This window comes from Paenibacillus praedii, from assembly GCF_049725345.1.
Classification (GTDB): domain Bacteria; phylum Bacillota; class Bacilli; order Paenibacillales; family Paenibacillaceae; genus Pristimantibacillus.
The window spans coordinates 1-57,671 of record NZ_JBMWAM010000018.1 but is presented as its reverse complement, the minus strand read 5'-3'; the positions used below and the strand labels follow the sequence as shown (position 1 = coordinate 57,671).

The 57,671-nt window shown below is 43.2% G+C and carries 48 protein-coding genes, 2 tRNA genes, 2 other RNA genes and 2 pseudogenes (1 of these 54 running past the window's edge); 42 read left to right on the top strand and 12 right to left on the bottom strand.

Translation table 11 applies throughout. The features are described 5' to 3' along the window. From secG to ACO9K6_RS15995, 3 genes are all read left to right on the top strand, one after another. Window positions 1–73: the 3' portion of a preprotein translocase subunit SecG gene (gene secG / locus ACO9K6_RS16005; RefSeq protein ID WP_424768556.1), read on the top strand. It extends 164 nt beyond the left edge of the window; only the last 73 of its 237 coding nucleotides appear in the window; its start codon lies off the left edge, out of view; it ends in the stop codon at window positions 71–73. Window positions 74–244: 171 nt separating this feature from the next. Next, entirely contained in the window at window positions 245–3,106 is a 2,862-nt protein-coding gene (gene rnr / locus ACO9K6_RS16000; RefSeq protein WP_424768555.1) for a ribonuclease R, read from the top strand. A 253-nt stretch (window positions 3,107–3,359) separates the two neighbouring features. Further along, on the top strand, window positions 3,360–3,560 hold the full coding sequence (locus ACO9K6_RS15995) for a cold-shock protein (RefSeq protein ID WP_424768554.1): 201 nt from the start codon (window positions 3,360–3,362) through the stop codon (window positions 3,558–3,560). 28 nt (window positions 3,561–3,588) lie between these two features. Here the strand turns inward: ACO9K6_RS15995 and ACO9K6_RS15990 are convergent, their stop codons facing one another. Then, entirely contained in the window at window positions 3,589–3,921 is a 333-nt protein-coding gene (locus tag ACO9K6_RS15990) for a copper homeostasis protein CutC (protein ID WP_424768553.1), read from the bottom strand. Window positions 3,922–4,059: 138 nt separating this feature from the next. Between ACO9K6_RS15990 and smpB the strand changes: the two genes are divergently transcribed. The 4 genes from smpB (at window position 4,060) to ACO9K6_RS15970 (ending at window position 7,347) form a co-directional block, all read left to right on the top strand. After that, window positions 4,060–4,539, top strand: coding sequence for an SsrA-binding protein SmpB (gene smpB, locus ACO9K6_RS15985; RefSeq protein WP_424768552.1), 480 nt, complete (start codon window positions 4,060–4,062; stop codon window positions 4,537–4,539). Between the two features lie 244 nt (window positions 4,540–4,783). Further along, window positions 4,784–5,147: a transfer-messenger RNA gene (gene ssrA / locus ACO9K6_RS15980) on the top strand. A 1,047-nt stretch (window positions 5,148–6,194) separates the two neighbouring features. Continuing rightward, a complete protein-coding gene (locus ACO9K6_RS15975) occupies window positions 6,195–6,710 on the top strand; it encodes a hypothetical protein (RefSeq protein ID WP_424768551.1) in 516 nt (171 codons plus the stop codon). Window position 6,711: 1 nt separating this feature from the next. Further along, window positions 6,712–7,347: a hypothetical protein gene (locus ACO9K6_RS15970; protein WP_424768550.1), complete on the top strand. Its 636-nt coding sequence runs from the start codon at window positions 6,712–6,714 to the stop codon at window positions 7,345–7,347. On the opposite strand, the gene ACO9K6_RS15965 is transcribed toward ACO9K6_RS15970, so the two are convergent. Then, window positions 7,344–7,694: a hypothetical protein gene (locus ACO9K6_RS15965; RefSeq protein WP_424768549.1), complete on the bottom strand. Its 351-nt coding sequence runs from the start codon at window positions 7,692–7,694 to the stop codon at window positions 7,344–7,346. The two genes, ACO9K6_RS15970 and ACO9K6_RS15965, sit on opposite strands and share 4 nt — an antisense overlap. A gap of 272 nt (window positions 7,695–7,966) precedes the next feature. Between ACO9K6_RS15965 and ssrA (ACO9K6_RS15960) the strand changes: the two genes are divergently transcribed. Continuing rightward, window positions 7,967–8,297, top strand: a transfer-messenger RNA (tmRNA) gene (ssrA, locus tag ACO9K6_RS15960). Window positions 8,298–8,437: 140 nt separating this feature from the next. On the opposite strand, the gene ACO9K6_RS15955 is transcribed toward ssrA (ACO9K6_RS15960), so the two are convergent. Further along, on the bottom strand, window positions 8,438–8,908 hold the full coding sequence (locus ACO9K6_RS15955; protein WP_424768548.1) for a hypothetical protein: 471 nt from the start codon (window positions 8,906–8,908) through the stop codon (window positions 8,438–8,440). Between the two features lie 138 nt (window positions 8,909–9,046). On the opposite strand from ACO9K6_RS15955, the gene ACO9K6_RS15950 reads away from it, so the two are divergent. The 4 genes from ACO9K6_RS15950 to ACO9K6_RS15935 all read left to right on the top strand — a co-directional run bounded on the left by ACO9K6_RS15950 (window position 9,047) and on the right by ACO9K6_RS15935 (window position 12,942). Further along, the gene (locus ACO9K6_RS15950) at window positions 9,047–9,595 is read left to right on the top strand and encodes a hypothetical protein (RefSeq protein WP_424768547.1); all 549 of its coding nucleotides are present in this window, start codon (window positions 9,047–9,049) and stop codon (window positions 9,593–9,595) included. Window positions 9,596–10,032: 437 nt separating this feature from the next. Next, window positions 10,033–11,082, top strand: coding sequence for a putative phage abortive infection protein (locus ACO9K6_RS15945; protein ID WP_424768546.1), 1,050 nt, complete (start codon window positions 10,033–10,035; stop codon window positions 11,080–11,082). A gap of 193 nt (window positions 11,083–11,275) precedes the next feature. Beyond that, entirely contained in the window at window positions 11,276–12,184 is a 909-nt protein-coding gene (locus tag ACO9K6_RS15940; RefSeq protein WP_424768545.1) for a hypothetical protein, read from the top strand. Window positions 12,185–12,486: 302 nt separating this feature from the next. Beyond that, window positions 12,487–12,942 (top strand): DNA N-6-adenine-methyltransferase, encoded by a 456-nt coding sequence (locus ACO9K6_RS15935; protein ID WP_424768544.1) that lies wholly within the window; start codon window positions 12,487–12,489, stop codon window positions 12,940–12,942. On the opposite strand, the gene ACO9K6_RS15930 is transcribed toward ACO9K6_RS15935, so the two are convergent. Then, complete coding sequence (locus ACO9K6_RS15930; RefSeq protein ID WP_424768543.1) at window positions 12,934–13,692, bottom strand: hypothetical protein; 759 nt, start codon at window positions 13,690–13,692, stop codon at window positions 12,934–12,936. The two genes, ACO9K6_RS15935 and ACO9K6_RS15930, sit on opposite strands and share 9 nt — an antisense overlap. A 237-nt stretch (window positions 13,693–13,929) precedes the next feature. Between ACO9K6_RS15930 and ACO9K6_RS15925 the strand changes: the two genes are divergently transcribed. Both ACO9K6_RS15925 and ACO9K6_RS15920 read left to right on the top strand, forming a co-directional pair. Then, window positions 13,930–14,343, top strand: coding sequence for an HNH endonuclease (locus ACO9K6_RS15925; RefSeq protein ID WP_424768542.1), 414 nt, complete (start codon window positions 13,930–13,932; stop codon window positions 14,341–14,343). 684 nt (window positions 14,344–15,027) lie between these two features. Then, complete coding sequence (locus ACO9K6_RS15920) at window positions 15,028–16,782, top strand: methyl-accepting chemotaxis protein (RefSeq protein ID WP_424768541.1); 1,755 nt, start codon at window positions 15,028–15,030, stop codon at window positions 16,780–16,782. Window positions 16,783–17,391: 609 nt separating this feature from the next. Here the strand turns inward: ACO9K6_RS15920 and ACO9K6_RS15915 are convergent. After that, complete coding sequence (locus ACO9K6_RS15915) at window positions 17,392–17,982, bottom strand: cupin domain-containing protein (protein ID WP_424768540.1); 591 nt, start codon at window positions 17,980–17,982, stop codon at window positions 17,392–17,394. Between the two features lie 134 nt (window positions 17,983–18,116). Next, window positions 18,117–18,221: pseudogene (locus ACO9K6_RS15910) on the bottom strand (type 1 glutamine amidotransferase domain-containing protein); the annotation flags it as partial. 787 nt (window positions 18,222–19,008) lie between these two features. On the opposite strand from ACO9K6_RS15910, the gene ACO9K6_RS15905 reads away from it, so the two are divergent. After that, a complete protein-coding gene (locus tag ACO9K6_RS15905; RefSeq protein ID WP_424768539.1) occupies window positions 19,009–19,965 on the top strand; it encodes a 5'-nucleotidase in 957 nt (318 codons plus the stop codon). A 382-nt stretch (window positions 19,966–20,347) separates the two neighbouring features. Next, a complete protein-coding gene (locus ACO9K6_RS15900; RefSeq protein WP_424768538.1) occupies window positions 20,348–21,406 on the top strand; it encodes a DNA cytosine methyltransferase in 1,059 nt (352 codons plus the stop codon). Here ACO9K6_RS15900 and ACO9K6_RS15895 read toward each other — a convergent pair. From ACO9K6_RS15895 to ACO9K6_RS15885, 3 genes are all read right to left on the bottom strand, one after another. Then, on the bottom strand, window positions 21,389–22,603 hold the full coding sequence (locus ACO9K6_RS15895) for a hypothetical protein (protein WP_424768537.1): 1,215 nt from the start codon (window positions 22,601–22,603) through the stop codon (window positions 21,389–21,391). The two genes, ACO9K6_RS15900 and ACO9K6_RS15895, sit on opposite strands and share 18 nt — an antisense overlap. Before the next feature lie 90 nt (window positions 22,604–22,693). Then, the gene (locus tag ACO9K6_RS15890; protein ID WP_424768536.1) at window positions 22,694–22,825 is read right to left on the bottom strand and encodes a hypothetical protein; all 132 of its coding nucleotides are present in this window, start codon (window positions 22,823–22,825) and stop codon (window positions 22,694–22,696) included. A 426-nt stretch (window positions 22,826–23,251) separates the two neighbouring features. After that, on the bottom strand, window positions 23,252–23,692 hold the full coding sequence (locus ACO9K6_RS15885; RefSeq protein WP_424768535.1) for a helix-turn-helix domain-containing protein: 441 nt from the start codon (window positions 23,690–23,692) through the stop codon (window positions 23,252–23,254). A gap of 587 nt (window positions 23,693–24,279) precedes the next feature. Between ACO9K6_RS15885 and ACO9K6_RS15880 the strand changes: the two genes are divergently transcribed. The 4 genes and pseudogenes from ACO9K6_RS15880 (at window position 24,280) to ACO9K6_RS15865 (ending at window position 26,611) form a co-directional block, all read left to right on the top strand. After that, complete coding sequence (locus ACO9K6_RS15880; protein ID WP_424768534.1) at window positions 24,280–25,320, top strand: C-terminal binding protein; 1,041 nt, start codon at window positions 24,280–24,282, stop codon at window positions 25,318–25,320. A gap of 34 nt (window positions 25,321–25,354) precedes the next feature. Further along, window positions 25,355–26,371: an ureidoglycolate dehydrogenase gene (gene allD, locus ACO9K6_RS15875; RefSeq protein ID WP_424768533.1), complete on the top strand. Its 1,017-nt coding sequence runs from the start codon at window positions 25,355–25,357 to the stop codon at window positions 26,369–26,371. Between the two features lie 66 nt (window positions 26,372–26,437). Next, window positions 26,438–26,506: pseudogene (locus tag ACO9K6_RS15870) on the top strand (hypothetical protein); the annotation flags it as partial. Then, window positions 26,506–26,611 (top strand) — tRNA-OTHER (locus ACO9K6_RS15865). The pseudogene ACO9K6_RS15870 and the gene ACO9K6_RS15865, both read left to right, overlap by 1 nt. Before the next feature lie 140 nt (window positions 26,612–26,751). On the opposite strand, the gene ACO9K6_RS15860 is transcribed toward ACO9K6_RS15865, so the two are convergent. After that, window positions 26,752–27,381: a YfbR-like 5'-deoxynucleotidase gene (locus ACO9K6_RS15860; RefSeq protein WP_424768532.1), complete on the bottom strand. Its 630-nt coding sequence runs from the start codon at window positions 27,379–27,381 to the stop codon at window positions 26,752–26,754. Window positions 27,382–28,059: 678 nt separating this feature from the next. Here ACO9K6_RS15860 and ACO9K6_RS15855 point away from each other — a divergent pair. The 8 genes from ACO9K6_RS15855 to ACO9K6_RS15820 all read left to right on the top strand — a co-directional run bounded on the left by ACO9K6_RS15855 (window position 28,060) and on the right by ACO9K6_RS15820 (window position 42,210). Further along, on the top strand, window positions 28,060–33,606 hold the full coding sequence (locus ACO9K6_RS15855) for an endo-1,4-beta-xylanase (protein ID WP_424768531.1): 5,547 nt from the start codon (window positions 28,060–28,062) through the stop codon (window positions 33,604–33,606). 362 nt (window positions 33,607–33,968) lie between these two features. Next, entirely contained in the window at window positions 33,969–34,310 is a 342-nt protein-coding gene (locus ACO9K6_RS15850; RefSeq protein ID WP_424768530.1) for an S-layer homology domain-containing protein, read from the top strand. A gap of 42 nt (window positions 34,311–34,352) precedes the next feature. After that, window positions 34,353–36,056, top strand: coding sequence for a sensor histidine kinase (locus tag ACO9K6_RS15845; protein ID WP_424768529.1), 1,704 nt, complete (start codon window positions 34,353–34,355; stop codon window positions 36,054–36,056). 2 nt (window positions 36,057–36,058) lie between these two features. Next, window positions 36,059–37,465 (top strand): response regulator transcription factor, encoded by a 1,407-nt coding sequence (locus ACO9K6_RS15840; RefSeq protein ID WP_424768528.1) that lies wholly within the window; start codon window positions 36,059–36,061, stop codon window positions 37,463–37,465. A 224-nt stretch (window positions 37,466–37,689) separates the two neighbouring features. Beyond that, window positions 37,690–39,351, top strand: coding sequence for an extracellular solute-binding protein (locus ACO9K6_RS15835; RefSeq protein ID WP_424768527.1), 1,662 nt, complete (start codon window positions 37,690–37,692; stop codon window positions 39,349–39,351). Window positions 39,352–39,658: 307 nt separating this feature from the next. Beyond that, a complete protein-coding gene (locus tag ACO9K6_RS15830) occupies window positions 39,659–40,549 on the top strand; it encodes an ABC transporter permease (protein ID WP_424768526.1) in 891 nt (296 codons plus the stop codon). 15 nt (window positions 40,550–40,564) lie between these two features. Beyond that, window positions 40,565–41,455, top strand: a complete 891-nt coding sequence (locus ACO9K6_RS15825) for a carbohydrate ABC transporter permease (RefSeq protein WP_424768525.1) — start codon at window positions 40,565–40,567, stop codon at window positions 41,453–41,455. A gap of 41 nt (window positions 41,456–41,496) precedes the next feature. After that, window positions 41,497–42,210: a ThuA domain-containing protein gene (locus ACO9K6_RS15820; protein WP_424768524.1), complete on the top strand. Its 714-nt coding sequence runs from the start codon at window positions 41,497–41,499 to the stop codon at window positions 42,208–42,210. Between the two features lie 456 nt (window positions 42,211–42,666). Here the strand turns inward: ACO9K6_RS15820 and ACO9K6_RS15815 are convergent, their stop codons facing one another. Both ACO9K6_RS15815 and ACO9K6_RS15810 read right to left on the bottom strand, forming a co-directional pair. After that, window positions 42,667–43,062, bottom strand: a complete 396-nt coding sequence (locus ACO9K6_RS15815) for a type II toxin-antitoxin system death-on-curing family toxin (RefSeq protein ID WP_424768523.1) — start codon at window positions 43,060–43,062, stop codon at window positions 42,667–42,669. A gap of 1 nt (window position 43,063) precedes the next feature. After that, window positions 43,064–43,327, bottom strand: a complete 264-nt coding sequence (locus ACO9K6_RS15810; protein WP_424768522.1) for an AbrB/MazE/SpoVT family DNA-binding domain-containing protein — start codon at window positions 43,325–43,327, stop codon at window positions 43,064–43,066. A gap of 85 nt (window positions 43,328–43,412) precedes the next feature. Between ACO9K6_RS15810 and ACO9K6_RS15805 the strand changes: the two genes are divergently transcribed. The 14 genes from ACO9K6_RS15805 to ACO9K6_RS15740 all read left to right on the top strand — a co-directional run. Further along, window positions 43,413–43,509 (top strand) — tRNA-Leu (locus tag ACO9K6_RS15805). Window positions 43,510–43,824: 315 nt separating this feature from the next. Next, window positions 43,825–44,187, top strand: coding sequence for a Mu transposase domain-containing protein (locus tag ACO9K6_RS15800; protein ID WP_424768586.1), 363 nt, complete (start codon window positions 43,825–43,827; stop codon window positions 44,185–44,187). Continuing rightward, window positions 44,184–44,858: an IS21-like element helper ATPase IstB gene (istB, locus tag ACO9K6_RS15795; RefSeq protein ID WP_424768521.1), complete on the top strand. Its 675-nt coding sequence runs from the start codon at window positions 44,184–44,186 to the stop codon at window positions 44,856–44,858. Before ACO9K6_RS15800 ends, istB begins: the two co-directional genes overlap by 4 nt. Before the next feature lie 350 nt (window positions 44,859–45,208). Continuing rightward, entirely contained in the window at window positions 45,209–46,243 is a 1,035-nt protein-coding gene (locus ACO9K6_RS15790; protein ID WP_424768520.1) for a LacI family DNA-binding transcriptional regulator, read from the top strand. A gap of 161 nt (window positions 46,244–46,404) precedes the next feature. Next, window positions 46,405–47,637, top strand: coding sequence for an ABC transporter substrate-binding protein (locus ACO9K6_RS15785; protein ID WP_424768519.1), 1,233 nt, complete (start codon window positions 46,405–46,407; stop codon window positions 47,635–47,637). 87 nt (window positions 47,638–47,724) lie between these two features. Further along, on the top strand, window positions 47,725–48,591 hold the full coding sequence (locus tag ACO9K6_RS15780) for a carbohydrate ABC transporter permease (RefSeq protein WP_424768518.1): 867 nt from the start codon (window positions 47,725–47,727) through the stop codon (window positions 48,589–48,591). Next, complete coding sequence (locus tag ACO9K6_RS15775; RefSeq protein WP_424768517.1) at window positions 48,591–49,412, top strand: carbohydrate ABC transporter permease; 822 nt, start codon at window positions 48,591–48,593, stop codon at window positions 49,410–49,412. Before ACO9K6_RS15780 ends, ACO9K6_RS15775 begins: the two co-directional genes overlap by 1 nt. 318 nt (window positions 49,413–49,730) lie before the next feature. After that, entirely contained in the window at window positions 49,731–49,859 is a 129-nt protein-coding gene (locus ACO9K6_RS15770) for a fumarylacetoacetate hydrolase family protein (protein WP_424768516.1), read from the top strand. A gap of 120 nt (window positions 49,860–49,979) precedes the next feature. Next, the gene (locus ACO9K6_RS15765; RefSeq protein ID WP_424768515.1) at window positions 49,980–51,656 is read left to right on the top strand and encodes a diguanylate cyclase; all 1,677 of its coding nucleotides are present in this window, start codon (window positions 49,980–49,982) and stop codon (window positions 51,654–51,656) included. 1 nt (window position 51,657) lies between these two features. Continuing rightward, window positions 51,658–52,725 (top strand): HEAT repeat domain-containing protein, encoded by a 1,068-nt coding sequence (locus ACO9K6_RS15760; protein ID WP_424768514.1) that lies wholly within the window; start codon window positions 51,658–51,660, stop codon window positions 52,723–52,725. Further along, the gene (locus ACO9K6_RS15755; protein ID WP_424768513.1) at window positions 52,715–54,127 is read left to right on the top strand and encodes a glycosyltransferase family 2 protein; all 1,413 of its coding nucleotides are present in this window, start codon (window positions 52,715–52,717) and stop codon (window positions 54,125–54,127) included. The genes ACO9K6_RS15760 and ACO9K6_RS15755 overlap by 11 nt, the downstream gene beginning before the upstream one ends. Before the next feature lie 45 nt (window positions 54,128–54,172). Continuing rightward, the gene (locus ACO9K6_RS15750) at window positions 54,173–54,538 is read left to right on the top strand and encodes a response regulator (RefSeq protein ID WP_424768512.1); all 366 of its coding nucleotides are present in this window, start codon (window positions 54,173–54,175) and stop codon (window positions 54,536–54,538) included. Then, window positions 54,531–57,431, top strand: a complete 2,901-nt coding sequence (locus tag ACO9K6_RS15745; RefSeq protein WP_424768511.1) for an ATP-binding protein — start codon at window positions 54,531–54,533, stop codon at window positions 57,429–57,431. The genes ACO9K6_RS15750 and ACO9K6_RS15745 overlap by 8 nt, the downstream gene beginning before the upstream one ends. Window positions 57,432–57,440: 9 nt before the next feature. Further along, on the top strand, window positions 57,441–57,671 hold a 231-nt coding region (locus ACO9K6_RS15740), incomplete at its 3' end, for a transposase (RefSeq protein ID WP_424768510.1).

Genomic DNA, 57,671 nt, shown 5'->3' with positions numbered 1-57,671 from the left:
GCGTCTGACGGTTGGTTTGGCAGTAGGCTTTTTCGTTTTGGCGTTGATTGTTTCTTATTTCGTTCAACAATAATGAACACACAGGCAAAAAGCGGGGGAAATTCCCCGCTTTTTTTGTTTTTTCCGGATTCGGACGGATGCTCTGCTTCCATTTCGTGTATACTACATGGTATATAATAATCTATCAACCTGCTGCAAGCGAAGCTATAGTAGTCTGCCAGGTGCACAAGGGGACAATGCAATCATGAATATGGACGAGCAGGGGCTGCTTGATTTTATGCGTGAGTCGGCGTATAAGCCGATGAGTTACCAAGAGCTTGAGCGGCATTTTGGAATTGAGGATGCGGAGGAATTTAAGCAATTTCTGAAGCTGCTCAATAAGCTGGAGGACGAGGGGAAAATTATTCGAACGCCCAGTGAGCATTACGGCGTGCCGGAGCGTATGAATCTGCTGCGGGGCAGATTACAGTCACATGCGAAGGGATTTGGCTTTCTCATCCCAGATGAGAAGGACCATCCTGACGTTTATTTGCATGCGAATGATTTGAAGAGCGCGATGAACGGGGATACGATTCTCGTTCGCATTACGTCGAGGAGTGAACAAGGCGGCCGAATGGAGGGAGAGGTCGTTCGGATTGTTGAGCGAGCGATCACGCAAATCGTCGGAACGTTCGAGGATCATGAGACGTATGCTTTTGTTGTGCCGGATGATAAGCGGATTAATCGGGATATTTTCATACCGAAGGGCGGCTATCAAGGAGCGGTTTCCGGCCAGAAGGTCGTCGTGCGCATTGTCACGTATCCGGAGGGACGTTCTGCGGCTGAAGGGGAAATTGTCGAAATTTTGGGACATAAAAACGATCCCGGCGTCGATATTCTGTCGATTATCCGCAAGCATCAGCTGCCGGAGGGCTTCCCGGAGGATGTCATGGCGGAGGCGGAAGCAGCGCCAGATTCCATCACAGAAGAGGAAATCGTCCAGCAGGGCAGACGCGATCTGCGCGGCGAGGTGATCGTTACCATCGATGGCGAGGATGCCAAGGACCTGGACGATGCTGTGCATGTGAAGCGGCTCGAAAACGGAAACTACTTGCTGGGCGTGCATATTGCCGATGTTGGTTATTATGTGAAGGAGAATTCCGCACTGGACCAAGAGGCTTTCCGCAGAGGCTGCAGCGTTTATTTGGTCGATCGTGTTATCCCGATGCTGCCGCATCGTTTGTCAAATGGGATCTGTTCCTTGAACCCGCAGGTTGACCGTCTAACGCTCTCGTGCGAGATGGAGTTCGATGCGCAATCGCTGAAGAGGGTCCGGCATGATGTATTTACGAGCGTAATTCGTACGAAGGAGCGCATGACGTATACGAATGTGCGCAAAATTTTGACAGCAACAGAAGAGGAGCCGCAAACGGAGCTTAAAGAACGTTACGTCGATTTGCTGGACATGTTCGAGCTGATGGAGGATTTAGCGATGCGTCTGCGTTCGAAACGGATGAAGCGCGGCGCGATCGATTTCGATTTTCAGGAATCCAAGGTCATCGTCAATGAGGAAGGCAAAGCGGTTGATATTATCAAACGCGAGCGTTCGGTCGCCGAGCAAATGATTGAGGAGTTTATGCTCGTTGCCAATGAGACGGTAGCGGAGCATTTCCACTGGCTGCGCGTACCGTTCTTGTACCGGATTCATGAGGACCCGGATCAAGAGAAGCTGCTTAACTTTATTCGTTTTGCGGCAAATTTCGGTTATGTAGTGAAGGGGAAGGGCAACACGGTTCATCCTCGCGCGCTGCAGTCGCTGCTTGGAGAAATTCAAGGGACGAAGGAAGCGACAGTGATATCGACGGTGATGCTTCGCTCAATGAAGCAGGCGAAATACGACGCTGAAAGCTTGGGTCACTTCGGGCTTGCGGCTGAATTTTATTCGCATTTCACTTCGCCGATCCGCCGTTACCCGGATTTGGTCATTCACCGCGTCATTCGCGAGGTGCTCGCAGGCGGCGGCCAATTGACGGATGCGCGTCATGACTACTTGAATTCCCGGATGCCGGATATTGCGCAGCATTCCTCGGAACGCGAGCGCGTGGCGGTTGATGCCGAACGGGACACGGAGCAGCTGAAAAAATGCGAGTACATGCTGGATAAGGTCGGCGAAGAGTTCGAAGGAATTATTAGCAGTGTGACAAGCTTTGGTATGTTTATCGAGCTGGACAACTCGGTAGAGGGGCTCATCCGTTTAAGTGATTTATCCGATGACTACTACCATTTCCATGAACAGCATATGATATTGGTCGGCGAGCGTACGTCTAAGGTGTATCGTATCGGCGACGAAGTGAAGATTCGCGTATCGCGGGTTAGCATGACGGAGCATACCATCGACTTCGAGATGGTTGATATGAAGCCGCGCAGCGGCTATAAAGGCGTGATCGACGGAGGCTCTGGCGGCGGTGCGCGCAGCGGAAAAAAACGAGGCGGATTTGGCGGCGGCGGAGAACGAGGCCGCGGTGCGAATGCCGGTGCAGGCCGTGGTGAGCGAGGCCGCGGAGCGGGTGCAGGCGCAGGCGGAGCCGATCGCGGAGGCCGGGGCGGCGGGCAAGGCGGCGCCGTTGCTGGCAAGCGCGGCAAGCGCAGCGGAGGCGCAGCCGGAAATGAGCAGGGAAATCCGTGGCTCGTCGAGAGCGGAGCGGGCGGTAAGAAGCGCGGCGGAGCTGGACGCGGCGGCAGATCTGGCGGAGACGAGCGTGGCGCTGGCGGAGCGGGTATTGTTGAGCAAGCCAATCCGTGGCGCAGCGATCTTGGTCAGGGCGGCGAGCGAAGCGGCGGTGAGCGGAATCGCGGCGAAACCGGCGGTGGCGCGGCGCGCACGGATATGTGGGGGCTGCCCATCCGCGAGAGCGGCGGGGCTGTCCGTGGCGGCAGTGGTGGTAGCGGTGGCGCGAAGCGGAAGAGGACGTCGCAGAGTGGCGTGTTTACCGGGGAGCGTCCAGAAGGAGCGCCGAGCCCAGAAGGCGGCGGAGGCGGACAAGTTAAGAAGAAGCGGAAAAAGAAGAACGCAGGCGGTGGAGGCGGCAACGCCACGGCAGCTTTTGTTCGCAAGAATAAAAAATAAATAACGGTTACGGCGGTTCTAAAGTTGCTTGATTAGGACCGCCGTGTATTGGACAAAATGGGAAAATATATTTAAGCTTGTCTCTTGCTTTTTATTTGCAGGTATAGTAAACTCAAAGAAATCGATAATATGAACCTGAATTCACATATTGAAAAGGGTGTCATTATAGTCATGAAACCCTTTCCAATGTGTGAATTTTTTGTTTTAAGAACGAAACAGGCGCATATTAATATTATTTTTGGAGGTTTTACACATGCAACAAGGTACAGTTAAATGGTTCAACGCTGAAAAAGGTTTCGGCTTCATCGAAGTTGAAGGCGGCAACGATGTATTCGTACATTTCTCCGCAATCGTTGGAGACGGCTTCAAAACTCTTGAAGAAGGCCAACAAGTTGAGTTCAACGTTGTTCAAGGCAACCGTGGACCACAAGCAGAAAACGTAGTTAAGCTGTAGTAGCTTGCTATCGTTGATCAAACAGCTCTTAACCTTTATGGTTAAGGGCTGTTTTTGAATCCACAAAGCGGCGAACTTGACGACCGAGCGTTCCATCAATGTCGTAATCGACTCTTCCGCCTTGTCTTGCACCGGTTCCGGGATGGACGAGTAGGGCGAGCGCCTCTTCCGGGTCCTTGACTTCATCAAAGGCCCGGTGGAAGGTCACTGGACGCTCTCCAGCGGCCTGTAGCAGCTTTTCCAGTGCATTCTGATTAATTGGTACCGTTTGCATTATCATACACGAAGGATTACGATCAGCGCCATGGGAGGCCGCTGTAACAACATCGTTCGCAGTAGTGGCAATGACTTCGAGCAACATGGGGTGATCTTCTTTTTATCAAAATATGCAGGACGCCAAGAGGTTGCTGAACCTTGATTTCCGATCATAAAGTTGTTACAATGAAATCCTGTATAGCTTGCAACAACATTTTAACGTAATAAAGTCGAGGTGACCAGCATGGGTAAGAAAAGTGAGAATAAGCAGCTTGCTCAGAACAAAAAAGCTTCCCATGACTATTTCATCGAGGAAACCTTCGAAACCGGAATGGTGCTCTTGGGTACAGAGATCAAATCGCTGCGAAACGGAAGGGCGAATATAAGTGATGCGTTCGCTACGATTCGTAATGGAGAGATCTTCATTCATAACATGCATATCAGTCCGTTCGAGCAAGGGAATATGCATAACCCGACAGATCCGACTCGTGCACGCAAGCTATTGATGCATAAGTCTCAAATTCACAAGCTTTTAGGCCTCTCCAAGCAAGAGGGTTATGCGATTGTGCCTTTGAAGATTTATATCCGAAATGGCTTTGCCAAGCTTCTGATAGGACTCGGTAAAGGTAAGAAGCAGTTCGACAAGCGCGACACGGCAGCAAAGCGCGATGCGCAAAGAGACATCCAGCGTGCGCTTCGTGAAAAGCAGAAGGTAGCTCGTTAAATAATTTTTTTCCATGGTTGAAGGCATCCATTGTTACCAATAACAAATATGCGCGTAAACCAGCCATTCGTGTTATACTAAAGCAGTAGCAACGGCAATACAAACAAAGCAATGAGCATTCGTGCTTAACAATCGGAACGGTTAGCGGATGATCTTAAATGGATCTTCAGCGTTCCTTAATCCTTAAAGCTTCATTCGAGCTAAACGGTAGTGCCGCAATGCAGCTAGTCGTTTATGCTAAAATGGGGGCGTTTATGGATTCGACGGGGATTGGACGAGCGCGGGTTGCGGGTAGTGGGGACGCGTCCGCTTCATCAACGCTAAAGCCTATTAAACGGCAAACAACAAACAAACTACGCTGTAGCAGCTTAATAACCTGCACACGTGCTTCTACCCTGTATCGCCCATGTGCCGGGATAGGGGCCCAACTTTAGTGGGATACGCTGTCACATCTCCGCCTGAGGTGTGCTGAAGAAGACAATCAGGCTGACCCGAAGGGAATCCGGTTACGGGGAGTTCCTAGGGTGACATCAAAACCGTGACTACACCCGTAGAAGCCTGTGTGGCGTGATCTTCGGACAGGGGTTCAAATCCCCTCGCCTCCACCAATACCATCAGAAAAGCGACCGTGTCAGGTCGTTTTTTTGCGTTTTTGTATGCGTTGAGGTTGGTAAAACCGCGTGGTTGCTGGAGATTTGGCTGTTGAGTCGTCGAAGAAGAAATATTTCTGATGGTGTAGGGTGTGGTACCACTCCCAATAGGAGGTTTTTTCCTTACGTGAAAGAGCCCTAAAGGAAATAGGAGAGAAAGTGGGCGTAGCCATTCATCCTCACCAACTGCGAAACAACTTTGCGAAATACTAAGTAAGAAATTTTGCAAGTATGTTGGCTGGCGTAAGGAACGTGTGGAGGAGATCTTCACCAACAAGTTGCGGACGACGCTGCTGCGGCTGTCGATGGATAAGGAGCAGGAATTAATTATGGTATCTTCGAACCTATAGGGTATCTCAGTGCCGGAGGAATACATTGCATTTGCAAGTTGGCAACGAAGTTTGTATCTGACTACGCAGATACAGAAAGAAAGAGTTGTTGTTGGATAAGACGATGGTAGCAGAAATATAGACCATAAGTAATGAATTCAGCCGACAATTCCCTTTACAGTTTTTGGGCAATATGCGAATATGTATGTATACATATGTGATACCGAAAGAACTGATAATATTGTCGGCTGACTCTTGTATAAAGAGAGAAAGCACACTTAAATAGACATCAAGAACTCTGAATAATGTTTCTTTACATGTTCTTAGAATGAACATATAGAGTATTAGGGAATGAAATGCTTTTTTTACATCTGAATTCAATAGTGATTGGAAATAGATAGATAGTATGGCGGCAGATAGGTGGTGATTGATTCCATCTTACTTAAGATATCGATTATTCCTAGAAGAAAGACAATATTCATGCAGATTCGCAGGCTAATGGAACTATTGGATTATTGGTATTTAACAAGAAGTTGAGATGACTTTGCTTAACAGAGCTCTATAAACATCTTATATTCTTCTTACACTCTCACAGATGGTTTTTTCTTACAGTGTTTTGTAAAAGCTATTTGTTTATTGAAAGGCAAGATAGTTTTTGAGCCTGGGGGATGAGAAATTGCAGATTAATTTAAAAAAATACATTCAAAAAACAGTTGAACTAATGCGTTCTACTGGTAGCTGGGTTGAACTTCCGGATAAGCCTTTTGATTTTGTTATTGATGCTGAGGGTATAATTAGAGAGATTAGAATCAGAAAGAAAGTAATGAAAACTAGAGACAATTGTCAACTTAAGTATTCGGAAGAAGGTTTAGTACAAGATGAGTATTATGATATTGTTTCGCACTCATATCATTTTGAAGGTAGAACTTGTACAACAAAAATTTTAAAGCCATTCAGAATTGATTTAGATAAGAGTGGGAATTTACACGCAAACCATGATGATGTTGACCCCACAATTCCACATCAACTCAAGTATCCCGAGCATATCAGACTTGAAATTATAAATTACTCTTTACCAGTCATGATAGCTGTTTCAAATGAGTATTTAATCGAAGGTGCATATCCGCTCAATAATGATTTTGCAAGTCATTACAATGATATTCAAAATTTAATACGGAAGGAGATTATTTAATATGAACGACAAATTGGGGTATTCACAAAGTATATATTATTATAATGAAGAAGGAAAAGTTAATATTGACAACACTATTGATTTGGTTATAGAGAGAGCTGTACAAAATGAAATAAAGAAGGTATTGGTTTTCACGACTGATGGAGTTTCAGCTATAAAATTAAAAGACTTAATAGTCAGTAAAGGACATTCAGACATTGAAATAATTGCTGTAGCCTTTCCGCAACACTTTACTGTAACTGTTGATATTGAGGGAGAGAAACAAAAGATTAATCCGCCGACATCGGATAGAAGCGTTAAAGATATGCTTCAATCCAAGAGTATTCCTCTTGTTCAAGGGATTATGGCTTTTGAAGACATTATTATTCCAGGAGTTAGGGATATTAAACTCAACACTATAGAAGAAACGCTGTCATTATTTTCTGGAGGATTAAAGCTGTGCATTGAAGCAATATTAATGAGTTGTGATAGTGGCTACATAGAACAAAACGAAGAAGTAATATCAATGAGTGCAGATACTGCAATAGTAGCAACAGCTTGCAAAAAACAATGGCTGTTTCATCCAAGTCAAGGATTAGAGATAAAAGAGTTAATATGTAAGCCTAGAAAATTCACTATTAGTAAGAAAAAGAACTAGTTAAAAACAAAAGAGAGGGATTTTTCCCTCTCTTTTTCTTCGTGATTATTATCTTGTCCCTCATTAGTTGAAAAAAAGACGCCTTCATCATCAAACGAAACTATTTGTTCATCTAAATTACCACCGTATTGTATTACTTTTTCAATATGGTAAATCCAATCTTCGATGTCAGGAATAACATTTTTGAGAATACTTCCAAAATCCTGAACCGAATAGTACCAATAAATCGTTCTAGAATTGAACTGAGGATACATAGCTTCATATTGCCTCAGAACACTTTGTGAATGATTTGGTTCAACAATTACGTTAATATAATCCCCAAATTCCATAAAGTCATCAATTCTCATCTAGAACACCTACTTTCAGTTTGTTTCTCCATAATAATAACAAGACAATCCCTGAATTGCAAATATTGAAGGCGTTATCACTTAGTTTCTCCAATATCTATACACTTTATTCGACGTCGACGTTGATTATGAATTAAAGCAGTGAGTGAAAAACAATTCTTATAACTTGTAGTAATAGTACACTGATCTTGAGTTCGTTTAAGTATAAGTTAAAGTGAAACAATTGTGCAATCATTTTTCTGTGTAGACCTTATGAAGCTCACTTTAAATCCACGTTTAGGGTAATGTGCCAGCGGGTAGCAGGGAGTCGTCTGCTTCATCAACGCTAAAGCCTATTAAACGGCAAACAACAAACAAACTACGCTGTAGCAGCTTAATAACCTGCACACGTGCTTCTACCCTGTATCGCCCATGTGCCGGGATAGGGGCCCAACTTTAGTGGGATACGCTGTCACATCTCCGCCTGAGGTGTGCTGAAGAAGACAATCAGGCTGACCCGAAGGGAATCCGGTTACGGGGAGTTCCTAGGGTGACATCAAAACCGTGACTACACCCGTAGAAGCCTGTGTGGCGGGATCTTCGGACAGGGGTTCAAATCCCCTCGCTATTCTGAACCCTTGTCCAGTCAAAACCACAATAAATAATGCTGGACAAGGGTACAATTTTTATTTTAATTTGAATCTCAGTTTCTTCTACAGATGTAATAGTAGCTTCATTGTCTTTGAAAGGAGAGTATGAAGCTTCTATTTCTTTCGCAAGGTATTCCAGAAAGCTCGAATTCCCTCAACTGCTGCGTCGGCAACTTTGTCCGTCACATCTACAAATGAGCGTTCAAAATTTCCGCCTCCAGCACGAAGGTTATAATATATATTTTTTTCTTCTTCTGAAAATTTATAAGTTTTACAACCCCAGCAAACTTCGGGCAACCTTGCGATATTAATTCGAATATACATATGATTACAATTTGGACACCATAAAACTGACCGTTCAAAATCAAAAATGGCCCGGACGTTGCCCAATGATGATTTTTCGGGTTGAATCTTCTTAGTACGTTGTTGTGTGCGAAAACTGCGGAAAATTTCCCTATTAAAGGATAGGTCATGTCCACAAGTACAATTTTGTGGCAGTCTTTGATCTGGTTCTGTCTTCTGATATTTTTTAGAGCATTTACCACACATTACAGTAGAATTGATGTAATCTATAATATTTTGCAAGATGGAGCCTCCTCTGCTTTTGGTGAGAGTTTTTTAATCTTAGAGAATTATAGCAATCCAGGGCAAAATAGTATAGATTTTATTTAACAGTAAAAGTCTAAGAAGGAAAATAAGTAAGTGATTGGGGGATTATTCAAGATGGTATGGGAAGATGAATATGGGTATGGGGATTTTCTAAACGTAGTCTTTGTGGATAGGGATAAGACCGATTATAGTGTTTACTTTGACCTTCGTGAAATGCCAAATCCACAAGAACAAAAAAGAGCCCATGTTGTATGGGCAAGCAAACAAGCATTTAAGGATAAACTGAAGAAGTGGGAGAATATACTAAGGGATGATTTTCGTAAGAAAGCAGGGATGACAGAAAAAGATACAGAATATTGGTTTAAGAGTTCGTTTTACAAAACGGTAATTACAAAATATATGTTCCCATTATTTTGCATGCAATTCTATTATTGTTTATCAGATAGTGTAACGAATAATTTAGTGAAATTTGATAGAAATAAGCTAATGAAGGAAATGGAAGTAGAAGGTACGGAGTTCTTTAAATATTTAACCGCAAATCTTTCTGAGGATATGATGAAGAAAATTGTTGGACCTGTTATGAAATCATTTATGTCGGATGGATATTATGATGGACAATCATATGCTGCAAAAGATGCGCTCGATGCAATAATGGGTAAATAGACAACTCTACATTGAAGGTTTAAGCGACCTCCCCAAACAACCTAAGCATCACACTCCGGCGAATTGTGGTTTTGCACAGCCACGGCTCGCATTTCTGAACCCTTGTCCATGCAAAACCACAATGGTTAATGCCGGACAGGGGTTCAGTATCGTTCAACTGAAATAAAAAGCTTCGCGCTTTCGGTTAGGTACGAGGATGATCTCGGTGTTAATGTCGGGCTCAAGACAGCTGCTGTAAAAGCGAGGCTCGATATTGGTGGAAATTTTGAGGACATCACGAGGGTTCGTCGTGTTGGCGCCTTATGTTAAAAAACCTAAGTAACATCGAGTAATTGTTGAGATTTTGATCCCACATAAGATTATCCTTTATAGAATAGACCAACGGTGTCAGAACTTTAACCAACCACATATTGAGGAAAGGTGATAGGTGATAGAAGTTGTTAAAGAATGTACTAAGGAAAATAAAGGGTAATAGATTGCTAGTTATTGCCCTCATTATTGCAATTCTGGGGTTTTTAAGTACTTTTTTTGTGAGACTAATCTTTCTAGGCCAATTGGAGTATTATGGAATAGTATCTGAAGGTAAGGCGAATATGGATATAGCAGAAAATCAATTGATTACAAGGGAAACAAAGGAGATAAAAGAAAGTAGGGAGACAGATACCACAAAAGAAATCAAGGAGACAAAGGAAACATATGAATCCTACTTCCCTGAAAAAGTAGATGACACAAATGGAACAAAGCAACCTTACACAAGTCATAAAGAACTAGGGCCTATAGGGGATTGGCTCGGTGGCTCTTCAACTCCTTTATTTACTTTAGCAAGTTTTATTGTATTAGTAGCTGCCTATATGTCACAAAGAAAGGAGCTGAAGTCTACACTAGAAGAATTTGATAGGCAGAATAAAACAATGTCTAAGCAAAGATTTGAAAACACATTTTTTCAGATGGTCTCACTTCATCATGAGATAGTAAATGCAATTCATTACAATGGAACTAAAACGGAAACTCTTGGTTTAACGAAAGTTAGTACATCAGTGGAACTAAATGGAAGGAAATATTTCAAATGGTTCGTTGAGCATAGCGGCGTTCTTAATAAAGACGAGCCGTACACCATAGAAGGATTGAAACAATTGTTTGCCTCTTCGTACCATGAGGACATACTAGGGCATTATTTCAGGAATTTATACCATATCTTTAAGTTAATTCATGAAAGCGAGGAATTAATAAAGAATGGTGAATCTAGAGGAAATGGAACATACGAAGAAAAGAAAAAGTATGTTAGAATTATCAGGGCCCAACTCTCTACACATGAGCTTGTCTTAATTTTATATAACTCTCTTACAGATGACGGTAAAGAGTTCCATGAGCTGATAAAAGAGTACCAGATACTGAATAATTTAAAGAAACAGTTACTTCCTGATGCATTACATGAAATATTCGAAGACATGGATCAATATTCGAAGCAATCGTCCTATCGATCTTAAATCTTAATTTAGAATTCAAGCCACCTCTCCGAACATCCGTATCAGCACATGACGGCGAATTGTGGTTTTGAACAGCCACGGTTCAGAAATATGAACCCTTGTCCAAATAAAACCACAATGGTTAATGTTGGACAGGATTTTATTGGTAATAATCATGACTACTAAGTAAACTTAACGAGGTGAGTCATTAGTTATGTTAAGTCTTGGGATTGATATTTCTAGTATTTCCGAAGCAAAGAGTGCTTTAGCTCTTAGCAGGCTTAATGGAGAGAAAATTGAAGTTGTGTTATTAAGCAGTTTGCCAGATGAGGGGCAAGCAAAACCTATTGCCCGTAAAATTTCCGGCAAAAATAATAAAGACTTAACAGCTATAGATTATGCTAATGCAACTAAGAATGTAATTGATGAATGGCTTAAATGCATTCAAAACGATTTTAATTGGGACATTGAGAAGCCAATTAATTGGTGTGTGGATACCCCTATAGATATCAGCGAACTTGTAAGCATTTTTTCGTTATCTCCAAATGAAATATATAATCACATGATTGATAAAAGCTATGGATTACTGAAGAGAAGATATATAGATCAATACACGAACGGTCTTTCATCTATTGGTGAGAGAATAGGGCATGTTTGGGTTCGTTTCCGGTCTTTATGGGCGGTTTCTCCGGAATACAAGGTAGGCGACAATCTTTTTGAAACTTATCCCAGGGGCTCCTTAAGGGAATTATTGAAAATACCCACTCTCAGTAGTCTTAATCAGGTAGGTTATGATGGGAAGATTGACTGGGACATAAATCAGTGGTGTAAAGGGCAGGACGGTTCTGATTTATTATTACAGAATACATTACTATGCGGTTTACAAGGAATGCAGGATACAAGTTTCACTTTTACTGATGATGATTTTGATGCCATAATATCTAGTTTAGCTGGTTTAGGAATAGATATTATGGACGAATTGAATCAATTTCAAAAGGAAGGTGCGTACTTACCCTGTGAGTTACCTTTAGGCTATCGGCTTGTAAAGAACAATTATTGGAATTCGATTGTTATCCTTAGAAAATATGAGCTTAATAAAGGAAATACTCCAGCGTTCAGTTAAAGTAGCTTAGGCAACCTCAACAAACATCTTCAATAACAAATGGCGGCGAATTGTGGTTTTGCACAGCCACGGTTCAGTTGCAAGAACCCTTGTCCGGTTAAAACCATAACTTTTAATGAGGGACAGGGGTTAGGCGTGGTTAGTTTGAAAGTCATTTCTGTAGTTTCGGATGACAACTGTCACAATAATTTTCTTTGATTTTGGTTCTTGTAAAGGCAATTTACAATTTGATGTGATTTTGGACAATCAGACCCTCATACATATGGACCATGGTTAGCTTCTACTATTGGAGGTGGCGTGCTATGGTCTTGAATGAGGGTATGTTTTCTTCATCGACTTATGAGTGGGAAACACCACAGGATTTATTTGATGAGTTGAATATTGAATTTAAATTTGACCTTGATGTATGCGCAACCGAGTCTAACAAGAAATGCGAGAGGTATTTTACGATTGCACAAAACGGACTTAGACAAGAATGGACTGGAGTCTGTTGGATGAACCCTCCGTATGGGAGGGGGATTCACAAGTGGGTTCAAAAGGCCTATGAATCATCCTTAAAAGGCGTAACGGTAGTATGCTTGCTACCTGCAAGAACTGATACGAAATGGTGGCATGAATATTGCGAAAAAGTGGATAAAAACAACGACATTCGCTTCATTAAACGAAGGATTAGATTTGGAGGTTCTAATGGTGATGCTCCTTTTCCTTCAGTTGTTGTTGTCTTTCGCGGAAGTAGTGGATCAAATTTATTAGTGTAATAGTTTCATTTGTTTTTTTAATTTTGCTTGGGGAAATGAAGAATTATAGACTTGATCTACATAGTCGTAGCTCCAAAATTTTACTCGATTTTTTAATTCCATAAAAATTTCTGAGTTAATTATTTCGTTAAATTGTTTTTTCTTACGATCCGGTGCAACAAATAACATTTGGGTAGTGAAGTCCCTAATTTCGAAAAACTTGGTGAGAGATCTCAAAAAGTCTGTTGAGTTCTCGATTTCAAATACATAAGCTGGAAAAGACAGTCTACTCTGATTCATCCATATTACATCAATGCTTTTTACCTTTCCCAGCACTTCCTCATAGGTGAAAGGAGGTAATGCCTCAAGAGTTGCAACCTTGCATAAAGGTTTATTAACAAATATTTTATTTTTGTCTTGTGGCGGAATATAAGTGCTATAGTCCATAAGATTTCCTAGTTCAACTAATAGCCCTTGATAATAGGAGTGGATACTTGGAGTAGATTTATCATAAACTTTTTTTTCTTGAAGTTCTTCAATATGTCTTGGTAACTTATCTTTGAATTTTTTTAAAGCCCATAGTCCTGGTCGTATATTGAAGAAATGGCCTGATGTTTGTACAATTCGACGAATACTTGCATCAGGAGTCTTTGTTTTCCAAACAACACCGGGAATAGTAAGTGCCTGGCAATAGAGTTCTTGTAATGTTGCAAAACCGCCTAAAAGTTCCACTGTTTCAATTACAGCTTCTGTTTGTGTCTTGTTTTCCATTCGAATAGACGTCCTTCAATGTATTTAAAATCTCCTCATCTTGTATTATTTGCATTTAGTTCATGCTTATACGTAGGAAGGGTCTGAAGGATTGGTAACTCTACGCCACCTCCCCAAACAGCTTGATCATCACACTCCGACGAATTGTGGTTTTGCACAGCCACGGTTCGCCTCCACCATGTAAAACCACATCCGCGTGAGGATGTGGTTTTTGCTTTGCTAAGGAGGTATTCGACTATGATAACCGTGCTCAATTTGGATGGCCAAAAACTCACCCCATGTCTGCCTCATCGGGCCTGGAGAGAAGTGAATCGAGCCCGTGCCTTGTGGATCGACGAGCAGACGATCCAATTGCTATACAACCCGTTTTCGTTTCGAGACTATCGAAAAGCAGCCTTAAAACGGGATCATTACCGTTGTTTGTGGTGTGGGCGTCCCGCAACGACAGTAGATCATATTGTTCCCTCAAGTAAAGGCGGCTCCGATCTTCCCGAAAACTTGCTCGCTTCTTGCATGGAATGCAACACGAAACGTGGAAACCGTTCAGCGTTCTCCTATCTTAAAGAAAAAGGCTTTTCCGTGCCTAATCTTATAATGCTCTGCTGCCGCCTCACGAAAGCCAGACATTACCATCGTCAAGTGAACGGGTGAAAGTGCGGCTGGAATCGTTATTTCTATCGCGCGTTCGACTCCCCCGGATAGAAGCAAGTTCTTCCCTATTTAAAGGATAAGAACTTGCTTTTTTTTGTTGAATAAAAACAAAAAGCGGCCTTTCCCAAGAGATAATGCCGGAAGCCTTCTATATGTTATGCTAAATTCTTTCTCATTGAAATCGAAATAGATCGGATTTATAGCGATCCTTCTTCGAGTGAGTTGCTTTGTTTTGTAGCATTTGTCCCTTACCATCCCCCTTGAGATATTCTGTAATTGTCGTCAAAATCCGACTTTATCCAAATTGTCCTATTTTGATTTTGCCTCATCGAGTTCGTTTTCCTTCTTATTGAGGACTCGGGCCCTTATCATCAAGAATAGGAGTTCGAAAGAGATGTCTTCTTTGCGATTTCTGCGATATTTTGATAGGCCTCATGGTCGTTATATAAGTGAATGATACGGTCCATTTCCACGTATATTGCCCTGAAAGATCCGGTTTGAAGGAGTTTATCGAGACGGACCTCTTATCGACTTTTCCGATAAGGTTGTGGATTTTTTTTAGTTAGATGAGCGTTCTGTTAATAGTTGAGGAAGGAGAATCGAGGATATTGTCGAATATAAAGAGAGTTTCGGGTAAAATATGGGACCATGGACTCATGCCATTGTCAAAGGAGTATCGACATCATGTTTAGTTATAGGAATCGGTTAGTAGTAAAGCTATCTAGTATTATTCTCATCATTCTCGTTGGCCTGTCCGCTGCCCTGATATACTTGCAGATACAGAATACCAAGAAGGCAAGTGAAGAAGCGATAGGAAATTTCAGTATGCATGTAGCGGAGGCCTATGCAGGACAATTCAATTTGAAGTCCTATGAGTCCTATTTGAATGATATCGGGGAGAACGATCTATATTGGAGCCTTCGTGAAGAATTGGATCGTTATCGCATGCAGATCGGCGCATTGTATGTATATACGGTAAAAGTTGACGACAAAGGGCAGCCCATCATTCTAATTGACGGTCAACCGCGCGGATCGGACTCAGCGTCTCCGATCGGCGAGGTGACAGATATGCCGCCGGAAGCGCTAGACGCGGTATTGAAAGGGAAGTCTGCCAAAACCGGCATTCAGCAAAACCCGGATTATGGAAGCTACATATCCTCTTATGCACCTCTTCACAATTCGGCTGGGGTGGTTATTGGGGCATTAGGAATCGATACGGATATATCTGTATCGGATACGATTTATCGGGAAGTCATTGATAAAAGTACACCGTTACTTGTCATGATGGGCGCACTTACGTTAATTGTTTTTATCTTAATTATAGGGTTGATGTCTCGTGCGTTGCGGCCTTTAGGAATTATCGTAAAAGGAGCAGAGGCCATTGCCCGGGGAGATCTGGCGGAAGCGAAAGCTCAGCTTGGTACCACACGATTAAGCTCGAAAGACGAAATAGGACAAGCATACTCGGCAATGATCAGGATGACGGAGAGACTTGGCGTCACACTCGGGGATGTAATTCACGATATGGCAATAACAACGCAGGATCTCGTACATTCTACCGATCAGTTCAAGTCAGAGACGAACCAATTGGTTACCCTCAACGTGCAGCTCGAGCAATCTATCACGGAATTGGCTGATGGAGCCCAGAATCAACGTTTAAATGCAGAGGAAAGCGCTAAATCGATGGGGGAGATTACTTCAGCTATCCATCGCGTTTCAGAAGCTTCAGCGAATGTTTCAAGCACTTCCAGTGAAGCGCTCGAAACGGCGGAGCAAGGAAGAAGCTCCATCCATCGGCTGGGGGAACAGGTGGCATCTATTTCCAATGCCGTGGAACAGACGACAAATTCTGTACAGGTTCTCAATACTTACATGGATGAGATTGAACCCGTGCTGACATTGATTACAAATATTTCTAGCCAAACCAAAATGCTGGCACTTAACGCTTCCATAGAGGCCGCAAGGGCGGGAGAGCATGGAGCGGGTTTTGCCGTCGTAGCGGGCGAAGTACGTAAGCTCGCCGAGACTTCTTCCGCTTCTGCGATGCACATCACTTCGCTTCTTCAGCAAATTCAACAGGAGGCAGCTCATATCGGCGAGAGGATGTTGGAGGAAGGCGAAGAAATGATCAAAGGAAGAGCGCTTTCGAACCAAGTGGAAGCGCTGTTCAACCACACGATTGATCAATTCATTGTGGTGAACAGTCAAATCCAAGAGATTTCCGCGGCTGCGGAAGAGGTTCTGGCCTCTTCAGAGGAGTCTGCCGCATCGGTAGACCAAATATCTCAGATATCAAAAGCTGCTGCGGAGAATGCGGCATCTATTCAAAGGATGTCGGCTCATCAGTTAGAAGCTGCGAAACGAATTGCCGAAACGACCGAGCTGTTGAAGGAGCGCAGTTCGGGTCTTGAAGCAGCGATCGTAAAGTTCAAACTCTAAAAAATTCGGCCGGATTGTGGATTTACCTGGCCACGGTTCGCCTCCACCATAAGAACCCTGACCGCACGAGGTCAGGGTTTTTTATTGTGGTGGAGCTTTATGCCTGAACGAAGACATCAGTGGAAGCTTAGTTCTGAATTCAAAATGATTAAACACGACTATAATAAACGGGCCTTATGGATGTATGGAAGATGTTTGTGAATTCTTGTCGAATCTATATAGTTAAGCAACCTAGAGGGACGATAGGCATTAATAATTCAAGTTAGGCGGTGTTGTTTTGGACTTCCTTCATGGTTCGACATATGAAGAGGATTATCAAGTTCGTACACTTGACAGCTCCCTCGCGAAGACCCTCTTTTGAGCCGTATTAATGGGTGCGCTGGGGCTATGAGTGGGAAGTAAACCGAAACTGGGGCCAAGGACATACGGAAGAGTTCAGCCTATGATTGCCTATTGGAATCGAAAAGTTTACGGCTATAATGGGGCAGATCAAGTGAAAATAATTGTGGAGTAGGAATATGTTTTTGGGTGACATCAAACTGTGACTACACCCGTAGAAAGACTGTGGCGTTGTTTTCGAACAGGCGCCGTCGTTTTCGATTGTTCTCTTTACTGATTTTCCAAATATCTCGAATAGACTCCTTGATACCCTAACAACTCGGCGAGTTTACCCAACGTTCCGCTTATGATTTTGGTTGCTCCTATTGGAATGCTGGCGTCATATCCGCCATGTTTGGCTAATGTTCTTAACGTAGCGGCTAACTGAAGCGGATTTTTGGGAAGCCCATCCTTGTTGACTTTGCCTTCACGAGCAAGCGCAGCGACCGTTGCGAACACGCCCAGCACCTCTTGCACGGCTTCAGGCGAATGCTTGTCGAATTCGTTTTTTTGCGTATAGACAAGAGGCTCGTTTCCTGCGCACCAAGGGTGTACGTGTTTCTGACCTGGCATAACGGTAAAACTTTCCCCAGTAGACGCTCGTCTTTCCGTGCCATTCACTTTATAAAAAGCTTCTCCCGACATGATTGTAAACGTCTCTGTCCAACTAAGATGAATGTGCTCCTTAATGTCAGGTTTTGATTTGGGCTGACACGTTACCTCTAGTAACCATCCCATTCCATTCGTCTCTTGATCGCTTTCTATCACTTTTGTTGACGAATGGGTTAAAGGATTTTCGATGATAAAATTAGCCTTAATCATGGACACCCTCCCAGTTATTAGTCAACGATATTATTACATATCAGAAAATTGTAGTCTATAGTACCTTCAAAATCATGGAAAATTCTTTTGTTCAACATGTCTGTCGGAAATACGAAGAGCATGGTGGAACTCGTTTATCCGAGATTGGTAGTGACTGCTCTTGTCACCGCCAGAGCCGATTGAAGGTTTTGTCCCGTAATCAGATTGCCATCCGCTTCATAGTGAGAAGTCCAATTCGGAACTATATTATAGTGCCGCGGGATCTAAGTCTCCTGAACGAGAAAATGAGAATGAACGGTGTTATCAAATTGGCGAACGATAAACGAAAGGTAATTCGTTACTCGCGTAAAGTTGGGCGAATGGGGAACAGTTTGGGTGTAAGCTCACTAAAAGCTTAGCGGTAAAGTTAAAATTGTCGCAAGGGGATGATAGAATTCATCGAAAATGAGGGCGGTGAAGTTGTGCTAAAAAAAGTCCGACAAGGTAAAACTGCCCGATAACGTCCGTCCTGAAGGCTTAAGCATTATTAGAATCCCTAGTCAAAAATCATTGTTTTCACAATGGAAATAATCTGCAAATGGAACGTAAATATGCAGTGGAGTTTATAGTCGATATAGCAAAAGGATTGCATACATTAGAAATTATCGCTCATAATCTAGTTGAACATTTTGCTGAAAGGTGATTTTTCGAGGCAGGCGCTGCTCGGGTGACATTAAAACTGTGACTACACCCGTAGAAAGCCGTGTGGCATGATCTTCGGACAGGGGTTCAAATCCCCTCGCTTTTGTGAACTCTAAAACCACAACTAATAATACTGGATAGGGGTTCAACGTGCTTGTGACTAATAGAAGTACCCTACTTACGTCATTGCGACGTTGATTGGTTACTTTTTCATTGTAAGTGAAGGAATTTGGAAGATTGAGTCGAATATTGATGTAATATTAATTGAGATGATAATCAGCGGGAAGGGACTGGCTTTTCCCCACTGGAATTTACTATTTTACATATAACAGTAAGGAGGAGACCATGCCTTTTCCAATAGAAGAGAAGTTTGTAGTAGCTGTCGCCTCAAGTGCCCTTTTCAACTTGGAGGAGTCCGACAAGGTATTTAAGGAAAAGGGAGAGGAAGAATATCGCCAATATCAACATGATCATGAACAGGATGTGCTAGAACCGGGAGTTGCTTTCCCTTTGATCAAACGTCTACTCATGATCAACGGTGATGATCCGGCCGACCAACCGGTTGAGGTCGTGTTACTGTCGAGGAACGATCCCGATACGGGTCTTCGTGTTTTCAAATCTATTCAACACTATGGACTTTCGATATCTCGTGCTGCATTCGTTGCAGGATCGAATCCATTCATTTACATGAATGCATTTAACGCTTCATTATTTCTTTCGGCAGATCCTAACGATGTGCGATCTGCCATTGAAATGGGCTTGCCAGCCGCCCAGGTGTTTCCTACTGGATTTGTTGATGATGAGAAAGAGTTGGAACTTCGGATTGCGTTTGACTTTGACGGTATTATTGCCGACGATTCAGCGGAAGGGATCTATCAGGCTCTTGGAATGGAAGGATTTCATGAGAATGAGAGGCAAAAGGCAAGCGAAGCTCTGCCGCCCGGACCGCTTTTCAAATTTTTTGGTGAAGTAGCCACTCTTCAGCAGCGTGAATGGAAGAAGAAGCAGAAGGATAATGCGTATTCCCCGCGTGTCCGGATAGCTATAGTAACGGCTAGAAATGCACCTGCACATGAACGCGTAGTAACGACGCTAAGAACTCTTGGCATACTGGTTGACGAAGCTTTCTTCCTGGGCGGAATAGAGAAGGGGAGAGTATTAAAGGTATTTCGTCCTCATATCTTTTTCGACGATCAGGTAGGTCATATTGAGGGAGTATCGAGTGTTTCTCCAACCGCGCATGTTCCTTTTGGGGTTGTCAATAAGGTTAAGTCGTTGACACCACCTCCCCAAACATCCTAACTAATACGCTCCGGCGAATTGTGGTTTTGCACAGCCACGGTTCAGTTTTTCGAACCCTTGTCCATGCAAAACCACAATTTTTAATCTGGATAGTTCGACACGATTCCAAGATGAAATTCTGAGCATAACTCACATATAGCGACGGTACGGTTGGTTGCGTTCATACGCTTCCTGCTGTACCGTCGCTTTTATATTAAACCTTTTTATGAGCTTAGAATCCCGTATTCTTAAAAACAGGCACTCGATAACCTGCTCTTACCCAATGTTAACAATTCTGCCCTCTGTCGCTTATTTATTCACTCCTTCGGCAACTTCTTAAAACAAGGGAATAGGACAATTCCCCCTTCTCATAAAGTTTTGATAAGACGAGGGGGGATTGTATTTGTATAATGTTGTCGACCTTTTTTGCGGTTCAGGAGGCTTTTCTGAAGGATTCAAGAAGGAAGGATTTAATATGTTGCTCGGGGTTGACAATGAGCATCACAAAGAAATAACTTACCGAAGTAATATAAAGCCAAAATACTTTCAGAAAACAGATATTTCTAACTTGCCCGGGTGGAAAATACGTGAAGTTGTAAAAAACGCCCCCATTGATGTTCTGATTGGCAGTCCGCCGTGTCGCGATTTCTCTCCTTCAATCCGTGGCCGGTGTTTTACGCTAACACCAACTAACGTAAGAAAAAGCCTTCCAGAGCATTTTATGAGGTTGGTTGTTGCATTGGAACCAACCTGGTTTGTAATGGAAAATGTGGAATCCTACTTTAAAACCATCGATGGTGAATTTCTTGCAAGGGCAATTCGTCCTTATGGTTATCACGTCAAGTTACACGTTTTAAACGCAGTAAATTTTGGTGTACCACAGTCGCGAGTTCGTGGATTTCTAATCGGGAACAATTTAGGCATTAAGCTAAATTTTGACCAAGTACCAAATGAACCTGTTACCCTTGAAGATGCTATCGGCGACTTGGTAGGTATGGAATCAAGCACGGATATTGAAATACAATTGCCTAAACCGATTACCGAATATCAGAGATCAAGACGCTGCGTGGGTAACAAGGTGTGGAATCATTACCCAACTAAACATAGGGAAGATGTCATCGCAAAGCTTGAGGAGACCAGCCCAGGGAAGTCGTGGGCAGGAACGACTAGCTTCCAAACTGAGGGCTCTAAGTTTTCTGGAGCATATTATAGACCGCACTACGACCGTCCCTCTCGTACGATAACGTCTAGATACGATGTTCCAACGGGTGACGGGGAAAGTGTCCACCCATTGCTTAACCGGTGTTTTACGCCAAGAGAAGCGGCTCGGATACAATCATTTGACGATTCATTCAAATTTTACGGTGGTAAGGTAGAACTTCGTTTGCAAATAGGTGATGCTGTTCCACCACTTGTTTCTCAAGCTATAGCTCGTACGATCCGACTACACATGGACAGCTAACATTGCTTCGCGTGAACTAAGAACTAGTTCTCTTATCAATCCTCCATCGTCTATGGAAGGATCCGTTAATGCAGTCTTCATCTTAAAGTGCAAGTGGTTGTTCACAGCTTCAATTGGTTTAATTCGGGGGTCCAGGCGACGGACATCGTCGTATAGACATTTAAATCCGAAGATGCAATGGCGGGCGTTTAGAGAATCGTAAGACCAGTCCAAATGAGCCAAAGCGACATTTGTATTTGGTAATTTTATAGTTAGATACCTTTTTGTGGGGGCGATCTCAAATTCGGCATCATAGTTCAAGTGCTCACCCACCATCAGTGCCAGCCTCTTCTTTCCGTTATCAAGGAGCAATCCTCTGCTTTCGGCCTTGAGCGTGAAATAAACCATAAATCTTTCACGTTCAGAAGACGTCGTAATTCTAAGAATTCTTTCCTCATGATGACGAATAATATTGCTCAAGTCACGTGGAAGATTTAGCCTCCCGTTCCTTAGTAAGGTATGATTTAAGATGAATGTGCGAGACAGCTCAGGCATCAATGCTGCTTTTTCTGTGGAATTATGAGCATTTCCCCAAAGGTCTGCACGATACATAACATTTGATAGATAATCATCTGTAAATCTCCCGTCCCTTATTATGTTAAACCTCATCCCAACCTCCAATATAAAATTTGCCAGATTAGTTCCAGAAATGATTTCCACTGTGGGGTCTGAGCAAGTTGCAGTTCCAAGGGCCAAGACAATCCTCTTACACTTTCCATCGGTAGGAATAAGATTCGGATAAGAAATTGAAGGGTCTTTCAAAAATGACACCAATGACGCATCAGATTTGTTTGCCATCGTTACTTGAATCAGGAAGAATTTTCTGCCATGATAATGCACATTTTCTTGTGGTATAACGATCGCATCAATGCCTTTGTCATTTTGTGATCTGGTTATAAAGATATTTTCATATTCGGTGTTATCCTTTAGACACCACATATCGGTCGCACAAATCTCAAACGCGTATGGATTATCGCTGAACACGTCTTTGACGTATTCGATGAACAAATCATAGTTAAATATCATCTCCGTCATCACCTGAGATAAATATCCCCATAATAGCCTCAAATTATGTTCAGTACGATTATTGAAACTCGGGGCGAAGCAGCGAAATGTTGCTGTGCCTTTTTTGCGTTCATAAGCACTGAATTCCGGCATGACATAGCATCGGAAACTCCCAGAAGCGGAAGCAGTCGGATTGGGAAAGTGACTTGAGGGCAGCGTTACGAGAAAAGATGAGAAAACAATTTAGAATTTTCTCAAATGCGGCTGATCATGGGAACCCATTATTGGCAAGGTACGATAACTAGGTGACGATTCTTTCCCGGCCAAATAAGCTTGTACAGCTTGAAGCTTCTCTTCAGTACTAAATTTAGCCATAAAAAAATGCACCTCCAACTGTTAGATGGTGTCTAACAATCGGGGTGCAGTTCAAAGCGCATGGGGTTCGGTGTTTTAGTTGTATGACCTGACACTTGATGAACTTTGTGTTGCCACTTCTGCGACTACGCAAACTGTTACACCAAAAACAGCACCAGCAATGAACCAACCCATAGTATGTCACTCCTTTAAAATTATTTCTTGAAAACGATAATTTAAGGTTCAGGATGTCTTAGTACTTATCTTTTTCCTTTAATAGTTAAGTACGTAGTAACGCCAAAAGTAACCCCCGCAGTAAATAGGGAAACTGGATCCATTCTATCACCTCCCCAAAAGTATACGTATAACTCTAATCCAATCGGGTTCTTCTCCCAAAATTAATAGAGGATCGGGTTTGATTTTCATCTGGACAAGCAGCTCCTTTAGCTAATTTATTTTTTGTTTTTGTTCTAATTTTTCGAACATTACCTCGAGGTTATCATCCAATAGCATTGTCTTTATAGCAGTAGAGATAGCGACTCCAATCACTGATCCTATAGCTTCAAAGACGGGGGCTAAACCGGGGGCTAAACCACTTCCTACTCCTGAATACAAGCAAAAAGGTTTATTCTGGAGGTTTTTACTCATTTCTGTAGAAACACTAGAGGCTAGTAATCTTTCGAAGCATAAATTTTTTTCGTCTGTTTGAGATTCGTTTTGGAATGACTTTCCTTTGCTTTCAGTAAAATTTTTGACTTCGTTCTCCGGAATGTAATAGGTTTTTCCGCTCAATTCCGCTGACAGTAATCCCGCACGTATCCATCTTCGGACTGTTTCTTCTGTTACTCCTAGTTCATCTCCGATCTGTTTTGTTGTAAATTTTTTCATTTATTTTTGTCAACTCCCATGGGTTGTACGGCATGGGGTCGCGGATCTAATTTATTACCCCTGCTTTAAGCATTATAGACAACATGTCATCTCCTTATACCTATGGTTAATATGTGTTTGTATTATTGATTTTCCTATTTAAGGGATGTATTGTGCATATTTGTAGTGTGTTTGTATTGTAGTACTACAACTTAAGCCACTTCCCCAAACATCCTCAGCATCACGCGGCGACGGATTGTGGATTTGCTAAGCCACGCTTCGCCTCCACCAAGTAAATCCACAACCGCATGAGGTTGTGGATTTTTGCTGTATAAGTATGTGATAAAGTAAATCAAAAAAGCAAAAGACTTCATAAATTTAATTAGGGCGGTGAAATGTAGTTTTGCGCAGGCGCAACTGGCATCACCATGTATCTTCTTATTGGACCAGTCTGTAAACGGTTAATTTCTCTCAATACAAGCCAAGAAAAATATGTTAAAATTCCAACTAAACGATCAGATTGTAAGCGATTGCGTTGTAAAAATTAAAAAACGGGATACTCTTGTGCAGGGTATTCGAGTAATCCTATTCCGGGAGGAACTGCAGTCATGACAGACCGAAAATGGAAAGTAGTTGTGACCGATCGTGAGTATGCCGACCTATACTATGAAGAACAAGTGCTTCAGCATGAGCAAATTGAATTTGTTTCTGCCCAGTGCCGTACAGAGCAGGATGTCATCGATGCTTGCCGGGATGCTCATGGCATTATCAACCAGTACGCTCCAATAAACGCGAGGGTTATAGCACAGTTGGATCAATGCAGGGTGATCACCCGGTACGGCGTAGGGGTTGATACGATTGACGTGGAAGCTGCCACGTCAAAAGGTATTTGCGTTGCCAATGTACCGGATTACTGCAAGGATGAAGTTGCGGATCACGCGCTGGCCTTACTGCTTAGCTGGACGAGGAAAATTACGCAGGCAAACCGGGACGTGAAAAGCGGTCTATGGGATTATAAAGCTGTCATGCCCATTTACCGTTTAAGAGACCGGGTTCTTGGTTTGGTAGGATTCGGCATGATCGCGCAATCGTTAGCAGCTAAGGTTAAACCTCTTGGCCTGCAAGTGATCGCCTATGATCCTTATGCCGCCGTTGCGGCTGCAGCTGAAGCGGGCGTAGAGCTGGTCTCATTGAAGACGTTGTGCCAAAGAGCCGATTTCATTTCGATACATACGCCGCTTACCCCATCCACAAGAGGAATGTTGGGTAAGGAACAGTTTGGATATATGAAGAAAGACGCGGTTGTTATCAATACTTCCCGCGGTCCTGTCGTCGATGAAAGTGCTTTGATGGAAGCTTTATCGGAAAGACGTGTAGCAGGGGCGGCGCTGGATGTAATGGAGAAAGAACCGATTGCTCCTAATCATCCTTTTATGATGATGGACAACGTGATATTAACTCCTCATGTCGCATGGTATTCGGAAGAAGCGGCAGCAGAAATGCGGTTTAAAGCTGCAATGGGGGTAGCCGATGTGCTCCTGCATGGTGAATATCCAAAATACTTATTCAATCAGGAAGTAAAAAATAAAGCGAACCTTAAGACTAACCTACCCGAACAAAGATACATGATATTGGCTTCAAAGATGTGAAAGGTACGGGATAAGAGAGGATGAGGGACAACCCATGGCAGATGTAATCGTTTCTTATGAAAACTTAATTCAGCTTTCGTCCAATAAACTGATTCAAGCAGGAGTCAGCCCAGAGCACGCGCGTACCGTTGCGGATGTATTGGTCCATGCAGATCTGCGCGGGGTGAGCTCTCACGGGGTGCTGCGGACAGAACACTATGTCAAGAGAGTTCAAGCAGGTGGAATCAACATAACTCCTCAATTTTCTGTCCAAACAACTGGACCTACATCGGCTATTTATGATGGAGACGACGGCTTCGGCCATGTGATATCCAAAAACGCGATGGATTATGCGATCGAATTGGCGAAGAAGAACGGAATCGGAGCTGTTGGTGTCATCAACAGCAGCCATTGCGGAGCTTTATCCTACTTCGTACAACAGGCGATTGACGAGGGTTTAATTGGAATGGCCATGACCCATACCGATAAAGTCACGGTTCCGTTCGGAGGGGCAAAGCCCTTCTTCGGAACGAATCCAATCGCTTACGGTTTTCCCGCCGGCAGGAATAAACCGATTATTCTGGATATGGCCACCAGCAATGTGGCTTTTGGAAAGATTCTGCATGCCAGGGAGTCTGGTCAGGAAGACATACCGAGCGACTGGGGTGTCGATGAGGACGGAAAACCTACTTCTAACGCGCATGATGTAAGAGCCCTTCTTCCTTTTGCAGGTCCTAAAGGTTATGGATTGGCCATGGTTGTTGATATCTTTTCCGGCTTGTTGACCGGATCCGCCTTCGGTCCTCACATTGTACCTATGTACGGTGAATACGAAAACAAGCGAAAGCTTGGACATTTTTATTGTGTTTTCAACCCAGCGATGTTTACGGACCCGCAGGCCTTTCTGGCAAATATGGATCATATGATCGATGAAATTCATAAAGCTGAGCCTGCTGAAGGAACGGATCGCGTTATGGTGCCGGGCGAACCGGAACAACTAAAGGCTGACATGCGCATGAAAGAAGGTATTCCAGTTACGGAATCCGTCTATGCCTATTTGTCACAGGTTTAACGGTTCAGAGAGAGAGGGAGCGGTAAAATAGCGAACAAATTCGATGTCGTGACTTTCGGGGAAGCGATGGCCATGTTTATCGCGGACGAGACCGCTCCGCTTCATCAGGTCACCCAATTTACCCGCAGTCTTGCGGGGGCGAAAACCAATGTGGCTATCGGTCTTTCGAGGCTTGGTTATCGTGTAAGCTGGGTCCTGTGACGTGGCCTTCGGACAGGGGTTCAAATCCCCTCGCCTCCATCATCAAAAAAGCCAGCCACAAGAGGCTGGCTTTTTTGTATAGATTGAGAATTTATTTGATCATAGAAGAAAGTGGGGACAAACTAGTGGGTGGTGGAAAGTCAGAGGAATATAAGAAAGATTGAAAAGAAGTAACATTATTATGACGCTAACGCTTCCCTCGTAATCTTATCTATATCTATAGGAGATCTTGATCCTTCACTAACCATGTCAGGTAAAATATTTTGAATAAAGTATTTAACGCAATGAAGCTTGATTCCTTTAATTTTTATAAGTGCATTCCGATACATCAAGATGAATTCCTTTTCTGTGTTGCCTCGTTGCAGCTCTGCAAAGGCCTCGTAGATCTGATCGAGTTTATCAGCAACTTCTAGTATTTTACCTTCCACTGAATCGTCTTTGCCTTCACGCAGTTGCCCGCGAAATATGTGCTTAAATTCTTCCGGAATATGCTCGTTAATGAAATGAGCGACCATTCCTTCTTCTACTTTTTGCAGCATCGCTCGAAGTTCTAGCGAGTAGTGCTTCACAGGTGTTTTAATATCTCCAATAAAAATTTCCCCGTAATCATGACTGCTAGTTATTTCGTATAGCTTTTTCCAATCCACAGTGACTCCATTACTTTCTTCAATATCCGCCAATGTCTTGGCATATTGAACTACCTTCCAGGAGTGAGCAGCTACGCTATGCTCCTGAAATTTGAATTTACCTGGGCAACGGATAATTCGCTCTAAATCGGTTAGCGATTGGAAATACGTATGAATACCCATATTGTGAATTCCTTTCTATGATGATAAAATGCGTGACGTTTTATGCAAGTATAAACTCTATTTGTTATTGGATAATTAACGGAAACAGGGAGTTATTACATAAATCCGACTGAATAGTTTTCGTGACATCAAAACTGTGACTATACCCGTAGAGGCCTGTGCGGCGCGAGCTTCGGACAGGGATTTAAATCCCCGCGCCTCCACCATGTAAATCAATTTCAATGCTTATTGGCAATCTTAATGACTCAAGGTTTAGCCCCAAGATAGTTCGATATTCGTCAAGGCTGGCGAACCGTCTTGTGCCAATCTACTGTCGTTCATTAAGCAAGTTAACCGTTTTTCCTTAAAAGTATTCTTGCTCCTTGTTATTAAATTATTGAAATAACAACTATAATTTTTGGGGTTATTCTCAGATGGTAAACGGAGTAAGATGCTTCTTAGAAGGAGGTCTCACTATTCGTTGAATTTTTGAAAGCGCTTCACAAATGGCTTGAAAATGCGGCTTAGAGGAGGAGATAAAGGCGAATGTGCAATAGATTTTAGAAGAACGTTTCCGTAATACTGGCACCGGCGTTGCCATGTTAAAAGAAATACTCTACTAAATGATGATGAGAAAAAGCTTTTTCGTAAAAGTTCTCTTGGGATGTTTCACCTTATTGCTAAAGGGGGAAAAGTGGAATGTGGAAAAAGTCTAAGGTTTACTTATCCGTGTGCTTAGCGGTCGCAATGTTAGTTCCGCAGGCATGGATCGCACCTGCCGCTAAAGCTGCTGCAGTTGGAGATACCGTAATCACCGGCAATTTTGACACAGGAGTGGACGGTTGGTTTAAAAGAGGCTCCGAAACGGTTGTACATTCGACCGATACCGCTCAAAGCGGAGCAGGAAGCCTAAAAACAACAGGGCGAACGGCTAATTGGCATGGTCCGGGAACTTATGTAGATTCTTTAGAAAAAGGAGCTACCTATGAATTCTCGATTTATGCGAAGCTATTGGAAGGCACACCTGGTGGAGCTGCAATTAAGCTGGCAGTCAGCCAGGAAGGCTTGTCGGGAGACGATCCTGATAGGTATAAAAACATTAACTCTCAGCAAGTGTCAGCCGTCGATTGGGTCGAAATCAAAGGAAACTTTACCTTAGACCCAAGAGCTACAAGGTACCAGGTGTATGTTGAATCCGACAGCGCTACGGCGTCTTATTACATTGATACGTTTCAGGTAAAGCTGGTTTCCGCGCCGCCCGAACCGGAAGTGAAGGTTCCTGTTGTGGTGTACCACGTCATTACCCCTAACCCGTCAGGTGACTACCAATACAGCCTGGAAAGCTTTAAGGCGCATATGAAATATCTTGCTGACAACGGCTATACCACGTTGTCTGCGGCAACATACCGCGACATCATCCTCAATGGAGCCGCACCTCCAGAAAAACCGATCCTTCTAACCTTTGACGATGGGACGCCGGACTTTTATACGAACGCTTACCCGGTATTGAAGCAATACGGAATGAAAGCGACTCAGTTTATCGTTAATGATTGGATCAACGATTATGGCATGTCTGCAGCCCAACTGCAGGAGCTGTCATCGGATCCGAATATCGACCTCCAGAACCATACCCAAACCCATCCAGATTTGAAAGAGTTGACGAAAGAGGCGGCTGCAGCTGAAATTGCAGCAAGCAATCAATACCTTAAGAGCATAACGGGCCAAGATCCTTATATGCTGGCATACCCTTATGGCGGCTACAACGCCGAAGTTGAGGCTGCGGCACAAGAAAATGGCATCTTGCTTGCCTTTAAAGTGGGCAGCGGCATAACCAGACCGACGGACAACAAATATGCTTTGGGCCGTGAGATAATTCTGGTCAATGATACGCTGAGCACCTTTGCCGCCAAGATTGGCGGACCGACTCCGCCGCCGGAAACACCAACCGGTACAGTTGTGCTGAATCAAAGCTTTGAAGATGACGCAATTGGCGGGTGGGAACGTTTATCTTGGGGTGGAGCGGGCACGGCAGCTATCTCTTCCGAACAAGCGTCTGACGGAACGAAATCGCTGAAGTTTTCGGGCCGCTCCGCAGTAAACAGCGCTCTTAGCTTAGATGTAACAAATCTTATGAAGTCAGACCGTAAATACGATGTGTCGTTTAAGCTTAGATTGGGTGCCGGAGCGGATAACATCCATCTTGCATCGAAGATGATTTCCGGCGGCGCGGAAGATTTCCCTTGGGTAATTGGAAACAAAGAAGTGACTAGTACGGCTTGGACGGCCTTTGAAACAAAAGGCTACGAAATTCCGAGCAATACGACGGAGTTCCGCGTCTATATTGAGGCTACCAATTCTTTGGCTGATGTGTATCTTGACGAGTTTAAGATCGTCGATGTAACGCCGGAAGGCACTGGCGAGGAGCCAGGCGATTTGGATCAGTCTGGCCTCACCGCCGACTTTGAAGATGGCCAAGGCGAATGGGTAAGAAGATTCGGTGAAGGCATGATCGAAGTGACTTCCGTTGCGAACTATACGGCGAGCGGCTCCAAGAGCTTGCTGACGACAGCCTCCGCTCAATATGACGGTCCGCTGTTGAACGTTCTTGGTAAGATGCACAGAAACCACGAGTACAGCTTGTCGGCTTGGGTGAAGATGGCACCGGGCCAGCAGCCGACCAGATTAAGGCTCAGCGTTCAGTCTGGCGAGAGCACATTCACGAACGTGTCCGCAAATGCCACGGTAACGGATGACGAATGGGTGCAGCTATCGGGTAAGTTCACTTTGAGAACAACACCTGCCGTTTTGAATGCTTACGTGGAAACGGCGGACGACAACGGGGGACCGAGATCGTTCTACATGGACGATTTTGCATTGACGTATGTCGGACCAGTGGAAGGACCGCTTCCTGTTCAAACAGATCTTGACAGCTTGAAGGATCTTTATTCGGATTATTTCGAAATTGGCGCTGCCGTCGAGCCTGCTCAATTCACGGGTACGGCAGATCAATTGCTTAAGAAGCATTACAATTCGATCGTGGCCGAAAACTCTATGAAGCCTGCCTCGATCAATCCTAATGAAAACACGTTTAACTACACAGGTGCAGATACAATCGTTAACTACGCCAAAGACAACAACATGACGCTCCGATTCCACACCTTGCTGTGGCATCAACAAGGCTCTGACTGGATGCTGAAAGACGCGCAAGGCAACTGGTTGGAAGCGAATGAAACCAATAAGGAGCTGGTTCTTAACCGGCTAAGAGCTTATATTGCCACGGTCGTCACCAAATACGCCGATGTTGCGGATGATTACGATGTCGTGAACGAAGTGATCGACGAAGGCCGTCCGGACGGTATGCGTGACAGCCACTGGTACCGAATCACGGGCACTGACTTCATCAAAGTAGCATTCGAAGCGGCACGCGCAGCGGATCCGACCGCGAAGCTGTATATTAACGATTACAGCACGCACAATCCGCAAAAACGTGACTTCTTGTTCAACCTGGTAACCAAACTGAAGGCTGAAGGCGTGCCGATTGACGGCGTGGGTCACCAAACTCACATCAATATCAGCGGACCTTCGATTCAACAAATCTCCGATTCCATTCGGAAATTCGGTGAAGCCGGATTTGACAACCAGATCACAGAGCTTGATATTTCCGTATATACGAACAACAGCACGGCGTACGACCCTATTCCAGAGGATATCCTCATTAGACAAGGTTATCGGTATAAGGAATTGTTTGAGGAATTAGTGAAATTGGATAATATGGGTAAAAATGCAGACCCTTCTTCTCCGGCGTTTAATCCGGACGGCTGGATCAGCAACGTAACGATTTGGGGTATTGCGGACGATCACAGTTGGTTGCATAACCGCGGTACGACTCGTCAAGACGCTCCATTCCCTTTCGATAAGCGCCATCAAGCCAAATATGCGTATTGGGGTATGGTGGAAGCAGTGAAGAATCTTGTTCCTTCCAAGCTTCCGATTGTTACGAAGGCAGGCAATGCCGCTCAAGGCACTCCAGTTGTCGATGGACAAACGGATGCCATTTGGAATACCGTTTCCGCGATGGAAACGGAAAGAACAGCCGCCTTTGGCGCGAGCTTCAAGACGCTTTGGGACGACAATCACTTGTATGTGCTTGCTCATGTACAAGACAGCGTCAAAACTGCCGAAGATAAGATTGAATTTTTTATTAACGAAGGCGGGACGATTACAGTCATTGAAATTCCCCGCAGTGCAGTGAACCATGTCGTAGAAACGACAGGCGGTTACGTTGCAGAATATGATATTCCTCTCAGCGCTAACACGTTAGGAAAGCAAGTGTCCTTTGATCTGCGTATCACGACCGGCGGCGCACAAGACGGTACGGAGCACGGTCAGAACGGAGCGATTTTTTCCTGGAGCGATCCAAGAAACCTTCAGCATCAGGATACGGCCGGCTACGGCAAGCTGACGCTTGTTGCAGCTCCGAAGTCTGCGCAGGCGGTTAAAGGCACTCCGGTCATCGATGGTGATGCCGATGCGGTATGGGCGAACGCAAACGAGCTTGAAACAACAGTATGGGTAGAAGGAACGAGCGGTTCCACAGCAAAGTTCAAAACGATGTGGGATGAGCAAAACCTCTACGTGTATGCAGTAGTAACTGATGCTCTGTTAAGCGACGCAAGCGAGAACGCATGGGAAGAAGACTCCGTCGAAATTTTCGTTGACCAAAACAACGGAAAAACGACAGCTTACCAAGCGGACGATGGTCAATACCGGATTAATTTCAATAACGTTAAAACGGTAGGCGGTCACGCTTCCCAAGACAGCTACACTTCGGCAACAAAGGTAGTAGACGGCGTTGGTTACGTGGTAGAAGCAGCAATCAGGCTGGATACGATCTCTCCGAAGGATGGAACCGTCATCGGCTTTGATCTCCAAGTTAATAACGATCAAGACGGCAGTGGCACAAGAGACAGCGTTGTGAACTGGGCGGATCCTTCGGGTCAGTCTTACCAGAACACTTCGAGATTTGGTGTTCTCCAGTTTACTGCGCCTAGCGCGCCTCCGGGATCACCTTCTCCGGTAACGCCTCCTTCTGACGACTTAATCACGGTTACGCCGGGAGTCACGAACGGCCGCGTGCTCGGCACGATCAACAACGAGAAGCTGAGGAATGCACTTGCGAATGCAAGCGCCAATGCGAATGGCGTGAAAGAAGTTGTCGTTGAACTTTCAGCCGCACCTGGCGCCCAAGGCTACGAAGTAGCATTGCCGGCAGAAGCGTTAAATAGCAATGACAAATTTGTTATTACGGTCAAAACGGACATCGGCACGGTGCAAATTCCAAGCAATATGCTTACAGATTTGGATGTATCCGAGACAGTCATGATTTCGATTGTCTTCGGAGCCGCTAACCTTGACAACGCTGACGAAGCTGTTCGCAGCCAGATCGGCAGCCGTCCGGCGATCGACCTTCAAGTGCATGTGGATAACCAAGCTATCATTTGGAACAATCAGAAAGCGCCTGTAACGATCTCCATTCCGTACCAGCCGACGGCCGAAGAGCTTCGAGCTCCGGGAAAAATCGTAATTTGGTACGTAGATGACAACGGTAACGCAACAGCGGTACCGAACGGACGTTACGATACGGCAACGGGAAGTGTCGTATTCCGGGCGACTCACTTTAGTACGTATGCTGTCGTTCATGTAGATAAATCATTCGACGACATCGGACAATACGTATGGGCGACAGCGGCGATCGAAGCCATGGCATCCCGTGATGTCATCCAAGGCGCATCCGAAACGAAGTTCAAGCCATCCGATAACATCAAGCGTGCGGACTTCCTGCTGCTACTCGTTCGTGCCCTTGGGCTTCAGAGCGAAGGCGGCACGGCATTCGACGACGTGAATGCTACGGATTACTACTATGATGCCGTTCGCATTGCGAAGGAACTCGGAATCGCGAAAGGCGAAGGCAACGGCCGCTTCAGCCCGCAAGCACAGATCACGCGCCAAGAAATGATGGTGCTGACGGTGCGCGCGCTCGAAGCGGCAGGTCAACAGCTTGAATTTTCAGGCTCCATGAACGATTTCTCGGATGCTTCCGCAATTGCGGATTACGCGAAAGACAGCGCTTCGGCGCTCGTCGCTTCCGGGATCGTGAACGGAATCGACGGAGAGATTAGGCCGGATGGTCTGTTGACTCGCGCGCAAGCCGCAGTCATTCTGTACCGCGCTATGGGTCTCGAGTAAGCAAATCCTTAGAGCGTCTCCCCAGGGAGGCGCTTTTTTTGTGCGCTTGCTATGAATAGTGAAGATATTCACATTGCATACGAGTCGGTGGTTCAGCTAAATGTAAGCCAATTACTTGAATTTACGTATGAAATGAATTCAAGAAAGCCGATATATAGAGTACAATAGGCTGAACTGATTGTCTTACGAGTCCCATACTCTAGGGTAGACAAATGTAAGATGAATAGTAGAGGATAATATAGGGTTCGTAATATAGCATTCTCTCTTGCATCATTTGCGTGCATTTCTATACCTGAATATCATCTCGATATCTATCCCAGAGAGCATTCTATAACGTTTATACTAAAAAGAAGGGAGGTTGCATGGATGCGGAAGTGACTGCGAAAGCAAAAAGCCATGATCATTATGCCGTTCTTAAATACGATAAAGAATATAGCAACGCAGCTAATATGTATTGGGCGATCGACGCCATTCAGTATACAGCCGCGCTGAAGTTACTGGTCGGCAAACCGGACGGTATCTTTGGCAGGAACCATCAGATCAGCAGTTCGGAAAGCGCGCAAGCGATATACAATTTCGTTGGAAATGAACAAAACAAAAATAAAGACGCCCGATGCGTCTTTTTTCTTTGTGACCACGAACTCATTTTGAGTAGAACACGTGGTAATGATAATATTCTTATCATACATGCTAAAATACTCTGAAAAAGCTGGAATAGTTATAGATATGGAAGGTTGTAGAAGAAAATGACGTTGAAAAAAAGAATTTTTATCATATTTTTAGTCAGTTCTTTGGTACCCTTTTTAAGTATTTTTATCATTTCTTACTACACAATTGACAATATATTTGATAACAAAATTAAAAGCGGAATAAACAGTAATTTGAAACAAGTTGCACTTTCATTAGCGAGCTCCATAAGAAATCTAAACCATATTTCACAGCAATTAGCATATGGCTCTAATTTAGTAGAGGAATTAAACAATGTAATGTTCCAATCTATGGATCCTTATGAACGATTTGAATCTAGAGATCAATTGAAACGTGAACTAAACATGATTACATTTACCAACCCCAATATTGGATTAACGCTTTACTATATTCAGAAAGAAAACGCTATTCAGTTTGAAAATTTCCCTGTAAAAATAGAAAAATTTCAATTAGATTCATTACCTCTGCTTTCCAAGTATTATGGTATTTCTTATTTCGGGCCTCATGAAAGCATGAACGTATATGATAATCAAATCGTCCTATCTGCCTTAAGGCAGGTAGGGCTGCCGGATCGTGATGATGTCTATGTCTATATTGAAACGGGGTTTTCTTTGACACAAAACATTCTAGACAACAGTGAATATGAAGGAGCTCTTTCTCATCTTATTTTAGATGGAAATGGTCGAGTCGCTTATAGTGAGGTTCCGGAAATTTTTGCGAGCGGCTCACAATTCCCTCATTTCTCAAAGGATGTGGGGACCGGTTTATATAAAGATCATTATTGGTTTAAACAGACCTCTAATCAAAATTGGAGTGTTGTTTCCATTATTTCACAGGCTGACTATAACAAAGAAAAAAACCAATGGATGCTTCAGATTCTACTGGTTTCTTTGTTTTTTATTTGCCTGACCACTGTACTCGCTTGGCTGCTCTGGAAGATGGTATACAAGCCGCTAAACCAATTTCATTCAGAGATTAAATGGATGTCTCAAAATCGCTTAAAACCTCAACTTGAAAAAACGAAAATCCCAGAATTTGATTACTTATTAAGACAGTTTTCCGAAATGAAAGAACAGATCTGGAATTTATTTAATGAAATTGAGCAAAAGGAAAAAAAACGTATAGATCTTGAGATTGAAAAGCTGCTCTACCAGATCAATCCCCACTTCCTGATGAATACTCTTGATACCGTACATTGGCTGGCCGTGATGAATGGTCAAAAGGAGATTGATCGGCTCGTAAAATCGCTAAACAAGTTATTGTACTACAACTTGGGTAAATTGGGAGAAGTGTCAACCATTGAGGAAGAGATTGACGCGTTGAGACAGTATCTTGTTTTACAGCAAATTAGATACGATTTCAGGTTTGATGTTCGAATTGAAGCGGACGAGAATGTCCTTAAACAACCCGTGCCGCGCTTTATTCTCCAGCCACTGGTTGAAAACTCCTTGTATCATGGTTTAAGTGACGATGGATATATCGAAGTTAGTGTCAAATTTGATAAGAATATTCGTATATCCATCCATGATAATGGTTCAGGGATGACGGAAGAGACGATCCAAGAGCTTCTAAATAATCGGACGGTTGAACAGAAAAAAGTTGGAATGGGAATTGGAATGAATTATGTTAAACGAATGCTGGATGCACGTTATGAAGATAAGGCGAGCCTTGAAATAAAGAGTGAAGTCGGCATGGGGACAAGCGTAGTGTTGACTTTGCCTGTGAGCGGGGAGAATACGTGATCATGATCAAAGTTCTTGTGGTAGATGATGATAAACTGGTTCGCAGAGGACTGATTTCCTTTATGCCTTGGCAGGATTTCAGCATGAAGGTAGTCGGGGAAGCAAGTAATGGTGAGAAGGCGTTAGAGTTTTTAGAATCGAACAATGTCGATTTGCTGCTTACAGATCTCTCCATGCCGGTAATGTCTGGAATTGAACTTATGCGGATTGCGCGTAAACGGTTTCCACAACTGCATATGGTTGTGTTGACGCTGCACCAGGATTTCGAATATATCCAGGAAGCGTTAAGACTTGGCGCAATCGATTATATTGCCAAGGTGCAGATGGAAGAGGAGCAATTTGAAGAAGTTCTTGGTCGAATCGTCAGTCGCATTAATGAACAAAGAAGCCAAAGCGTAAAAACGTTAAATCCGGATCAAGTTATTGCCGAAAATAAATTTGGATATGTGTTTTTATCCTTGAATCATGAAATTGATGATCATAATTGGCCTCATGAACCGATTCTTCCTGCATCTGCCATCATGATGGAAGCGGATCATAGCTGTTGGGTGTGGTTCGCTAAAGAAGAACAACAAAATGAAGTATTTGAAAAATTGTCGGAGAAGGCGCGTCTGGAATCAGAGAGCTTGTTGCTTGTTTTATCTGACAAAGAGGGGTACAGCTGGAAGGATATGCAGCGCTGGTTAAGGGCTTATAAGAAAAAAGTTTTATTTTATGAATATCATCCTGATCACAAAATAATTAACGTTTCCCTAAGCGAGGATATAGATGTCCATACCGAAACGGATGAATCGGCATTGGAAAACGTGAAGGCTGGCTGGCTGTTCTCTAACTGGTTCTATAACGATACTACGTTCAATCGACTTATTCACGAATTGAAGTCGTTGAGGTTGCAAGAAAAACAATTAATAGGACTACTATATTCTCTAGTAATCGAATGGAACCGTCTGTTTACTCAGACTCGATTAAGCAAAATTCAAATGATCAACCCTATTCATTCGTGGTTTCAGGTAGAACAATGGTTAAGCAAGAGCCGAAAGAGCATTCAAGAATCTATTGGGAATCCTGCTTACTCACAAGAAATCATGGATTGCATCACTAAGGCTGTTTCAATGGTTCAAGATGAATTAAGCAAGCAGCTTACAGCAGCCGAATTGGCCCAACGATTAAATGTTAGCCGAGGTTATTTTAGCCAATGTTTTAAAGATATTATCGGAAAAACGTTCAATGATTATTCAAGGTCTATCCGAATAGAAAAGGCAAAAGAGTATTTATTGAATACGAACCATACCATTGTTTGGATTGCGGAACAAACCGGCTACTCGGATGAAAAATACTTCAGCAGGATTTTTCGTGAGTTGACAGGCGTACTTCCAAGCGAATACCGCCAGACTAATCGATTGAATTAGTACAGGAGACCCGAGCGATCGTTACTCGATTATTTATACAGGTAGATAAATGTATGATAACAGGGAGGGGAAATGTGAGGAGCAAATGGCCATTTTGCGATACTACTCGCATTAATTTCCTTCATATCTCTAACTAAACCTCCTCTCGCCATCTATCTCGGAGAGCTGACTTTCAGATATATACTGAACACGAGACAAAAACTTAACGAAAGAAGGGGTCATACATGTTTAAAAAGATCACCACATTGATGCTTTTAGCATCAATGGCAGCGGTAACAGCGTGTTCGAGTGGATCAAATGAGCCAAGCAATACGGGTACAGCGGTGAAGCCGCAAGGAAATAATGAATCGGCAGCAGCTGCTGATCCGTTTGGTAAATACGAACAGCCGGTAACCATCAATATCGCTTACTCCGTAGACCCGTCCTTCAAGTCAACTAAAGGGGAAACACTCGAGAACAATGCATGGAAAACGGCGATGAAAGAAGATCTTAATATTGAAATCGATATTGCGTGGCAGGTGTCAAAAGAAAATTTTGATCAGAAAATGAATTTGGCCATTGCTAGTAATGATTTGCCGGATGTAATGGTTGTTAACCAAGTACAATTGAATCAAATGATGAAGGCAGGGCAATTGGAAGATCTCACGGAAGCTTACAATAACTATGCGTCTCCTGCTGTAAAAAAAATTATGGATAGTACGAATGGGCTAGCTCAAGAGCAAGTTACTTTTGATGGAAAGATGATGGCTATTCCAAATGTAAGTGCAGAAGACTTTAATATGCTGTGGATCCGTCAAGACTGGCTCGATAAGCTCGGCCTTCAGCCTCCAAAAACGGTGGAGGAACTGGAAAATGTGGCGAAAGCATTCGTAGAGCAGGATCCTGATGGAAACGGCAAACCCGACACTATAGGTATCGCTGCTGGAACGGGATTATACAATGATTTTACTTCCGGCCCAGCAGGCTTCGATTTAACGCCGATTTTTGGAGCCTATAATGCGTATCCAGGTTTTTGGGTTGAAGGTGAAGATGGTAAGCCAGCGTATGGCTCCATTCTGCCAGAGACCAAAGATGCGCTTGCTAAACTGCGCGACATGTATGCGAACGGTATCATCGATAAGGAAATAGGTATTCGCAAAGCGGCTGAAGAGACAGTCATTAGTGGTAAGGCGGGCATGTTTTTCTTAGGCTTCTATGGAGGTTATTGGCCGCTCCCAAGCGCATGGCAGAACGATCCCAAAGCCAACTGGCAGGCTTATGCAGCGCCGCTGGATGCGGAAGGAAAATATAACGTCAAGGTAACTAACCCATCGAATGGTTACCTGGTTGTCCGAAAAGGATACAAGCATCCGGAGGCTCCAATTAAGCTGAATAATCTTTATTTGAGAGACGAAGCGATACACGGAAATGATTTCATGTTAACCCGTAACTACTTTGCACCGCTTGACGAAATCGGGTACGAATATAAGGCTATGCAAGAGGTATTGGCTGGAACCAAAACGCCGGAAGATTATGCAGACATGCCGGAATATAAATTGCTGAAAAATTCCTTGGAAACTATTAAAAACAGCAAATTAGAACCTTATGACAAAGTGGATATCCAATATTGGAATCAGAGCGACAAAGATTTCATGCGTGCCTATTCTATCATGGTTGGGGCAAGAAACCATTACGATCCAAACCTCAATAAAGTAAATAGTCTTTCCTACACACGCACCGAAACTGTTGAGAAAAGGTGGGCAAACTTAACCAAGCTGGAAAAAGAATCGTTCTTGAAGATTATTATGGGTTCTGCACCGCTTGACACCTTTGATCAGTTCGTCAAAGACTGGAAAAAACAAGGCGGCGATGATGTGACAGAGGAAATTGCAGAAACAATAAAATAAAAACTTTGTTATTGAGAAGGACGCCGTCATTAAGGACGGCGTCCTTCTGCCGTTCGTAATGTCCCTATGTCATACCTTGCGTTTAGGTGGACAAATGTAGGATAGAAAGGCGTACAAATGTTAGAAATGATTGATCAGTCTGCTCTCGTGCTTGCTTGATTTTCCTTCATTTCTCTACCTGAATGCCCTCTCGCTATCTATCACTGAGAGCATCACATCGCGTTTATACTGAATCAGAAGCATCCACATGAGAGCATTTGCACTGACCCCGCATCTCTCTATATCGAAAACAAGGAGTGACCCTATCGTGAAGAATAAAGGATTTGCAAAACATTACTACCTCATGCTTCTCCCGGGGTATGTATGGTTGATCATGTTTAGTATCGTACCGATGTTCGGGGTGCTTATTGCTTTTCAGGATTATCAGCCTGTACGCGGCGTGTTTGGTTCGGAATGGATCGGTTTAGAAAACTTCGAATATATGTTTGCGCTTAATGACAGTAAAATCATCTTTTTTAATACCATTTTTATCGCAGTAATGAAGATGGCAGCACATCTTATTATACCGGTTATTTTTGCTCTTATGCTAAATGAATTACGGATCGCCATCTTCAAAAGATGGGTGCAAACGATCGTCTATTTACCACATTTTATGTCATGGGTAATTCTCGGTGGGATTATAATGGATGTCTTCTCCTTTACGGGTCCGATTAATAATATGTTGTCTGTATTCAATATTGATCCGATTCTATTTATGGGCAAACCAGAGTTGTTCCCGTATCTCGTTGTCGGGAGCGATGTATGGAAAGAGTTTGGCTTTAATACCATTATTTATTTGGCCGCTTTAACAGGAATTAATCCGTCTTTATATGAAGCGGCGGCACTCGATGGAGCAAATCGCTGGCGTCGGCTGATACATATTACGGTTCCAGGCATCGCGCCAACCGCTTTGCTGCTTCTCATCTTAAGTTTAGGAAATGTACTGAATGCAGGATTTGATCAAATTTTCAACTTGTATAATCCGCTTGTATATTCCACCGGCGATATTATTGATACCTGGGTATACCGCGAAGGACTTCTGAAATTGCAATATGGTTTGGCTACGGCCGTGGGTTTACTAAAATCCGTAGTGGGTTTTATCTTGATCACATTATCTTATTACCTTGCGAGTCGATTTACAAATTATAGAATCTTTTAACGAAGGAGCATTGAAATGATTAGAGAAACAAGTGCCGCCTCCAAAATATTCGATCTCATCCTTATTATCTTATTAGTTGTCATTTCACTTCTTTGTATCCTTCCTATCTGGTACACATTGATGGTTTCCCTGAGTGAAAAATCTGCAGCTTCAGCTGGCATCGTCAGTGTATGGCCGATAGGATTCAATCTGAATTCATATCAGCAGATTATGAAGGATGCTGTTTTCTTTAACTCATTCTGGGTATCCATTCAACGTGTTGTATTGGGGGCTTCCGTCAGTTTTATCGTTACGGTATTAATGGCGTACCCGTTATCCAAAAGCATCAAAGACTTTCGTTTGAGAAACGTCCTTATGTGGACACTGGTGTTTATGATGATGTTTAGCGGTGGACTTATCCCGCTCTATCAAACGGTGAAGGCATATGGACTAATCGACAGCGTTTGGGTATTGGTGCTGTCAGGCGGATTACCCATGTTTAATGTCATTTTGGTCATTAATTTCTTTCGAAATTTACCTAAAGAGCTGGAAGAATCCGCTTTTGTAGATGGGGCAGGGCCTTGGATCACCCTTATACGGCTGATTATCCCGTTATCTGTACCCGTCTTAGCCACAATTACACTATTCAGTGTTGTCGGTCATTGGAATGAGTTTTTCAGCGGTTTGGTTTTTATGACGAAACCCGAGAATTATCCATTGCAAACTTATATTCAGCAGATGGTCGTGCAGTTGGATTTGACTGCGATCAACAATGATCCTGAATCATTGAAGCGCTTAAACGAACTCTCCAACCAAACCTTAAATGCTGCAAAGATCTTTATAGCCATGATTCCGATTCTAATGGTATATCCATTCCTCCAACGATTTTTTATCCATGGGATTACACTCGGATCGGTCAAGGAATAGTATTGAAACTTCATATGTAATTTAAAAGGAGAGAAATTTGTATGGAAAAGAAAATTAACGTAACGATCTGGAATGAGTATCGGCATGAGCAGAACAACGAGATCGTGAAGGCGGTATACCCAAACGGCATACATGAAGCCATTCGAGAAGGACTAGAGCCGGAGTTCTCCGTAAAAACCGCCGTTCTCGACAGTCCGGATCATGGGTTGACCGAAGATGTATTGAACAATACGGACGTACTGCTCTGGTGGGGCCATATGGCTCACGGCGAAGTGTCGGACGAGATTGTGGAGCGCGTGCAGAAACGCGTATGGCAGGGGATGGGGCTAATTGTTCTGCATTCCGGGCACTTCTCGAAAATATTCAAAACGCTGATGGGCACCTCATGCGATTTGAAATGGCGCGAAGCGAACGATAAAGAACGCCTGTGGGTCGTCAAACCGTCTCACCCGATTGCTGAAGGACTCGGCGATTATTTCGAACTGCCACAGGAGGAAATGTACGGAGAGCACTTCGACATCCCGGAGCCAGATGAGCTCGTACTCGTCAGTTGGTTCACCGGCGGCGAAGTGTTCCGCAGCGGATGCTGCTATTCCCGTGGCAATGGAAAGATATTTTATTTCCGCCCCGGCCATGAGACGTACCCGACTTATTACGACGCTAATGTAAGGCGCGTGATCTCGAATGCTGTGAGATGGGCTCGTCCAATCGAACGTGCATATCCAGTCTACGGCAATGCTAAGCCGTTAGAATAGCGGTAGGGGTGCTCAGATACTTCGTTAATAAAGAGTGATCTTATATATCATTTTTTATCCGAGGCTGAGAATATAGATCGATTTCAAAAACAGATTAAATCGGTTACAATCAATATTTATACACTATCCTAATCGGATTACTTAGAATTATAGGAAACGTATGGAGTATCCAAACACGAGATTGTGAGTGTTGCTTGGATATAAGGATGAAAAAGAAGGGCGGGGTAGAAACTCATTCTTGTTAGCGTGAGTTAACAATATGGGCGGCCTTGGTGATATTAATTCTGTGAATAAACCCGTTGAAGCTTGTGTGGCGTGATCTTCGGACAGGGGTTCAAATCCCCTCGCCTCCACCAAATGTAGAACCCCATCCGCGTGAGGATGGGGTTTTTGCTTTACTGGAGACGGGCTGAAGTTCGAAAAGGATATCGTTTGAACTTCAGAGATCGGGTTTAGTTATACTTTGATGCAGTGCTTTTCAATGAGTGCTGAAAGTTCTTGAAGAGAATATTTATGATTTACCATATCAACCGTCATGTCTTCAGCGTTTTTCTGGTTCATTACAAATCGATATCCATTCAACTGCAGGAAGATAACAAGAGATGCAAAGGCCGTTCTTTTATTGGCATTTTGAAATGGATGATTCATGCCTAATGATTCAAAAAAAGCAGTAGCTTTATCAAATAATGAAGGATAGGCATCATCACCAAAGGCGGATGAACGTGGCCGTAGAATAGCTGATTCCAATAAGCCGCTATCTTTGACTCCAACGTGTTCACCAGGACTATATTTCTGAATCATAGCTACATTAATCGCAATGACTTCTTGAACAGATAAATAACGGATTTCCATCCTAGCGATCCTTCAACCCTTTTAATGTATCGTCATATTGTTCCATGACTTGTGAGAGGGTTTCTAAAAAGTCGGGACCAATTCCAGTTGGTAACTCAACCTTATTTGCTTTGCGAATGATGATTTCTCCATCTGTTTCTTTTACATCAATATGCACAGTGTCACCAAGCACAAGACCGATTTGTTTCAAGGCTTCTGTCATAGTAATACCAAGGCTATTTCCGAACTTTGTAACTTTGCGTTCCATCTCCATCACCTTACCCATATCATTCACTCCTAATCATACTATTCAACTGTTATAACAATTATACACAACGTTTGAATATAAATAAAGGTTGCTTACAGTAGCAGAGGGTGTATACTCGGGTGACATCAATACCGTGACTACACTCGTAGAAGCCTGTGCGGCGTGATCTTCGGACAGGGGTTCAAATCCCCTCACCTCCATTCAAAAAAAGCCTGATCCTAAGCGGATTGGGCTTTTTTCCTGTCTGAAACAGTAGACATCTTAATATAAGCCAACTGTTATGAAGTATATCAGTAGACAAAATGTCTACTAAACAGACAGTTACTTAATCATCAAATCATTTGCAAAGTGAAGTGTTACTGACGTATGTGAACGGCAGTGGTAAAATCCCCATAAACAGCAATTGAAAATTCCCCACTTGAGACCGACATACTCTCTGAGGGGAGAGTAAATATGATCAAGAATGGGGAGCACTTCATGATTAAAGACATGCATCAAAAAGGGAGCCTTTCAACCTGACACGCTTTGAGTCGGTCTATCGCCATGAGCGTAAGGTGTCATCGGATTGTGTGGTTTCCTACAACGCTCATCGTTATTCGGTTCCCCATCGCTACGTGGGGCACACCGTGGAAGTGGAAGACCAGAACAACGGTCTCATCCGGATCTATGCAGGAGAGGACATCCTTGCAGAGCACGTCAAAGCGCTCGGCCGCCATCAGGTCATTGCAGACAAAACGCACTTCGAAGGGATCAGAACCGCAGGTAGTACCAAGGCCGCTACGCCCATGCCACTACTGGTTCCTAAAACGATCCCTGAAGTCGTCGCCCGCGACTTGTCTGTATACGACGCCTTCTCCGAAGAGACGGTGACGTCATGATGACACAAGAGAGATTGCAAGAAGCCTTCCAATATTTTGGCTGGGTACGCATGCCAGACATTCTGCACCAGCACGCAGAAGAAGCCGCTGAACAAAATATAGCGTATACCGCCTTTTTAGACAAGTTGCTACAGGAGGAAATGGCGGAGAAACGAAGTCGCTTCGTTCAGATGAGAACAAGAATGGCGCATCTTCCCTTTCAAAAATCGTTAGAAACGTTCGACTTTAATTTTCAACCCTCCATTGATGAGAAGCGTCTGGCTACTTTACGTTTTGTGGAACATCAGGAGAATCTCATATTTCTAGGACCACCGGGTGTTGGGAAGTCGCATTTGGCCGTCGCACTAGCCTACGAAGCGCTGCGGAAGCGATATACTGTGTACTTTGTGACCGCGCATGATCTGGTTCAAAGCCTGCAGCTCGCACATCAAAATCATACGATTAAGCAGCGAATGCGCACCTATACGAAACCGGATCTGCTCGTTATTGATGAAATTGGCTATCGCAAGATGGATGATACTGCTGCGCACTTCTTCTTTCGAATTATCTCTGAGCGTTATGAGAAGGGATCAATCATCTTAACGAGCAATAAATCGTTTGGGAGTTGGGGAGAGATTTTCGGAGATTCCGTGCTAGCCACCGCGATACTGGATCGCTTGTTGCATATGTAAATCTCGCCATAGCCAGATGGACGAAATCCTAATATAAGTCGATGAAAGGGAGCACACTTAGAGCAATGAGATTTCTGAAACGCATTGCTCAGAGCAACCCAAATCTCTTCTACCATTGGCAGATAGGGCTACTGCCCGCGATTGGATAACAAGAGCCGAATGAAGGGAGACCTTCACGTTCGGTTCTGTGAGAGACTGGGGGCGAAATTCCCCCGGTCTACTCGACCCGAAAATCCCGGAATTTGATTGCTTATTAAAACAAAAAAACTTGAGAACGCTTTCGTATTTGTGTTACAATCTGATTACAGAAATTTAGTTAATAAATTAACTAAATATTGAGGTGAAAATTCGTGGCAACTATTAAAGATATAGCTGAACGTGCTAAGGTATCAACTGCAACGGTTTCTCGTGTCATTAATAATGATCCCACGCTAGCCGTGAGTGATGAGACACGTAATCGAATTTTTACAATCGCAAGAGAAATGCAATATAAGCCGTCTAGATTGAGACGCATGAAAATCGAAAATGAGATGCTTAGCAAGAAAGTCGGATTTCTGACTATATCCTCAGAAGAAGATGAAAAAGGCGATCCGACGATGGGACTGATTAGAACTTGGGTTGAATCACATTGTGAACAGCTGGGTATTAAAGTCGGCAAGGTCATTCGCAATAATTCCGTTGACCAACATGCGTTGAGAAATTTGGATGGACTTATTGTTCTAGGAACCATTTCGATGGAAGACATCGAAGCTAGCGTTTCTGAGCATACCAAAATCGTGTTTATTAACAACACGATAGAAAACAATAAATATGATTTAGTGAGCATAGGTTTTAAACAGACAGTTGAGACTATATTGGATCACCTTACTTCATCGGGTCACTCTTCCATTGGATTTATTGGAGGCCCACATTCCCTCGAAAGACTTAATCGATCTGAACCAGCGGAAATGCTTAGTGATCCGCTAACTGTTTATTTCAATGAAATGATGACAGAGCTAAAGATGTTAAGACCTGAGTTTGTTAAAAAAGCCAACTGGGATCCTGCTACAGGCTATACAGCAATGAAAGAGATATTAGCGGGCCAGATTCGACCGACCGCATGTTTTATAGCAAGTGATCCAATGGCTATTGGCGCTTTGAAAGCACTTCAAGAAGCAGGCGTTCGAGTGCCGGAAGAAATGGCTCTTGTTGGTTTTGATAACATTGAGATCACTGCTTTTATGAATCCTCCATTATCAACGGTGAATATTTTCCCGGAGCAAATTGGGAAAACAGCCGCTCAGCTTCTTTTTGAAAGATTGAACGGCCGGGAAGCAAGAATTCATTCGAATATTGGAACTCAATTAGTGATAAGAGAAAGCAGTAGAGGGGATAAGAAGATTTAACACTTGTTTATTCTTGTAAGGAGGTGATTGGTGGGGAACTGTGAAAACGAAAAATACCTAGCCACGGCAATGACTAGGCGCTTTTGGTAAAAAGCCACTTTTATTGTATCAAAAAAAACAGCTATTATCCAACACCAACATTATTTTGGGGGGACCATTCGATGAAAAAAGCATTATCTCTTACACTTACATTAGCGTTAACAATATCTATTATAACGGCATGTGGCAGCAAAGACGAAGGTTCTAGTAACAACGAAAAAGTAAAAATTGAGTTTTTTCAATATAAACCAGAAGCGGTTGCAACTTATGATGCATTAATTGGGAAATTTGAAGCGGCTAATCCTGGTATCGACGTTGTTCAAACAAACGTTCCTGAATCAGCAACTGTTCTTAAAACACGTGTAGCGAAAGGTGATGTGCCTGATATCATTTCTACAGGCGGCGACGCACAATTTGCTGATTTAGCTACAAATGATATTCTTGCAGATTTGACTGATTATGCTGCGCAATCTTCAGTAATTGAAGGCTATAAAACAACGTTGAAATTGATTACAGGTTCTGAAGAACTTTACGGTGTTCCTTTCGCTGCGAATGCGAACGGCATCATTTACAACAAAGGTGAATTTGAAGCGCTTGGTTTGTCTGTTCCAACTACAAAAGATGAAATGGACAACGTTTTAGCTGTAATAAAAGCCGCAGGTAAAGTGCCATTCCATTTAACTTTTAAAGATGCCTGGACAGCGCTTCCCGCATGGAATGTTTTTGCCGCTTCTTTGCAGCCAGCTAACTTCTACGCGGATAGAGCAGCAAAATCTACAACTTTCGCTGCAGCTCATAAAGATCTAATGACGCAATACCTTGAATTTATGCAAAATGGTCAACCCGGAGACCGTTTCACCGATGGATATGCTGAAGGTAACACAGCATTCGCTAAAGGCGCTTCTGTGATGTACTTGCAAGGCGTATGGGCAATCCCGGAAATCTTGAAAGCTAACCCAGAAATCAAGCTTGGTGTATTTCCATATCCAGTATCCAACGACAAATCCAAAAATCTTCTTGTATCGGGTGTTGATGTGTTGTTCGCAATTTCTGCCACTTCCAAATACCCAGAAGAGGCTAAAAAATTCATTGATTTTATGATTCAAACTGAAAACGCACAACAATACACAAATGAGCAAAAATCTTTCTCCGCAATTAAAGGTGTTTTTCAAAACGAAGAATCTTACAGTGACCTTAAACCTGTATTTGAAGAAGGTCGTATTGCTGACTTTCCAGATCACTACATCAACGGTATGGATCTTGGCATAATCGTTCAAGAATTGATGCAAAAGAAAGATATTGATGCAGCGTTGAAAAAAATGGATGAAGAGTACGACAAATTAGCGACTCGCTAATTTGTATCATATTAGGAATGACAAATGGATGAAAAGCATTCAATCGCTTTTCATCTCTTTGTTTAATCTGGCGAAGGAGGATGCATGGTGAGAAAAAATAGAGGGACCTATTTATTAATGGTCTTGCCTGCCACTATATTATTTTTTATATTTCATACAACACCAGCATTAATGGGTATATTCTACAGTTTTACAGATTGGAATGGTCTCCGGCCTACGTATGAGCTTGTAGGCCTCAAAAACTTTATAAACGTGTTTAAAGATAAAGATGTTTTAGATGCTTATTTGTTCACGTTTAAATTTGCAATTGTAACCACCGTTATTGTGAATATTGTAAGTTTATCAGTAGCCGTTGCATTGAATAGCAGAATCAAGTTCAAAAACTTTTTTAAGGGCCTTTACTTTATGCCGTATATTTTAAGCATGTTGATTGTTGCCTATATTTTTAACTATTTCTTTGCGCATTTTTGGATTGATATTATGGATTTCTTAGGTATTGAAAAATGGATGGTTAATCCATTGGGAAATGAAAAAGGCGCGTGGTTAGCCATTGTCTTTGTTACAGTATGGCAATCCGCGGCATTTAACACGGTGTTGTACTTAGCAGGCTTACAGACGATTTCTGAGGATATATATGAAGCTTCCGCGCTAGATGGCGCTAACAAGTGGAAAGAATTTTGGAGCATAACGTTTCCGCTCATTGCCCCATTTTTCACGATAAATATGGTTCTCTCTCTTAAAGGATTTTTACAAGTTTTCGATCAAATACTTGCACTCACAGGCGGTGGGCCTTTCGGGGTAACTCGTTCGATCGCATTGCTCATTTATAGAGATGGCTTCTCAGGTAATGAATTCGCCTTCCAATCGGCGAATGCCGTTATTTATTTTATCGTTATTGTGATGATATCTTTAATCCAGCTTAAATATCTTCAAAAGAGGGAGATGAGTCTATAATGCGATTAAATCGTATCAATTGGTTTGCGACTATTTTCCTTGCGCTAGGATCGATATTTCTTTTGTTCCCTTTGTATATGACGATCATGCTGGCAGTCAAAAATACGGAAGAAATCGCAAAAAGTGTACTCGCTTTCCCGGAGCTGTGGAGCTTGGAAAATTTCCGTATCGCTGCCGAGAAAGTGAACTATTGGCAAAAGTTTCGTAACAGTGCGTTGATAACAGTATTTACGGTCATTTTTACATTATTAACAAACTCTTTTGTTGCGTATGCGATTAAGAAAAACTTCGATCGTAAGTTTTTCAAAGGTCTATATTTCTATTTCATAAGCGCAATGTTTGTTCCGTTCCCCATTATCATGCTGCCTGTAGTTAAACTGACAGCCAAATTTAATTTGGATAATTTATATGGATTAATTGTTCTTTATATTGTGTACGGATTATCCTTTAACGTATTGCTTTATGTCGGCTACTTGCGAAGCTTACCACAAGAACTTGAAGAAGCGGCGATCGTGGATGGTGCTTCTATATGGCAAACGTTCTGGAAGGTCATATTCCCGCTGCTTGCGCCAATTAACGCTACGGTTGCCATCATTACAACGGTTTGGGCCTGGAACGACTTTTTACTGCCGCTCATTATGTTGGATCAAGAGTCGCAATCCACTTTGCCTCTCGCTCAATTTATTTTCCAATCGAAATTTGGTCAAGACACTAACTATGCTTTTGCTTCATACTTAATGGCTATGGCTCCAATGTTGATTGTATATCTCGTTGCGCAAAAATGGATTATTAGCGGCGTTACACGTGGTGCTGTGAAATAAGTATGTGAACTCTCCAGACATCCGAATCAATGTGGCACGGTGGATTGTGGATTTACTCGACCACGGTTCGCCTCCATACTGATTGTGAGAGAGTACCGTGCAGGTACTCTTTTTGCTGTCTACAGAATCTAGGGATTGGCGAATTGAGAATATAATAAATAGTTCTGGTCGCCTCATACTGAATGATACCTAACGAATAATACACTTGGCGTATCTTATATTTATGGCGGTCGTTGTAATTATGCTCCTCTAGTATTAAAAGATTACAATCAAAAGGTCAAGAAAACCTTTAATGCAACGAGTGATGAAGTGGTATATATGACTTTTTCTCCTGGGGACATTATTCTGACCGGAACACCCGAAGGGGTGGCAATGGGATTGCCGCCTGAACGTGAGCCTTATTTGAAATCAGGGGACCAAGTGATCATCGAGGTTGCGGTTATTTAATTTAACTAAATTGATTGCCGTTAGACCGAAGTCTTACTAAATTTATACTATTTTTTATTAAAGCTTATTAGATTCGTAGATGTTATACTTCCATTATAAGACTATAAAGTGGTGAGACCTATGCAAAAGTATCAACAGTTATTTTTACAAAAACTGAATACAGCCCTTATGGAATGGAATAAACGCGACCATATTACACAGCAAGAGCTCTATAGGTTCTTGCATACAATGAAGGGGACGTCCGCTTCGATTGGTCTAGATGCGTATTCTGCGTTCGCTGCAGCAAAGCTGGAGTCTCTCTCCGATGCTGACGATAGGCTGTGGGCTAAGCGAGAATGGACAGTTTTCATTGAGGAAATCATAGCTCTCATTCAGAGTGAAGCGGCTGCAGCGATTTCTCCAAATGATGATCTGCCGCCAGCTTCGATACAGCTGGTAGGGGGATCTGTAGATCATAACGGTAATGATAGAGGCGATGTAGCGATTAAACATGCTACAGCGCCGTTGTTACTATTAATTAATGATAATATTCAATCGCTGGATCAATTAAAGTCTGAGCTGGAGCATGCGGGCCTGTCTGTTATTGTAGCGGTCAATATCGAAAAGGCTGTAGAGCTCATCTATGATCAGCAACCGGATGGAGTGCTGCTTGAGCTCTCGTTATGGGTAAGCCGCAGAACTGAAACGATTAGCAATATGGTGGACCTAGCTAAGAAGCGATTAATACCAGTCATTATGTTAACCTCAGATGGCTCTAAAGAGACTCGGCTGAATGCTTATGAGATGGGAGCAGCGGATGTGCTGACCCAGCCTGTTGACATGGACGAGCTATTGATTCGGGTTAAGAATCGATTGAGCCACAAAGAAATAGCAGAGCATGCGATATTAATTGATGAGCTGACAGGCGCGTTTAATCGCAAGTTCCTTGCGATTGAGCTAGAATGTCAAATGCAGGAATGGAGACGCAGCGATCTAGCCTTCTCATTAGGCTTGCTGGATATTGATCACTTCAAAAAAATTAATGACCAGTATGGACATGACACCGGTGATCAGGTGCTTCGGGCATTTGCCCAGTTTTTGTTGAAGGAGAAGCGCGGTGCGGATTTCCTTATTCGTTATGGCGGAGAAGAATTTATTGTTCTTTTCCCTGGAACGGACAAGGCGACGGCGAAAATCATACTGGAGCGGATGCTGAGCAAATTCACGGGTGTGCAATTCGAACATGCTTTAGGATCGTTTCATGTGACCTTCTCAGCCGGAGTGGACGAGCCTATATTAGAAGAGGATACAGCTGATGCGCTGGTCAAACGTGCGGATCTTGCCTTGTATCAGGCCAAACAGCTTGGCAGAAATCGAATTGAAGGTTTCCAGACGGCCATGCAGCAAGAGGCTAGCCTAGTAAAAGCTTTAAATATTGCTGTGGTTGATGATGATCAAGTCATCCACCACATGCTGGATGATCATTTGTCTAAATTGCAGCTGCCTCAGGTTGAAACGGTGATACAAGGCTTTCGTGAGGGGGAATCCTTTCTGCAATCGGATTTTTTCATGCAGCTGGGCAAATGTATTGTGGTGCTGGACGGGATGATGCCGCGAATGGATGGACTTGAGGTGTTGTATCATATCAGGCAGCAAAGATCCTCCAAGGATTGCGTTGTGATTATGCTCACAGGACGTAAGAGTGACAAGGATATCGCGAGGGCGCTGGATTTAGGCGCAGATGATTATATGACAAAGCCGTTTAGTTTAGTTGAACTAGAGGCAAGAATAAAGCGTTGGGCGATAAGGATGTTATGAGATGTTCGAATTGACTTTATCTGCTTTATTGCTATGGAATGCGGCCATATTGATTGTGCTCCTGCTCTTTTTCGCGGGTCTTGTTCTTAACAAGCAGAAGGTATTAAGAAGAGCCATAAGGGAAGGGCTGCAAAAGGAGCGACTAAGGCCTCTTGTATCTCGTTACATTCAAACAGGTATTCTGCCTGAAAGCAGGCATCTGAACATGACAAGAGCTTTTCTGAAGGGCTTGGATCAACTGCTTGAAGAGTATGCAAGGGTTATGAAGCAAGCTGAGATCAAAGAACGGATTAACACATTGGCCAACATTTACTTGAAGGGTTACTTACGTGATATGCTGAAGCATCGGCAATGGGCCATTCGGATGAATACCTTATACAAAATTGAGGATTATCGTCTTGACCAGTTGGAGACGGAAGTGTGGTCGCTTTATGTAAGAAAGCCAAAGGATCAAGAGGAACTCTATCAAGCCATGAGAGCTTTGGCAGCAGTGCAGTCCACTCGTTTGGAAACAGAATTGTTCACCGATTCAGGTAGGTATGCCCTTTATCCTCGCTTTTTGCTAAAGGATCTGTTTCGACGGTTTGACGATGCTGTATTTTATAAGGCAGTAAACCAATACAGTACACTTCATTCGGAGCTGCAGCTGGCGCTGCTGGATTTGATAGGAGAGCGGAAAGACCTTCAATGTATACAATTGCTGGAAGAGCAATTGCAGCATGAAGACCTCGAGCATCGTTTAAGTGCGCTAAAAGCGTTGCATGCCATTGGATACACCACTGATCCTGAATGCATCCTGAGCTTTGGAGATTCGGCGGTATGGCAGGAGCGCATGATGTTTGCACACATGAGCGGCAAGCTGCTAAAGGAACGGTATAAACCAGTACTCATGAAGTTAATCGGAGATAAAGAGTGGTTCGTCAGAAACGCAGCAGGTGAGTCGATCGCATGCTATCCTGATGGTCAAATGTTGTTATATTATATTATAGAGCAGCATACAGATCCGTTCGCCAAGGATACAGCGCAGCAATGGATCCTCAGAGAAGGGAGAGGAACTTATGCTTTATAAGCTGTTTCAGCAGTTAGTAGATGTAGCACTGTATATCTTTCTGACCTACTCTTTCATTATTATTTTATTTTATTTTACAATATTTATTGTATCTGCCCTATATTTAAAACGCAGAATTTCATTAAACGACGCTGTCATATATGAAGATGTGCTTACATCTGTGAATACCCGGCCTTTATCGATTATTGTGCCAGCCTATAACGAAGAGGTTGGTGTTGTGAATAGTGTGAAATCGCTGCTAAGCCTGAATTATCCGCAATTTGAAATTATTGTGGTGAATGACGGGTCTAAAGACCAAACCCTAGACATGATCATTCAGCAATTTCAGATGGAACCCGTGCCACTTTTTATTCGAAAACGGCTGGATACACAGCAGATTCAGGCTATTTATAAGTCGAGGATATATGATCATTTATTTCTGATTGACAAGCTCAATGGCGGCAAGGCGGATGCTTTGAATGCAGGAATAAATATGTCCCAGTATCCTTATTTTTGCTCTATTGACGGGGACTCTATATTAGAGAGAGACTCACTGCTGAAGGTCATGAAGCCGATAATTGATTCCAATGATGAGGTGGTGGTCACTGGAGGCAGTGTTAGGATCGCTAATGATTGCACGATCGAACGCGGAGAGGTTATGCAGATCACGTTAAGCAAGCGTCCGCTTGTCATTATGCAGATCATTGAATATTTAAGGGCGTTTCTGATTGGCCGAATTGGTATGAGCCGATTTAATTTGCTGCTAATCGTGTCAGGGGCCTTCGGTGTCTTTAACAAGGAATATGTGATAAAGGCTGGCGGCTACAGAGTGAATACGGTAGGAGAGGACATGGAGTTGGTTGTCCGGCTGCACCGTTATTTGAAAGAGCATAAGGAAGATAAACGAATTGAGTATATACCTGATTCCGTATGCTGGACTGAAGCACCAGAATCGTTGAAGGTACTGCGCAGACAGCGCAGCAGGTGGCACAGGGGGCTGTTTGAATCCTTGTCCCTGCACAAACGAATGCTGTTGAATCCTAAATACGGTTCAATTGGTATAGTCTCTATGCCGTATTTTTTCTTTGTGGAGCTGCTGGCTCCTGTCATTGAACTGCTTGGTTATTTTGTCGTGGTGTTTGGAACCTTGTTTGACATGATTCATATTACCGTTACACTGCTGTTGTTTACATTGATGCTGTTCATAGGCTCTTTCTTATCCATGAGCGCTGTGCTGCTTGAAGAGTGGAGTTTGCGAAGGTATCCTAAAGTGCGAGATATGTTCTATTTATTTATATATGCATTATCCGAATCATTCTGGTATAGGCCAATGACGGTATTCTGGAGAATAGAAGGCTTAGTTCAAGTAGCTAGGAAGCAAACCGCATGGGGAGAGATGACGCGTAAGGGTATTTCATCATAACCACTACTGGAAAAATAGCATATCGAAAAAGGAGCGGGTTGCCAGATGAAACGTATTTTAGTAGCCGATGATGAAGATATTTTAAGGCTGCTGATTGTTGATACACTGGAGGATATGGGATACGAGATCCATGAAGCCGCAGACGGGAAAGAAGCTTACAGCGTATTTGAAACAGGGAACTTTGATTTGCTGATAGCCGATTATATGATGCCAGAGATGACGGGCATTGAACTGATTAAAGAGGTAAGAGAACATCCTCTCAAAGGTACTGTCAAAATTATTATGCTCACGGCCAAAAGCCAGCAGGAGGATGAGGCTGCTGCAATGGCGGCAGGCGCGGACTATTTTATAATGAAGCCCTTCAGTCCTCTGAAGCTGGCTGAGATTGTGGAGGAGATACTGAATGATTAAAGGATTTCGCAGCAGTATTCTCTCGCAGTTTAAATTGAATGTGATTGTGTTTGGAGTACTGCTGGCCATCGGTGCCGGTATCATCTCAATGATTGAAAGAGATATGAAAAATGCATACGCTGAGCAGCGGGACGAGTTGACTTACAAGCGAGCCATCATTACACAGGTGCAGGAGCACTTCAAAAGCTTTATTTTACGCTCAAGAGGTTATTTTGCATTTTCCAATCCCAATGAATTAAGGCTAACACATTTAGAAGCGGAGCAGTTAAAGGATTCGCTCAAGGCTTATAGTGAGTTGAATTTAAATCCAGAAGAGCTGTTGGTACGTAAGGAGTTTATTGTGTTTGTTGATGATTATATATACAGAGTGCTGCCGACAGCAATAGAGTACACTCAGAACGGTGATCAAGAATCGCTGCAGCAGCTATTTCTGAGCGGCACAACGCAAACTGCAAATCGATATATCCAGTATTTCTATCAAACTGTGGAGTCCAGCAATCAGCAAATTTCTGCATTGCAGGCAAGGTTTCTAAGACAAACCGACTTGAGCAACAATATCATGCTGGGATATATCGTGATTATATTAATTTTGTTCGTGGTGATGTCCCGAGGAATTCTTAAGAAGGTCATTTATCCTCTACAGCAGTTAGCTCAAGCTTCTGACAGCTTGTCTCAGGGACATTATGATTTGAAGTTTGATGTAAAACGTGAGGATGAGATTGGAATTTTATCAAAGGCATTCGCTTCGATGGCCGAGAGTATTCAAGCGAAGGAAGAGGAACTGTCTGCTCATAATGAAGAGTTGACGATTCAGCAGGAAGAGCTGATGTCGCAGAAGGAAACCCTGAATAAATTGCTAAAGGAAGCAGAGGAGAACCAGCTCACTTTGGATTCACTGAATCATTTGAATCATGCGTTGTCGATTACGCTGAACAAGCAAGAGTTACTCCAAGAGATCGTTAGTCATATTACGAGCGTTTACCATTTTGACAAAGTACTGTTGATGATGCTGAAGCCCAAAGGGGATTACGCTTCTGCCGGGATTTCATCAACTTTGGCTGAGCAGTATGTGCAGCATGTTGAGGACGGCCAGCTGGTCATGCTGGAGGAGACCAAGGGCCCTCATGTGCTGAAACGTCATGCTACTCCTTCCGAACAAGGAATCGCGGAGGAGGCGCTGCCTGTTTACGACATTTATTTGCCTATCTTCTCCTCAGAAGAAGAGCTTATTGCCATGCTGGTTGCTACTAGAATTGGGCGTGAGATCGAGGCGGATGAAATTAGCAGCATGATGGGGATTATGAATCGGATATCGCTTGCGATTGAGAGAATAAAGCTTTATGAAGAAACAGAATACAGCCGTCAATTGAACAGAGATATAATAGATAACGTGAACGAAGGCATTCAACTGGTAGGGCTAAACGGTGAATTGCTGCAGTTTAATGGTAATTTTTGTGCAATACTCGACTGCGAACAAGAGAATATGCCGTTTCATCTTTCATTTGAGGAATGGACGGGTTACTTAAAAGAGAAGTGCTTACATCATGAGGAGCTTGATACTTTCTTGCGGGAATCTATTTTTCTCACAAATCAAGAATCCGCAGCTGTGCACCAATATGAAATTAAGCAGCCAGCACACCGAATGATTGAGGTATATGCCCAAAGCTTAATGGGAGACGGAAGAAAGATCGGCACCATTCTAGTGCATCGGGATATCACTGAAGAGTACAAGGTCGATCAGATGAAGTCTGAACTCGTGAGTACGGTGAGCCATGAATTAAGAACACCGTTATCAAGTATTCTTGGCTTTACTGAGCTTATTCTGAATAAAGAATTAAAGCCAGAGCGGCAAAAGAAATATCTTGAAACGATTTATAAGGAAGCAGGACGCTTAACGCATTTAATTAACGATTTCCTCGATTTGCAGCGGATGGAGTCAGGCAGGCATTACTATGATAAGGAAACGGTAGAGTTAAATGGCCTTGTGAATGAAGTTGTAGAGCCGTTTAAGGTTAATCAAGTCAAGCATGACTTTAAGGTTTCGAATACAGAGGGGCCGTTGTACATTGACGCGGACAAATCGAAAATTATACAGCTGCTGACGAATTTAATCAGTAATGCAGCGAAATTTTCGCCAGAAGGTGGTCCTATAACGATTAGGGTAGAGCAGAATAGTGGAAATGCATTAGTACATGTATCAGATCAAGGACTGGGCATTCCACAGGATGAAGTGCCTAAGCTGTTTCAGCGTTTCCATCGTATTGATAATTCAGAGCGTCGTAAAATAGGCGGGACAGGCTTGGGGCTGGCGATTTGCAAAGAAATAGCCGCAGCGCATCAGGGTGAAATCAGTGTGGACACCGAACTGCATAAAGGGAGTACGTTTACATTCCAAATACCTTCTCTACATGAGTTGACTGCTGAGTCTGCAACTGCTATCGATAGGGAAAAGGATGATGGAAAAGAGACGCAGCCGGAGGGGGGACACTTTGCCTCGGTCGTACTTCTAGAAGATGACGAGAATTTGGCCTTATTGATAAAGGATAATTTGCGTGAAAGCGGCTTTAAGGTCTATCACTCTACTCATGCTGATTCAGCGATTCAATATATTCAACAGCTTCAACCAGAGTTTGTAGTGATCGATTTAATGATTGACGAATCACCGGAGGGCTGGAGTGTCATTGAAAGCATGAAGGCGCATGAATCGACACGTCATATTCCCATTATTATTTCCTCCGCCTTAGATGAGAAGGAGAAGGGAAAGCTGCTGGGTGCGAATCATTATTTAACCAAACCTTATGCAACCAACGCTTTGAACAGTGTCATCATGCAGGTTTTACTTGATAATAGTAAAAAAGGTGAAATATTATTTCCTGAATCGACTGAAGATTGAATTTAAAATTTGAACTGCACCCCAATTGTTAGACACCATCTAACGATTGGAGGTGCAGTTTTTTTGACTAAATTCAATTTAGAACTAAAAAAAGAAGCGATCAATCAATATCTGTCGGGAACTGCTGGGGCAAAGAGCATTGCGAAGTCCTTAGGCGTCAATCATGAAGTCCTGCGTATGTGGATCAAGCAATACGAATATCATGGCCTGAAAGCCTTTGAAAAAAGCTATACAGCCTAC

Bases quoted from the DNA above. Each gene is read 5' to 3' on its own strand.
- ACO9K6_RS15920 (WP_424768541.1), top strand. From the start codon at position 15,028: ATGTTTAGTTATAGGAATCGGTTAGTAGTAAAGCTATCTAGTATTATT.
- ACO9K6_RS15760 (WP_424768514.1), top strand. From the start codon at position 51,658: ATGTTCGAATTGACTTTATCTGCTTTATTGCTATGGAATGCGGCCATA.
- ACO9K6_RS15925 (WP_424768542.1), top strand. From the start codon at position 13,930: ATGATAACCGTGCTCAATTTGGATGGCCAAAAACTCACCCCATGTCTG.
- istB (WP_424768521.1), top strand. From the start codon at position 44,184: ATGATGACACAAGAGAGATTGCAAGAAGCCTTCCAATATTTTGGCTGG.
- ACO9K6_RS15895 (WP_424768537.1), bottom strand. From the start codon at position 22,603: ATGCCGGAATTCAGTGCTTATGAACGCAAAAAAGGCACAGCAACATTT.
- ACO9K6_RS15940 (WP_424768545.1), top strand. From the start codon at position 11,276: ATGTTAAGTCTTGGGATTGATATTTCTAGTATTTCCGAAGCAAAGAGT.
- ACO9K6_RS15750 (WP_424768512.1), top strand. From the start codon at position 54,173: ATGAAACGTATTTTAGTAGCCGATGATGAAGATATTTTAAGGCTGCTG.
- allD (WP_424768533.1), top strand. From the start codon at position 25,355: ATGGCAGATGTAATCGTTTCTTATGAAAACTTAATTCAGCTTTCGTCC.
- ACO9K6_RS15775 (WP_424768517.1), top strand. From the start codon at position 48,591: ATGCGATTAAATCGTATCAATTGGTTTGCGACTATTTTCCTTGCGCTA.
- ACO9K6_RS15930 (WP_424768543.1), bottom strand. From the start codon at position 13,692: ATGGAAAACAAGACACAAACAGAAGCTGTAATTGAAACAGTGGAACTT.
- ACO9K6_RS15885 (WP_424768535.1), bottom strand. From the start codon at position 23,692: ATGAAAAAATTTACAACAAAACAGATCGGAGATGAACTAGGAGTAACA.
- ACO9K6_RS15835 (WP_424768527.1), top strand. From the start codon at position 37,690: ATGTTTAAAAAGATCACCACATTGATGCTTTTAGCATCAATGGCAGCG.
- ACO9K6_RS15990 (WP_424768553.1), bottom strand. From the start codon at position 3,921: ATGTTGCTCGAAGTCATTGCCACTACTGCGAACGATGTTGTTACAGCG.
- ACO9K6_RS15880 (WP_424768534.1), top strand. From the start codon at position 24,280: ATGACAGACCGAAAATGGAAAGTAGTTGTGACCGATCGTGAGTATGCC.
- ACO9K6_RS15815 (WP_424768523.1), bottom strand. From the start codon at position 43,062: ATGGAAATCCGTTATTTATCTGTTCAAGAAGTCATTGCGATTAATGTA.
- ACO9K6_RS15950 (WP_424768547.1), top strand. From the start codon at position 9,047: ATGGTATGGGAAGATGAATATGGGTATGGGGATTTTCTAAACGTAGTC.
- ACO9K6_RS15860 (WP_424768532.1), bottom strand. From the start codon at position 27,381: ATGGGTATTCATACGTATTTCCAATCGCTAACCGATTTAGAGCGAATT.
- ACO9K6_RS15845 (WP_424768529.1), top strand. From the start codon at position 34,353: ATGACGTTGAAAAAAAGAATTTTTATCATATTTTTAGTCAGTTCTTTG.
- ACO9K6_RS15810 (WP_424768522.1), bottom strand. From the start codon at position 43,327: ATGGGTAAGGTGATGGAGATGGAACGCAAAGTTACAAAGTTCGGAAAT.
- ACO9K6_RS15765 (WP_424768515.1), top strand. From the start codon at position 49,980: ATGCAAAAGTATCAACAGTTATTTTTACAAAAACTGAATACAGCCCTT.
- ACO9K6_RS15755 (WP_424768513.1), top strand. From the start codon at position 52,715: ATGCTTTATAAGCTGTTTCAGCAGTTAGTAGATGTAGCACTGTATATC.
- ACO9K6_RS15965 (WP_424768549.1), bottom strand. From the start codon at position 7,694: ATGAGAATTGATGACTTTATGGAATTTGGGGATTATATTAACGTAATT.
- ACO9K6_RS15855 (WP_424768531.1), top strand. From the start codon at position 28,060: ATGTGGAAAAAGTCTAAGGTTTACTTATCCGTGTGCTTAGCGGTCGCA.
- rnr (WP_424768555.1), top strand. From the start codon at position 245: ATGAATATGGACGAGCAGGGGCTGCTTGATTTTATGCGTGAGTCGGCG.
- ACO9K6_RS15905 (WP_424768539.1), top strand. From the start codon at position 19,009: ATGCCTTTTCCAATAGAAGAGAAGTTTGTAGTAGCTGTCGCCTCAAGT.
- ACO9K6_RS15770 (WP_424768516.1), top strand. From the start codon at position 49,731: ATGACTTTTTCTCCTGGGGACATTATTCTGACCGGAACACCCGAAGGG.
- ACO9K6_RS15825 (WP_424768525.1), top strand. From the start codon at position 40,565: ATGATTAGAGAAACAAGTGCCGCCTCCAAAATATTCGATCTCATCCTT.
- ACO9K6_RS15935 (WP_424768544.1), top strand. From the start codon at position 12,487: ATGGTCTTGAATGAGGGTATGTTTTCTTCATCGACTTATGAGTGGGAA.
- ACO9K6_RS15820 (WP_424768524.1), top strand. From the start codon at position 41,497: ATGGAAAAGAAAATTAACGTAACGATCTGGAATGAGTATCGGCATGAG.
- ACO9K6_RS15850 (WP_424768530.1), top strand. From the start codon at position 33,969: ATGGATGCGGAAGTGACTGCGAAAGCAAAAAGCCATGATCATTATGCC.
- ACO9K6_RS15970 (WP_424768550.1), top strand. From the start codon at position 6,712: ATGAACGACAAATTGGGGTATTCACAAAGTATATATTATTATAATGAA.
- ACO9K6_RS15915 (WP_424768540.1), bottom strand. From the start codon at position 17,982: ATGATTAAGGCTAATTTTATCATCGAAAATCCTTTAACCCATTCGTCA.
- ACO9K6_RS15890 (WP_424768536.1), bottom strand. From the start codon at position 22,825: ATGGCTAAATTTAGTACTGAAGAGAAGCTTCAAGCTGTACAAGCTTAT.
- ACO9K6_RS15840 (WP_424768528.1), top strand. From the start codon at position 36,059: ATGATCAAAGTTCTTGTGGTAGATGATGATAAACTGGTTCGCAGAGGA.
- ACO9K6_RS15995 (WP_424768554.1), top strand. From the start codon at position 3,360: ATGCAACAAGGTACAGTTAAATGGTTCAACGCTGAAAAAGGTTTCGGC.
- ACO9K6_RS15785 (WP_424768519.1), top strand. From the start codon at position 46,405: ATGAAAAAAGCATTATCTCTTACACTTACATTAGCGTTAACAATATCT.
- ACO9K6_RS15745 (WP_424768511.1), top strand. From the start codon at position 54,531: ATGATTAAAGGATTTCGCAGCAGTATTCTCTCGCAGTTTAAATTGAAT.
- smpB (WP_424768552.1), top strand. From the start codon at position 4,060: ATGGGTAAGAAAAGTGAGAATAAGCAGCTTGCTCAGAACAAAAAAGCT.